This is a genomic window from Pannonibacter anstelovis (genome assembly GCF_036881715.1).
Taxonomy (GTDB): Bacteria; Pseudomonadota; Alphaproteobacteria; order Rhizobiales; family Stappiaceae; genus Pannonibacter; species Pannonibacter anstelovis.
In genome coordinates this window covers 57,672-114,221 of sequence record NZ_JBAKBF010000006.1, presented here as the reverse complement: position 1 = coordinate 114,221, position 56,550 = coordinate 57,672, and the positions used below count along the sequence as shown (strand labels likewise).

Annotated in this window: 52 protein-coding genes (1 of these 52 cut by a window edge); 31 read left to right on the top strand and 21 right to left on the bottom strand. The window is 62.8% G+C overall.

The annotated features are described in order from the left end of the window. Positions 1-176 precede the first annotated feature (176 nt). From V6L75_RS11225 to V6L75_RS11205, 5 genes are all read left to right on the top strand, one after another. The gene (locus V6L75_RS11225) at positions 177-1,049 is read left to right on the top strand and encodes a glucosamine kinase nucleotide-binding domain-containing protein (protein WP_334251609.1); all 873 of its coding nucleotides are present in this window, start codon (positions 177-179) and stop codon (positions 1,047-1,049) included. Then, on the top strand, positions 1,042-1,782 hold the full coding sequence (locus tag V6L75_RS11220) for a GntR family transcriptional regulator (protein ID WP_334251608.1): 741 nt from the start codon (positions 1,042-1,044) through the stop codon (positions 1,780-1,782). Before V6L75_RS11225 ends, V6L75_RS11220 begins: the two co-directional genes overlap by 8 nt. After that, positions 1,782-2,810 carry an SIS domain-containing protein gene (locus V6L75_RS11215; RefSeq protein WP_334251607.1) on the top strand — a complete coding sequence of 343 codons (1,029 nt, stop codon included), beginning with the start codon at positions 1,782-1,784 and terminating at the stop codon, positions 2,808-2,810. Before V6L75_RS11220 ends, V6L75_RS11215 begins: the two co-directional genes overlap by 1 nt. Further along, the gene (gene nagA, locus V6L75_RS11210; RefSeq protein ID WP_334251606.1) at positions 2,810-3,973 is read left to right on the top strand and encodes an N-acetylglucosamine-6-phosphate deacetylase; all 1,164 of its coding nucleotides are present in this window, start codon (positions 2,810-2,812) and stop codon (positions 3,971-3,973) included. The genes V6L75_RS11215 and nagA overlap by 1 nt, the downstream gene beginning before the upstream one ends. A gap of 68 nt (positions 3,974-4,041) precedes the next feature. Further along, the gene (locus V6L75_RS11205) at positions 4,042-4,968 is read left to right on the top strand and encodes an NAD(P)H-dependent flavin oxidoreductase (protein ID WP_334251605.1); all 927 of its coding nucleotides are present in this window, start codon (positions 4,042-4,044) and stop codon (positions 4,966-4,968) included. 17 nt (positions 4,969-4,985) lie between these two features. On the opposite strand, the gene V6L75_RS11200 is transcribed toward V6L75_RS11205, so the two are convergent. The 3 genes from V6L75_RS11200 to V6L75_RS11190 all read right to left on the bottom strand — a co-directional run bounded on the left by V6L75_RS11200 (position 4,986) and on the right by V6L75_RS11190 (position 9,006). Next, positions 4,986-6,200, bottom strand: coding sequence for an MFS transporter (locus V6L75_RS11200; RefSeq protein WP_334251604.1), 1,215 nt, complete (start codon positions 6,198-6,200; stop codon positions 4,986-4,988). 92 nt (positions 6,201-6,292) lie between these two features. Continuing rightward, complete coding sequence (locus tag V6L75_RS11195; RefSeq protein WP_334251603.1) at positions 6,293-8,440, bottom strand: DUF294 nucleotidyltransferase-like domain-containing protein; 2,148 nt, start codon at positions 8,438-8,440, stop codon at positions 6,293-6,295. Further along, positions 8,437-9,006: an esterase gene (locus tag V6L75_RS11190; RefSeq protein ID WP_334251602.1), complete on the bottom strand. Its 570-nt coding sequence runs from the start codon at positions 9,004-9,006 to the stop codon at positions 8,437-8,439. The genes V6L75_RS11195 and V6L75_RS11190 overlap by 4 nt, the downstream gene beginning before the upstream one ends. 306 nt (positions 9,007-9,312) lie before the next feature. On the opposite strand from V6L75_RS11190, the gene V6L75_RS11185 reads away from it, so the two are divergent. The 3 genes from V6L75_RS11185 (at position 9,313) to V6L75_RS11175 (ending at position 11,969) form a co-directional block, all read left to right on the top strand. Next, positions 9,313-9,585: a DUF4212 domain-containing protein gene (locus tag V6L75_RS11185; RefSeq protein WP_162544373.1), complete on the top strand. Its 273-nt coding sequence runs from the start codon at positions 9,313-9,315 to the stop codon at positions 9,583-9,585. Positions 9,586-9,598: 13 nt separating this feature from the next. Further along, positions 9,599-11,458, top strand: a complete 1,860-nt coding sequence (locus tag V6L75_RS11180) for a sodium:solute symporter family protein (RefSeq protein WP_334251601.1) — start codon at positions 9,599-9,601, stop codon at positions 11,456-11,458. A 100-nt stretch (positions 11,459-11,558) separates the two neighbouring features. Beyond that, a complete protein-coding gene (locus V6L75_RS11175) occupies positions 11,559-11,969 on the top strand; it encodes a hypothetical protein (RefSeq protein ID WP_334251600.1) in 411 nt (136 codons plus the stop codon). A 104-nt stretch (positions 11,970-12,073) separates the two neighbouring features. Here the strand turns inward: V6L75_RS11175 and V6L75_RS11170 are convergent, their stop codons facing one another. From V6L75_RS11170 to V6L75_RS11160, 3 genes are read right to left on the bottom strand one after another with little or no spacing between them, the layout of a single operon-like run. Beyond that, positions 12,074-13,168, bottom strand: a complete 1,095-nt coding sequence (locus V6L75_RS11170) for an ABC transporter substrate-binding protein (RefSeq protein WP_334251599.1) — start codon at positions 13,166-13,168, stop codon at positions 12,074-12,076. Beyond that, positions 13,165-14,604, bottom strand: a complete 1,440-nt coding sequence (locus V6L75_RS11165; RefSeq protein ID WP_334251598.1) for a sensor histidine kinase N-terminal domain-containing protein — start codon at positions 14,602-14,604, stop codon at positions 13,165-13,167. The genes V6L75_RS11170 and V6L75_RS11165 overlap by 4 nt, the downstream gene beginning before the upstream one ends. Further along, positions 14,601-15,272, bottom strand: coding sequence for a response regulator transcription factor (locus tag V6L75_RS11160; protein ID WP_334251597.1), 672 nt, complete (start codon positions 15,270-15,272; stop codon positions 14,601-14,603). Before V6L75_RS11160 ends, V6L75_RS11165 begins: the two co-directional genes overlap by 4 nt. Positions 15,273-15,394: 122 nt before the next feature. Here V6L75_RS11160 and V6L75_RS11155 point away from each other — a divergent pair, with 122 nt between their 5' ends. From V6L75_RS11155 to V6L75_RS11135, 5 genes are read left to right on the top strand one after another with little or no spacing between them, the layout of a single operon-like run. Further along, positions 15,395-16,360: a Bug family tripartite tricarboxylate transporter substrate binding protein gene (locus V6L75_RS11155; RefSeq protein ID WP_334251596.1), complete on the top strand. Its 966-nt coding sequence runs from the start codon at positions 15,395-15,397 to the stop codon at positions 16,358-16,360. After that, positions 16,360-16,800, top strand: a complete 441-nt coding sequence (locus V6L75_RS11150) for a tripartite tricarboxylate transporter TctB family protein (protein ID WP_334251595.1) — start codon at positions 16,360-16,362, stop codon at positions 16,798-16,800. The genes V6L75_RS11155 and V6L75_RS11150 overlap by 1 nt, the downstream gene beginning before the upstream one ends. A gap of 9 nt (positions 16,801-16,809) precedes the next feature. Further along, positions 16,810-18,351, top strand: a complete 1,542-nt coding sequence (locus V6L75_RS11145) for a tripartite tricarboxylate transporter permease (protein WP_334251594.1) — start codon at positions 16,810-16,812, stop codon at positions 18,349-18,351. A gap of 3 nt (positions 18,352-18,354) precedes the next feature. Further along, positions 18,355-19,707: an acyclic terpene utilization AtuA family protein gene (locus tag V6L75_RS11140; RefSeq protein WP_334251593.1), complete on the top strand. Its 1,353-nt coding sequence runs from the start codon at positions 18,355-18,357 to the stop codon at positions 19,705-19,707. A 1-nt stretch (position 19,708) separates the two neighbouring features. Next, positions 19,709-20,017, top strand: a complete 309-nt coding sequence (locus tag V6L75_RS11135) for a DUF4387 family protein (protein WP_334251592.1) — start codon at positions 19,709-19,711, stop codon at positions 20,015-20,017. An 85-nt stretch (positions 20,018-20,102) separates the two neighbouring features. On the opposite strand, the gene metC is transcribed toward V6L75_RS11135, so the two are convergent. Continuing rightward, on the bottom strand, positions 20,103-21,269 hold the full coding sequence (gene metC / locus V6L75_RS11130; protein WP_334251591.1) for a cystathionine beta-lyase: 1,167 nt from the start codon (positions 21,267-21,269) through the stop codon (positions 20,103-20,105). 310 nt (positions 21,270-21,579) lie between these two features. Here metC and V6L75_RS11125 point away from each other — a divergent pair, with 310 nt between their 5' ends. From V6L75_RS11125 to V6L75_RS11105, 5 genes are all read left to right on the top strand, one after another. Continuing rightward, a complete protein-coding gene (locus V6L75_RS11125; protein WP_425498759.1) occupies positions 21,580-22,578 on the top strand; it encodes an amino acid ABC transporter substrate-binding protein in 999 nt (332 codons plus the stop codon). Positions 22,579-22,801: 223 nt separating this feature from the next. Then, on the top strand, positions 22,802-24,013 hold the full coding sequence (locus V6L75_RS11120) for an amino acid ABC transporter permease (protein WP_334251589.1): 1,212 nt from the start codon (positions 22,802-22,804) through the stop codon (positions 24,011-24,013). Between the two features lie 2 nt (positions 24,014-24,015). After that, positions 24,016-25,185 (top strand): amino acid ABC transporter permease, encoded by a 1,170-nt coding sequence (locus V6L75_RS11115; protein WP_425498755.1) that lies wholly within the window; start codon positions 24,016-24,018, stop codon positions 25,183-25,185. A gap of 69 nt (positions 25,186-25,254) precedes the next feature. Further along, entirely contained in the window at positions 25,255-26,058 is an 804-nt protein-coding gene (locus tag V6L75_RS11110) for an amino acid ABC transporter ATP-binding protein (RefSeq protein WP_334251587.1), read from the top strand. A gap of 329 nt (positions 26,059-26,387) precedes the next feature. Further along, complete coding sequence (locus tag V6L75_RS11105; RefSeq protein WP_334251586.1) at positions 26,388-26,831, top strand: META domain-containing protein; 444 nt, start codon at positions 26,388-26,390, stop codon at positions 26,829-26,831. A 76-nt stretch (positions 26,832-26,907) separates the two neighbouring features. Here V6L75_RS11105 and sseA read toward each other — a convergent pair whose 3' ends face one another. The 4 genes from sseA to V6L75_RS11085 form a co-directional block, all read right to left on the bottom strand. Beyond that, a complete protein-coding gene (gene sseA / locus V6L75_RS11100) occupies positions 26,908-27,750 on the bottom strand; it encodes a 3-mercaptopyruvate sulfurtransferase (RefSeq protein ID WP_334251585.1) in 843 nt (280 codons plus the stop codon). Positions 27,751-27,796: 46 nt separating this feature from the next. After that, positions 27,797-28,510, bottom strand: a complete 714-nt coding sequence (locus V6L75_RS11095) for an alanyl-tRNA editing protein (RefSeq protein ID WP_334251584.1) — start codon at positions 28,508-28,510, stop codon at positions 27,797-27,799. A 95-nt stretch (positions 28,511-28,605) separates the two neighbouring features. Beyond that, complete coding sequence (gene cls, locus V6L75_RS11090; protein WP_334251583.1) at positions 28,606-30,090, bottom strand: cardiolipin synthase; 1,485 nt, start codon at positions 30,088-30,090, stop codon at positions 28,606-28,608. A gap of 16 nt (positions 30,091-30,106) precedes the next feature. Next, positions 30,107-31,141: a cysteine synthase A gene (locus V6L75_RS11085; protein ID WP_334251581.1), complete on the bottom strand. Its 1,035-nt coding sequence runs from the start codon at positions 31,139-31,141 to the stop codon at positions 30,107-30,109. Between the two features lie 297 nt (positions 31,142-31,438). On the opposite strand from V6L75_RS11085, the gene V6L75_RS11080 reads away from it, so the two are divergent. Further along, positions 31,439-32,086 (top strand): ChrR family anti-sigma-E factor, encoded by a 648-nt coding sequence (locus V6L75_RS11080; RefSeq protein WP_334251580.1) that lies wholly within the window; start codon positions 31,439-31,441, stop codon positions 32,084-32,086. Between the two features lie 294 nt (positions 32,087-32,380). Next, positions 32,381-33,178 carry an SDR family NAD(P)-dependent oxidoreductase gene (locus V6L75_RS11075; protein ID WP_334251579.1) on the top strand — a complete coding sequence of 266 codons (798 nt, stop codon included), beginning with the start codon at positions 32,381-32,383 and terminating at the stop codon, positions 33,176-33,178. Positions 33,179-33,197: 19 nt separating this feature from the next. Here V6L75_RS11075 and V6L75_RS11070 read toward each other — a convergent pair whose 3' ends face one another. The 6 genes from V6L75_RS11070 to V6L75_RS11045 form a co-directional block, all read right to left on the bottom strand. Next, positions 33,198-33,974 carry an amino acid ABC transporter permease gene (locus tag V6L75_RS11070; protein WP_334251738.1) on the bottom strand — a complete coding sequence of 259 codons (777 nt, stop codon included), beginning with the start codon at positions 33,972-33,974 and terminating at the stop codon, positions 33,198-33,200. Positions 33,975-34,093: 119 nt separating this feature from the next. Further along, positions 34,094-34,903 (bottom strand): transporter substrate-binding domain-containing protein, encoded by an 810-nt coding sequence (locus V6L75_RS11065; RefSeq protein WP_334251578.1) that lies wholly within the window; start codon positions 34,901-34,903, stop codon positions 34,094-34,096. 150 nt (positions 34,904-35,053) lie between these two features. Then, positions 35,054-36,325 carry a cyclopropane-fatty-acyl-phospholipid synthase family protein gene (locus tag V6L75_RS11060; protein WP_334251577.1) on the bottom strand — a complete coding sequence of 424 codons (1,272 nt, stop codon included), beginning with the start codon at positions 36,323-36,325 and terminating at the stop codon, positions 35,054-35,056. Positions 36,326-36,336: 11 nt separating this feature from the next. After that, on the bottom strand, positions 36,337-37,185 hold the full coding sequence (locus V6L75_RS11055) for a DUF1365 domain-containing protein (protein WP_334251576.1): 849 nt from the start codon (positions 37,183-37,185) through the stop codon (positions 36,337-36,339). A 55-nt stretch (positions 37,186-37,240) separates the two neighbouring features. Continuing rightward, on the bottom strand, positions 37,241-38,542 hold the full coding sequence (locus V6L75_RS11050; RefSeq protein WP_334251575.1) for an NAD(P)/FAD-dependent oxidoreductase: 1,302 nt from the start codon (positions 38,540-38,542) through the stop codon (positions 37,241-37,243). A 174-nt stretch (positions 38,543-38,716) separates the two neighbouring features. Continuing rightward, positions 38,717-39,718 carry a LacI family DNA-binding transcriptional regulator gene (locus tag V6L75_RS11045; RefSeq protein ID WP_334251574.1) on the bottom strand — a complete coding sequence of 334 codons (1,002 nt, stop codon included), beginning with the start codon at positions 39,716-39,718 and terminating at the stop codon, positions 38,717-38,719. Positions 39,719-39,853: 135 nt separating this feature from the next. On the opposite strand from V6L75_RS11045, the gene V6L75_RS11040 reads away from it, so the two are divergent. From V6L75_RS11040 to V6L75_RS11020, 5 genes are all read left to right on the top strand, one after another. After that, complete coding sequence (locus V6L75_RS11040) at positions 39,854-40,912, top strand: ABC transporter ATP-binding protein (RefSeq protein WP_334251573.1); 1,059 nt, start codon at positions 39,854-39,856, stop codon at positions 40,910-40,912. Positions 40,913-40,947: 35 nt separating this feature from the next. Then, on the top strand, positions 40,948-42,096 hold the full coding sequence (locus tag V6L75_RS11035) for an extracellular solute-binding protein (RefSeq protein ID WP_334251572.1): 1,149 nt from the start codon (positions 40,948-40,950) through the stop codon (positions 42,094-42,096). Between the two features lie 297 nt (positions 42,097-42,393). Then, positions 42,394-43,215, top strand: a complete 822-nt coding sequence (locus tag V6L75_RS11030) for an ABC transporter permease (RefSeq protein ID WP_334251737.1) — start codon at positions 42,394-42,396, stop codon at positions 43,213-43,215. Beyond that, the gene (locus V6L75_RS11025; RefSeq protein ID WP_334251571.1) at positions 43,212-44,039 is read left to right on the top strand and encodes an ABC transporter permease; all 828 of its coding nucleotides are present in this window, start codon (positions 43,212-43,214) and stop codon (positions 44,037-44,039) included. The genes V6L75_RS11030 and V6L75_RS11025 overlap by 4 nt, the downstream gene beginning before the upstream one ends. Positions 44,040-44,057: 18 nt before the next feature. Next, positions 44,058-44,855 carry a metallophosphoesterase gene (locus V6L75_RS11020; protein WP_334251570.1) on the top strand — a complete coding sequence of 266 codons (798 nt, stop codon included), beginning with the start codon at positions 44,058-44,060 and terminating at the stop codon, positions 44,853-44,855. 265 nt (positions 44,856-45,120) lie between these two features. On the opposite strand, the gene V6L75_RS11015 is transcribed toward V6L75_RS11020, so the two are convergent. Both V6L75_RS11015 and denD read right to left on the bottom strand, forming a co-directional pair. Beyond that, on the bottom strand, positions 45,121-46,905 hold the full coding sequence (locus V6L75_RS11015) for an IlvD/Edd family dehydratase (RefSeq protein ID WP_334251569.1): 1,785 nt from the start codon (positions 46,903-46,905) through the stop codon (positions 45,121-45,123). Continuing rightward, positions 46,902-47,888 carry a D-erythronate dehydrogenase gene (denD, locus tag V6L75_RS11010; protein WP_334251568.1) on the bottom strand — a complete coding sequence of 329 codons (987 nt, stop codon included), beginning with the start codon at positions 47,886-47,888 and terminating at the stop codon, positions 46,902-46,904. Before denD ends, V6L75_RS11015 begins: the two co-directional genes overlap by 4 nt. 220 nt (positions 47,889-48,108) lie before the next feature. Here denD and V6L75_RS11005 point away from each other — a divergent pair, with 220 nt between their 5' ends. From V6L75_RS11005 to V6L75_RS10980, 6 genes are all read left to right on the top strand, one after another. Next, positions 48,109-49,581 (top strand): FAD-binding oxidoreductase, encoded by a 1,473-nt coding sequence (locus tag V6L75_RS11005; protein WP_334251567.1) that lies wholly within the window; start codon positions 48,109-48,111, stop codon positions 49,579-49,581. A gap of 32 nt (positions 49,582-49,613) precedes the next feature. After that, positions 49,614-50,327 carry a FadR/GntR family transcriptional regulator gene (locus V6L75_RS11000; protein WP_334251566.1) on the top strand — a complete coding sequence of 238 codons (714 nt, stop codon included), beginning with the start codon at positions 49,614-49,616 and terminating at the stop codon, positions 50,325-50,327. Positions 50,328-50,791: 464 nt separating this feature from the next. After that, the gene (locus tag V6L75_RS10995) at positions 50,792-51,958 is read left to right on the top strand and encodes a fumarylacetoacetate hydrolase family protein (RefSeq protein WP_334251565.1); all 1,167 of its coding nucleotides are present in this window, start codon (positions 50,792-50,794) and stop codon (positions 51,956-51,958) included. Between the two features lie 7 nt (positions 51,959-51,965). Then, positions 51,966-52,499 (top strand): TRAP transporter small permease, encoded by a 534-nt coding sequence (locus V6L75_RS10990; RefSeq protein ID WP_334251564.1) that lies wholly within the window; start codon positions 51,966-51,968, stop codon positions 52,497-52,499. Position 52,500: 1 nt separating this feature from the next. After that, a complete protein-coding gene (locus tag V6L75_RS10985) occupies positions 52,501-53,778 on the top strand; it encodes a TRAP transporter large permease (protein ID WP_334251563.1) in 1,278 nt (425 codons plus the stop codon). 77 nt (positions 53,779-53,855) lie between these two features. Continuing rightward, complete coding sequence (locus tag V6L75_RS10980; RefSeq protein WP_334251562.1) at positions 53,856-54,860, top strand: TRAP transporter substrate-binding protein; 1,005 nt, start codon at positions 53,856-53,858, stop codon at positions 54,858-54,860. Between the two features lie 122 nt (positions 54,861-54,982). Here V6L75_RS10980 and V6L75_RS10975 read toward each other — a convergent pair whose 3' ends face one another. After that, positions 54,983-55,897, bottom strand: a complete 915-nt coding sequence (locus V6L75_RS10975; protein ID WP_334251561.1) for a DMT family transporter — start codon at positions 55,895-55,897, stop codon at positions 54,983-54,985. 223 nt (positions 55,898-56,120) lie between these two features. Continuing rightward, positions 56,121-56,550, bottom strand: partial view of a LysR family transcriptional regulator gene (locus V6L75_RS10970; protein ID WP_334251560.1) — the 3' portion only. Its footprint extends 464 nt past the window's final position; the window shows 430 of its 894 coding nt (coding positions 465-894); its start codon lies beyond the right edge, outside the window; it ends in the stop codon at positions 56,121-56,123.

Below are 56,550 nucleotides of genomic sequence, written 5' to 3'. Positions count from 1 at the left end.
GCGCGCGGATACACCATGCCCTCATGACAGGCCCCGGCACAAGGCCGGGGCGGCGCGGAGTGTGTGGTCTGTACTTGGACATGCACACCGTGGCCGGGCCGCTGGTTTATCTCCCCATCTTGCCCTTGGTCTTATTTTGGTATTATCTTAGCCACATCAAATCTGGAGACGGCAGCATGTATCTTCTGGGTGTGGATGGCGGGGGAACCGGGTGCCGGGTGCGGCTGGCGGCGGCGGATGGCACTGTGCTGGGGGAGGCCTCCGGCGGGCCGGCCAATATCGTCAGCAATCCGGAACAGGCCCGCGCCAACATCCTTGCGGCTGCTGACACGTTGCTGGCACCTGTGCTTGGCCAGAGTGTGATGGATGCAGAGGCGCCGCTGCCGGTCTGTGCCGTGCTGGGTGTTGCCGGGGGCGGGGTGCCTGCGGCAGCGGATGCCCTGCGCGAGCGGCTGCCTTTCACAACTGTCCGCGTCGTCAATGACGGCATTGCCGCGATCCGGGGCGCGCTCAGGGGCGGGGATGGCATTCTGGCTGCGATCGGCACCGGCTCCATTTTCGCCGTGCAGCGGCAGGGCGTGGTGCGGCAGGTTGGGGGCTGGGGCTTTTACGTGATGGGTGACGAGGGCGGCGGCTCCTGGTTGGGCCGCCATGCGGTGCTGCGGGCGCTGAAAGCCATCGACGGCTTCTACCTCATCACGCCCTTCCTGCGGGACATTCTGGAACATGGCGGCGGGGCGCAGGCGATTGTCCGCAACGCGCCCTCAACGCGCCCGGATGAATTTGCCGCGCTGGTGCCTCTCATCCTCACCGCAGCACGGGCGGGTGATCCGGCGGCTGAGGCGGTGCTGGCGGCCGGTGTGGCTGAGGTTCGCGCCGCGATTGCCCTTTTGCAGCAGGGCGGCGAGGTGCCTGTGGTGTTCCTTGGCGGACTGGGGCCCACCTATTCAACGGCGCTGGCGGGCGAATGGCCGCAAGCCGAACCTTTGGGCTCGGCGCTGGATGGGGCCATGTGGATGGCGTCAGAGGATCTGGCGGCACATGGATGACGTCTTCTCACCCGTTACCGGAGCGGGGCCGCTTTACGCTGTGCTGCTGGGGCGGATTGAGGCGGCAATCCGTGAGGGCAGGCTTGTGCCCGGTGACAGCTTGCCGGCAGAGCGGGAAGTCGCGGTGCGCACCGGCCTTAGCCGCGTCACCGTGCGCCGTGCCATTGCTGATCTGGTGCGCCAAGGGCTCCTGGTGCAGCGGCGCGGCTCGGGCACCTATGTGGCCCATCCGGTGGAGCGGTTCGAGTTGGGCCTGTCGCAGCTCACGTCCTTTTCCGCCGATATGGCCCGGCGCGGGCGTGATGCCAGCTCACAGATCCTGTCCACAGGAACCGGCCCTGCTGCGCCTGAAGAGATGATGGCGCTGGGGCTTGGCGCGGCGGAGCAGGTGGCGCGCATCGAGCGCGTGCGCTGGTCGGGCGGCATGCCGATGGCGCTGGAGCGATCGGTTCTCTCCGCCGAAGTCCTGCCGGACCCGTCAGCCATGGGCGGTTCGCTCTATGCTTACTTGCGCGCCCGTGACCTTCTGCCCGTGCGTGCCGTGCAGCGCATGTCGGCGGTGAACCTGACGGCGGCCGAGGCAGACCTGTTGCAGATGGTCCCGGGCGCTGCAGGACTGAAGATCGAGCGCGTGGCCTATCTGTCCGGCGGGAAGGCGGTGGAGTTCACCCGCTCGCTGTTCAGGGGGGACGCCTATGATTTTGCCGTTGAGCTGAAAGCGGGAGACGCATGATGACCAGCATGACCCACATGGCCCGCGAGGTCGCCGAAATCCCCGTAGCCGCCGAGCGTTTCTTGCGTGAGGCCCGTGACAGCATTGCTTCTGCTGCGGCAGCGCTGCGGCAGCGTGATCCGGCCTTTCTCGTCACCGTGGCGCGGGGCTCGTCTGATCATGCGGCGTCCTACCTCAAATATGCTGTGGAGCTGCAGGCCGGGCTGGCGGTGGCCTCGGTCGGGCCATCCATTGCCTCCATTTACGGGCGCACCTTGCGTCTGAAAGGCGCGGCAGCGATCGGCATTTCCCAGTCGGGCCGCAGCCCGGATATCGTGGAGATGCTGCGCCGGGCCGGAGAAGGCGGCGCGCTGACGCTGGCCATCACCAACGATGCAGCCTCGCCTATGGCGGAGACGGCGGATCATTCCCTGCCAATCTGCGCGGGGCCGGAGAAGAGCGTGGCCGCCACCAAGACCTATGTCACATCCGTGCTGGCAGGCCTCTCCCTTCTGGCGGAGTGGCACGAAGATGCAGCCCTGCAGGAGGCGGTGGCCCGCTTACCGGATCAGCTTGCCGCCGCCCTGCAGCTGGACTGGACGCCCCTGTCGGACCGGCTGGTGCGGGCGCAGTCGCTCTATGTTCTGGGGCGTGGCCCTGCTTTTGCCATTGCCAATGAAATGGCTCTCAAGTTCAAGGAAACCTCTGGCCTTCACGCCGAAGCCTACAGCTCTGCCGAGGTTCTGCACGGCCCGGCGGCGATTGCCAGCGGCCGCTTCCCGGTGCTGGCGCTTGGTGTTGATGATGCGGCGCTGTCCCATGCGCGTGCCACGGCAGAGCGGCTGGCAGGGCAGGGGGCGGATGTGTTCGCAACCGGATTTGGTGCGCCCGGCTGCGTCCGCCTGCCGGTTCTGGATGGGGTGCATCCGCTGACTGCGCCGCTGCTGCAAATTGCCGCCTTCTACCGGTTTGTGGAAGGCTTTGCCCTGCGGCGGGGCTTCAATCCGGATGTGCCGCCCCATCTCAACAAGGTCACGGAAACGCACTGATGCGGACAGTTCTTCACGGCGCCCGGATTTTTGACGGCACCCGCATGCGGGAGGGGATGAGCCTTGCGCTCTCCGGTGAAACGGTCGAGGCGCTGGCACCAGAGGCGGAGGCGCGGGCGCTGGATGGCTCCCATGTGGAGCTCTCCGGCGGCATCCTGTCCCCAGGCTTCCTCGATCTGCAGGTCAATGGCGGCGGCGGGCTGATGCTGGACGGCTCTGTGGATGAGGGCAAGCTGACCCGCATTCTCGATGCTCACCGGCATCTGGGCACTGCGGGCCTGCTGCCGACACTGATCACGGACACGCGGGAATCCACACGGGCGGTGATAGAAACCGGCATCCGCGCGGCGCAGAAACAGCTGCCCGGCTTTCTCGGTCTGCATCTGGAAGGGCCGCATCTCGATGTGCGGCGCAAGGGTGCTCATGACGCCGCGCTGATCCGCCCCATGGATGACGCTGATCTTGAGCTTCTGTGCCATGCCGCCCGTCATCTGCCGGTGTTGATGATCACCATTGCGCCGGAGGCCGTGCGTATGGACCAGATCGTGCGGTTGAAGGAAGCCGGTGTGATCGTCAGCATCGGCCACAGCGATTGCGCCTATGAAACGGCGCTCTCGGCCTTCGACCATGGCGTCACCTGCGCCACGCACTTGTTCAATGCCATGAGCCAGCTTGGCAACCGGGCGCCGGGGCTGGTGGGGGCCGTGCTGGACCGGCCAGTGGCGGCGGGGATCATTGCCGATGGCATCCACGTCAGCGCGCCAGCCCTGCGCATCGCCTTTGCGGCGAAACAGGACGAGGGGCTGTTTCTTGTGACCGACGCCATGGCCGTGGCGGGAACGGACCTTGATGAATTCACACTTGGCGGACGGAAGATCCTGCGCCGCGAAGGCCGCCTGACGCTGGAGGATGGCACGCTGGCAGGTGCTGATGTCAGCCTGCCGCAGGCGCTGCGCTATCTGAAGGGGCACACAGACTTGCCGCTTGAGACGCTGCTTGCCATGGTCACGAGCCGTCCGGCAAAAGTGGCTGGGCTCGGCAACAGCCATGGCGCGCTTGCGGCAGGCCGCCGGGCCGATGTCTTGCATCTGACGGATGGCCTCACTCTCGCGGCGGTCTGGCATGGCGGTGAACTCCTCCAAAAGGAGGAGGGAGAGGTCTAGTCATTCCCTTGACGTAAACGGAAATCCGCAGCACTCTTGCTCTCCCATCCGATGCGAAAGGTGCTGCCATGCCGCTGCCCGCAAGTCTCCAGGGCCGTCTCAAGATCCCGGCTATTGCCTCTCCCATGTTTCTGGCTTCCGGCCCCGATCTTGTGGTGGAAACCTGCAAGGGCGGCATGATTGGCACGTTTCCGGCGCTGAACCAGCGCACGACCGAAGGCTATGGCGCGTGGCTGGAGGAGATTGCGTCCCGGCTTGATGGCGTGGAGGGGGCGGCACCCTTCGGCATCAACCTCATCGTCCACCGCTCCAATTCCCGCGTCGAAGCGGATTTGGCGAAGACGGTGGAGCACAAGGTTCCGCTGGTCATCACCTCGCTGGGTGCGGTGAAGGACGTGGTGGATGCGGTGCATTCTTATGGCGGGCTCGTCTTCCATGACGTGATCAACGCCCGGCACGCGGAAAAGGCAGCGGCTGCCGGGGTGGATGGTATCATCGCGGTCGCCTGCGGCGCGGGCGGCCATGCAGGCACGCTCAACCCCTTCGCGCTGATTTCCGAAATCCGCTCGGTCTGGTCCGGCACGCTGGTGCTGGCCGGTGCCATCAATACTGGCGCGCAGGTGCTGGCGGCCCGCGCCATGGGTGCGGACATGGCCTATCTCGGCACGCGCTTTCTGGCGACACAGGAGGCGATGATCGAGCCGGACTTCAAGAACATGATCGTCGAAAGCGATGCCAGCGATATTCTCTATACGCCCGCCATCAGCGGCGTGAATGCCAACTTCCTCAAGCCCAGCATCATCCGCGCCGGGCTCGATCCCGACAACCTGCCTGCTGCGGGCAAGATGAACCTCGACCATGAAGCAAGGGCCTGGAAAAACGTATGGTCTGCGGGGCAGGGCACCGGCGGCATTCACGACATTCTCCCAACCGGAGAACTCGTGGCGCGGCTGATCCGGGAGTATGAAGAGGCGAGACGGATGATCGCTGGCTGACGGGTTCGTACGGCAGCCTAAACTGGTTCGGCTTTCGCCATCAGGCGGACCAGCGCCAGCACCGACATAGTTGAGACGAGTGCTGCCAGCACGAGGGCCGCAAGGGCGGCGGACGTGCCCAGCTGCTCCTTCAGAAAGATCACTGTAAAGGGCGCCGCTGCGGATAGAACCATGCGGATTCCCGAGAGTGTGCCGGTGCGCCGGCCATAGCCTTCCGGCCCGAAATAATGCAGCGGCAGCATGCCACGGACAATGGATGTGAGGCCCTGTCCGGCACCATAGGTGATGGCAAAGGCAAAGAGCAGGACTGACGCCGGCGCGAACACGGTTCCCGCCAGAAGCACAAGCCCCAGCATCAGGGCGAAGGCGGCGATGATGGCGGTCGCTGGCGGTGAAAACAGGTTGCGCCGGAGATATTCAATCAAACGGGCGGCCACCTGCGAGGGGCCGATGCAGCTGGCCGCCGCGATGGCCGTCGCCGTTGCAAAGCCGAGGTCTCCCAGCAGCACCAGCAGGGCAGCCCCGACGGCGGACATGACGAAGCCGCCGCTGGCAAAGCTGATGGCCAGAAGCGCCATCGGGAGAGCTCCAGATCGTGGAGAGCCCGCCTGCAAGATCTGCGGAGCCTGGGGAGGGGAGGAGGAGGCCAGCGGCTCCGGCCGGTCCGGCAGTTTCTGTCTTCCTTTCGGCATGGTCAGGTGAATTGGCAGCGCGATGACGAGGTTCATTGCGGCCAGCACCAGATAGACCTCCCGCCAGCTCATCAGCGTCAGCAGCCAGTTCAGCAGCGGCCAGAACAGGGTGGAGGCAAATCCGGCGATCAGTGTGACCAGGGTGATCTCGGCCCGGGCATTGCGGCCATAACGCTGTGCAAGAGCGGCAAAGCCTGCATCATATTGCACGGCAATGGCGACGAATTCGGCGAGCAGTGCGATGAGGATGAATTGCCAGGCGTTTTCCATCACGGAAATGAGGGCGAGGGTCAGTGCTGCAAAGACCGACCCGAGGCTCATGACCGGCCGGGCGCCATATCTGTCGATCATCCGGCCGATGACCGGGGCGGACACGGCCCCGGCCAGCAGCCCAGCGGAGAAAATCGCAAAGACGAAACTCTCCGTCCAGCGGAAGGTGCGGGCTATCTCGGGCGCCAGAACGGAGAAGGAGTAATAGAGTGTTCCGTAACCGATGGTCATGGAAACACCCAGACCAATGGTCGAGGGAGAGATTTTCATGAGAGCCGCGAATAGCCGAGTCCTGTTTCGCAAGCATGACAGCGGTTTATGGCGCCGTCACCTCTCTTCAGAGCCTCGGGCGGCTGTCAAACTCAGATCCCCTGCAGCAGATCGCGCAGCATGTGGGTGATCAGATCGATGCGCCCGAGGGCTTCGCGCAGCTCGTCCTGATCCCGGTGGTTCAGGCGCGCAACTTCCACCCGGTTACCCGGTGCGATGCCGGCTTCCAGATCGTTGATCTGCTGGGTGATGATCAGGCGGATGAGGAAGCCGTGAATGTTGGCGAGGATTTCCGCGTCTGCTTGCGAACGCCCTGCTTGCTGGGCTGCCTGCAGGATACGTTCGGGTGTGGAAAGGGCCGTCACGCCGTGGCGCAGAGCGATCGCCCGGGCACCGGCAACGATGGGCAGAAGCCCGCCGGACTTGAGATCGACCCGGCCCTGATCATCCTTGCGGATGCGCCCGAAGAGGCCCAGCGGCGGGGCGTGCGAGGCGGCGGTTTCGCCCAGGGCCCGGACCAGCGCAAGCGAGCTGCGGGCGGTATCTGCCGCAAAATGGCGCAGGCTTTCCGCCAGCCGTGCTCCCGCGCTGCTGGATACATGGGCAGGGGTGAAGTCGTAGAAAATGTCCACGTTCAGCAAGGCTTGGGGGGACGGGTGGTGTGCCCACTCTTCCACCTGGTGCTGCCATTCTCCGAGGCGGCGGCGCCACTGGATATTGCGCGCCATCACCCCGCCCTTGCAGTAGGGAATGCCCGCCCGGTCAAGGATCTCGTTCAGCCGTGAGGCAAAGCGGCTGAACCAGTCGTCCGGCGAAGTCAGGTCCCCGGTGTAGTCATCGGCAATCAGCAGCGCGTTGTCCTGGTCGGGGGCCAGCATGCTTTCCCCGCGCCCGCCGGAGCCCAGCATTAGCACGGCATAGGCGGCGGGAGCAGGGCCTGCCCCGGCCGCCTCCAGCTCGGCTTCGGCTATTTCGGCTGCGCGGGCGGTCATGGCCTTGTTTTCGGCAGAGATGATGGCGCAGACCTGCCGTGCATCCTGCCCGTCGGCGAGAAGCCCGGTTGCCAGAGTGGGAAGGGCGGATTGCACCTTGGCCAGGTCGCGCGGGCGCCCGGCCATGGCAATTTCGTCGCCCACGGTAAGCGTTGCCAGTGCCCGCTCGCGCAGAAGCGTGCGCAGGGTAAAAATGCCGGCGAGACGTCCGCCGTCATCGGTCACCCCGAGATAGCGCAGGTTCTTGCGGGCCATCAGCCCGAGGGCACGGTAAAGGAAGGTGTCAGCCGGGGCGCTGATCACCGGAAAGCTCATCACGGCGCCAACCTTCAGCTTGCCTGCCTCTGCACCGCGCGCCGCCAGCGCATGCAGCACATCGCGCTCACTGAGGATTCCCGGCTCTCCGTTCTCCCGCGTCACGATCAGGCAGCCAATGTGACAGGCAGCCATCAACTGGGCAGCACTGTGCAGATCCGCGGTCTCGCTGATCGAGATCGGCGGGCTGCTCATCACGTCGCCCAGCCGGTTGCGGTAGAGATAGCTGTCGATGGCCCGCTGTGTGCCCTGCTTCAGGGCGAGGCGGGAGAAGTCATGCTGCTCGCGCGGCCGGTCGAACCAGCCGGCTTCCTGCTGGCGGGCGATCAGGCCTTGCGGCTTGCGGCAGAGGTTTTCCGCCTCCGCCAGCGTCCGGATGCCGCTGGCCAGCAAGCGGTTCTGCAGGCCCACATAGACACGGGCTGTCGCCATTGCATCGCCCAGCGCCGTGTGGCGGCCTTCGACGGCAATGCCGAGACTGAGGGCAAGGCTGTCCAGGGAGGTGTCGATCAGGGCACGGTCGAGGCCCGCCACCATCAGCGCCACATCCAGCGCTTTGGGCTCGGTCCATTTTATCCCGTGCCGTTCCGCCTCGTGGCGCAGGATGGCAAGGTCGAAATGGATGGAATGACCCACCACCACCGCATCGCCAATGAAGGCCGCCAGCTGTGCCAGAACCTCGGCTATCCCGGGCTTTCCGGCCACATCCGCATCGGAAAGGCCGTGGATGCGCCGGGCCACATCGGGGATCGGCATTTGCGGGTCAACGATGACGTTGAAGACCGCCTCATCCTGGATCTCCCGGCCATAGAGCCGGACGGCCCCGATCTGCACCACCCGGTCTGAGCGCACGTCCAGTCCCGTGGTCTCGGTATCGAGGACCACGGTGTTGAGGGCGATGAGCGGCGTGAGCGGGCTGACGGGTTGTTTCAAGCCGCCTTCTCCCCGTTGAGGGCACAGAGCTGGCGGGCAAAGGCAGGAAGGTCGATCCGCTTGCGCAAGGTGGCCTGATAGTCGATGAAGCGGAAGGCCACGTTGTTGACCACCATCATCTTGTCGGCTTCACGCACATCGTCGGTGATGGGAGCGTGCTGCAGCAGACGCAGCGCCGTCGCTGTCGTGATGGCATCGGGGGAGAGCGGCGTCTTGTCCATCAGGTGGGCAAGGCGGGCATCAAACTCGGCCTCGACATCTTCCCAGCCCCGGTCCTTGCGATGCTCCGGCAGGCTCTCGCTTGCCAGCACCTCACGATAAAGGCGGGACAGGATGGCCGCCCGCTCCTGCGGTGAGTCCGGCAGCAGCGGGCGAACCTCTGCCTCGATGATCAGAATGATATCCTGCGCTGCAACAGCGAATCCCTCCCATTTGCAGATCTGCAGCGCGAATCCGAAATCTGCATCCTGGAAAAGTTTCGGCCCCGCCAGCAACGACCGGGCCCGCAAGTAGGAGTAGCTGGCGCCTTGCGCGAGAAACGCGGCCCCGGCGCGGATGGCTTCCACTGCGGAAGCTCTGTCTGAACGTTGCCGTTTTGGCAGGATCGATCCAATGAAATCAAGCACTTGAACTCCATCCTCCCATGCTTCAGCTGTTCTTTTCACGCTGAATTAGTCTTTAGGATAACTTCACATGATCAGTGTGAAGGGAATAGTCTCAAGGTGCAAGTATCTCCGCGCCGCAATATAGAAAAATGCTGCTCTTGCGAAGAGAATAGAGCATTAGACTTTGGTCTAGGGGAATATTGCGAAGGGGGTGCGGGCCACTGCGGCATGTTTGCCGCTGCGGCCCTTGATGCGTTTACGGGAGGAATGACCTTGACCGACAAGCTGCCGCCGGAAGTTGCAGCAGCCCACTGGAGCAAGACCCGCGGTCTCATGTGGACCACGCTTGCGATCTGGGCTGTCTTCAGTTTCCTGATCCACTTTTTCGTAACGTCGCTGAACAGCGTCGTGATCCTTGGGTTCCCGCTCGGCTTCTACATGGCTGCGCAGGGCTCGCTCATCATCTTCGTCGTGTTGATCTTCTGGTTCTCGAGCCGCCAGAACGCCATCGACGAGGAATTCGGCGTTGCCGAAGACTGAGGGGGGCTGCACCATGGCAATGAGCATGAAAGGTGACTTCACCGACAACCTCGGCAAGATCTATACGATCTATGTCGGCGGCTTTGCGTTCTTCGTCGTCCTGATGGCAATCTTTGAAGCGGTCGGCATCCCCGATCGCTTCATCATGTGGAGCTACATGGCGGCGACCATCGGCATCTATGCCTTCATCGGCATCATGTCGCGGACGGCGCAGGTCTCGGAATATTACGTTGCCGGACGCTCCGTTCCGGCCATCTACAACGGCATGGCGACCGGCGCCGACTGGATGTCCGGTGCCAGCTTCGTCGGTATGGCCGGCACGCTCTTCGTGCTCGGCTATGACGGCCTTGCCTATGTGCTCGGCTGGACCGGCGGCTACGTGCTGGTGGCCGTGCTTCTGGCACCCTACCTGCGCAAGTTCGGTGCCTACACGGTGCCGGATTTCCTCGGCACCCGCTACGGCGGCAACACGGCGCGCCTCGTCGGCATCGTCGTGCTGTTCTGCTGCTCCTTCACCTACATCACGGCACAGGTCTATGCCTCCGGCATCATCGCCTCGCAGTTCCTCGGTATCGACTTCGGTATCGCGGTCTTCGCAGGCCTTGCCGGCATTCTCGTCTGCTCCATGCTGGGCGGCATGAAGGCTGTGACCTGGACGCAGGTGGCCCAGTACATCGTGCTGATCGTGGCCTATCTGCTTCCGGCCATCTGGATGTCGACGGTGCAGTTCGGCATTCCGCTGCCGCAGCTCACCTATGGCGGCGCCCTGACGCAGATCACCGAGTATGAGCAGCTTCTTGGGGTTGCCAAGTCTCACATTGCCCCGTTCGTCAACCTGTCACCGCTGGACTTCTTCAGCCTGATCTTCTGTCTGATGGTCGGTACGGCTTCTCTGCCGCACATCCTGATGCGCTTCTTCACGACGCCGACGGTGCGTGAAGCGCGCAAGTCGGTGGGCTGGTCGCTGTTCTTCATCTTCCTGCTGTACTTCACGGCACCGGCCTACGCTGCCTTCTCGAAGTTCAACCTGATGGGTCTGTTCGTCGGGGCAGGGGCGGAAGCTCAGTATCAGCTGGCCTTCTCGGCCGTTCCGGCATGGATGCTGGAGTGGGGCTCGATTGCCGGCCACCAGCTGGTGACGATCTGCGGTGTGAAGGCCGAAACGCTTGCTGCCATCCAGGCCGCCTGCGAGGCCAAGGGCTTTGCCAACGGGTTCCCCTATGCCGAGCTCAAGCTCAACAACGACATGATCGTGCTTTCGACCCCGTCGATCGCCGGCATGCCGGTGTGGGTGGTCGGTCTCGTGGGTGCCGGTGGTTTCGCTGCGGCCCTGTCCACTGCGGACGGTCTGCTGCTCGCCATCGCCAATGCCCTGTCACATGACGTCTACTATCAGATGATCGATCCCAAGGCCGACGCCAAGCGCCGCCTGATGATCTCCAAGATCCTTCTGATCGTGGTTGCTCTGGCTGCTGCCTTCCTGGCACGCACCAAGCCGTCTGACATCCTGTCCATGGTGGCCTGGGCCTTCTCCATCGCGGCGGCTGGCCTCTTTGCTCCGCTGGTGCTGGGCGTGTGGTGGAAGCGTGCGACCAATCTGGGTGGCATCATGGGCATGATTGCCGGCTTCGGCGTCACCATGTACTACCTGATTGGCAACGTGTACGGCTTCGACTTCGTGAAGGGAACGGGAGACGAGATCACCTGGTTCGGCGTCAAGGCCATCTCGGCGGGTATCTTCGGCGTGCCGGTTGCCTTCATTGTCACCTATCTGGTGTCGCTGGTCACCCCGGCCCCCAGTCAGGAGATGCAGGACTTCGTTGACCGCTTGCGTCTGCCGAAAGGCGGTACCATGATGGTTGCAGGGCACTGATCTGCCAAAAGAGAAAATGGCGCAGGGTCTTTGGACCCTGCGCTTTTTTTGTCTCTGCCGCTGCCTTTGCGGCAGGACGCAGGAGAATCGGGAAGCATTCATGCAGCAGCAGGCATCCGCCCTTAACGGCATCCTTTATCTGACCGGCACCTATCTTCTGGCGGTCGTCACCTTCCTGGCCGGCGGGGCACCCGGCATCGTCGCGGTCTATCTCGGGGGAACCTACGCCCTGTCGGCGATTGCTGCATTCCTGTTTGCCAGGGGATTGCTGGAGTTTGTGTTCGGCGAGCGCGAAATCACCTTTTTTGTGGTGCTGCGAAAGATCACCAATCCGTTTCTGGCTCTGGTGGCTCCGATGACGCCGGGCTTTCTTATGCCCTTTGCTGCAGCGCTTTATGCGGCCTTTCTGTTCTTTTTCCTGAAGATCGTGCTGTTCGGGGATGCCTTCTTCGGCCTGCCACCGCTCTTCATTCCGGCCTATCTGACGATTGCCTCACTCTTCGGGGGCTGATCCGGTTTTCAATGTGCCTGATACACCGGTGACGGGGCAGGGCCTTGGGCCTGCCGGGCAACGTCAAGGCCTGATCTGTCAGCATCGAAAGCCCTGATGCAAACTCAGGGCTGCTCCATCGCAGCGTGCCACTCTTCGAGGAAGCGCGCGCGGGTCAGCTTGTCGAGCTGGGCCAGCAGGCCAGGGTCCAGGCGTATTGGCCGCAGATGCGGGCGCTCGGTGTAGACACCCGGATCTATCGGCGGCAGGCCAGCCCGCTCTGTGAGCAGCTTCTGGCCCGAAGGAGAAACGAGAAATGCCAGAAAGTCCTGCGCCAGGCCCGGATACGGGGCATTTGAGGGCACCAGAGCCGTCCGCAGCAGGGTTATGGTGAAGTCTTCGAGTTCGATCACCTCGAAGCCTTCCCTTGCCACCTTGTCGCGCGGCATGTAGCTGCCCAGAACATTGTAGGCGATCAGCAGCTTCTTCGTCTGGATGTCCGCGATCATTTCTCCCGAACAGCAATACAGTCTGGCATCCAGCCTGCCCATGACCTCCGCCAGCCGCCAGAACGTGTCGCTCATGCGTGCATCCTGGGCCGCAAACAGATAGCCGGCGCCGGCTACGGCAGGGTCGTATGTGCCGATGCGTCCGCGGAACCGCTCTGGATTGTCGCGCATCAGATTGATCAGGTCCCGCCGTGTGCGGGGCACCTGAAGACCGCCTGCCAGCGCCTCATCCGCCAGAAGCACGACAGCCGGCTCCTGCGCCACCCCCACCAGCCGGTCGCGCCAGCGCGCCCATGAGGGGCGGGCAGCGATGATTTCCTGCCGCAGCGGCTGGGTCAGTCCATCATTTGCCAGTTTCATTTGCAGGTCCATGGCGGATGAAATGACAAGGTCAAACACCTCGCCATCCTTCGCCACCGCATCATAAAGCCCCTGGCTGGGCGATACGATGTAGTGGATGGCAATGGACGGGTGCTCCTGGATGTAGCCCTCGATCACCGGCTGGAAGACATCAATATCCGTGCTCGACACGATGCGGATCTCATTGGGTGCAGAGGCCAGGCCGAAGCGCTTCTCCGCTTCAATCGTGAAACCAAATGCCTGTGTCTGGACTGCAAGAAGTAACGAAGACAAGCCAATGAGTTGCAGTCCTGTCCTGAAAACTTGAACGAGGAGCTTGCGTGCTTCGGAGACGGGTGAAGCGTGTGTCATGCGCTTTCCTCCTGCATCCCGGTCAGCGGCAGCATCAGCGTTGCCAGGGCGCCGCCCCCCTCTGCCGGAACCAGACTGAATTGCCCGTCCATCACGGCTGCTGCCTCCGTCACGATCGTCAGGCCAAGGCCGGAGCCGATCACGTCGTCAACATTCGTTCCCCGCTGAAAACGGCCAGAGAGGGTGCCACCGGTCTGGCCGTCCAGCCCCCGGCCATGATCGCGGCAGGTCAGCTCGGCCAGCGGCCCCCGGCGCTGCAGCGCAAGGTGGATGTCCGTATCCGGCGGCGAATACTTGATGGCATTGTCGATGAGATTGCGGATCGCGGCCTCGAGCAGCACAGCATCGCCAAAGGTAATCAACGGCTCGTCAGGGCACGACAGCTGGATGTGAATGTCCTTGAGATCGGCAGGTGTCCTGTAGCGCTCCGCCAAAGCTGCGGTCACCCGGCCAAGGTCAATCTCGCTGAAGCTCTGATGACCGGCACGGTAGGCCACTGTGGCATGGTCCAGCAGCTGGCTGGTGGAGCGGGAACCTTCGTCAACGGCGCGGATCAGGCTGCGCATACGCTGACGCATGGCCTCGTCAGAGGCGAGGCGCAGCGCCAGTTCCGCTTCACTGCGGATGGTGGCCAGCGGCGTGCGGATGTGGTGGGCGGCCTCGGCAATGAAGGTTTCCGTCTGCGCCAGCGTTCCCCGCAGGCGCGTGATGAAGCTGTTGAGCGCAGACATCAGCGGCACAAGTTCGGCCGGGGCAGGGTGGCGCACGGGGCGCAGGTCCCGCGGGCCGCGCCGTTCCATGGCGGCGGCCAGTTTTTCGATGGGCCGCAACAGGCGCGAGGCCGCCAGCAGTGACAAGGGGATGGCAGCCAGAAACACGGCAAGGCCAAGCGCTGCCGCCCGGTTGGCAAGCCTTGCGGCAATGGCGTTCTGCGCTTCGCGCGTCTGCCCGACCATGACGAGCAGCCGCACGGGCCCCTCGTCAATCACGAGATTGCGGGCGACTGCCGCGATACGCAGATTGGCTTCGCGGTAGACTGCGGTGTAAAAGACCGGCTCCAGCGAAGAGGGAGTCTTTGCGGGTTCCGGCAGATCTTCGTAGCCGGTCAAATCGCGGCCGCCGATCATGATGCGGTAGAAAATCCGTTCTTCGCCCATGGCCGACAGGATGGAGAAGGTGCCGGAGGGCAATTCCACCAGCGGTCCGCCATCGACACTCCTCAGTTCCTCGGCAATCGCTGTGGTCGCGGCGCCCAGAATGCCGTCAAGCGTCGCTTCCGAGGCCTGTTCGGAGCTGATACGAACGGCAAAGAAGAGGGCAATGGCGAGAATGGCGGAGAGCCCGAGAAGCTGGGTGATCAGCCGGCGGCGCAGGGACGGGGAATAGGGCGGGACAGTGCCGCCGCCGGACTTCCGTCCGTCCGTCCGCGCGCTCATGCGCCTGTCAGCCTGTAACCGAGGCCACGCAGCGTTTCGATGCGCACCGTGCTGCCCTGCAGCTTCTTGCGCAGCCGGCCGACATAAACCTCGATGGCATTGTCTGTGACCGGTTCGGAGTAGGAGAACAGCCGGTCACACAGATGATCCTTTGACAGGATGCGCCCGGGGGCAGCCAGAAACACTTCGAAAAGCCGCAGTTCGCGGCTGCGCAGCTCCCGGCTCTCGCCTGCGACGATCACCTGGCCGGCCAGCGGATCGAACACCAGGTCGGCGAAGCGCTGTTGCGAGTTGGGGGGCGCGCCGCGCCGGCGCAGGACCGCCCTGCAGCGTGCTTCCAGTTCAGCGAAGTCGAAGGGCTTGGTGATATAGTCGTCTGCGCCCATGTCGAGCGTGCCCACCCGGTCGGAGACCGAGGAGCGCGCCGTCATCACGATCACTGGCGTCGCATCGCCCTTCTGCCGCTGCGCCGCGAGAAAGGCGCGCCCGTCTCCATCCGGCAGCATGATGTCGAGAAGGATCAGATCATAGTCCGCAGACGCGAGGCACGAGCGTGCGGTTTCAAGGTCTGGTGCGTGGTCAACGGCATGGCCTTCCAGCGTCAGCCGTTCCTGAACGGAGCGCGCAAGGTCCCCATTGTCCTCAATGAGCAGGAACCGCAAGACCATCCCCCCTGAAATTTATACCTGTGACAGGTTTGTGTCAGGTTTGGACCAAACTATGGCGGGACGCAAGAGGTCCGGACAGGCCTTGCGGATTGATACCATTGCCCCAGGGAGGAGAACCAGGGATGAAAACTACGCTTAAGGCGCTTGCGCTTGGCGCCATGATCGGTGCTGGCATGACCACCGTTGCTGCGGCAACGGAATGCATTGCTCCGGCAAACCCCGGCGGCGGCTGGGACTTCACCTGCCGTCAGATCTCCCAGATCATGTATGAGATCGGTGCTGTGCCGAACCCGGTACAGGTCACCAATATGGCTGGTGCTGGCGGCGGTGTGGCCTATACGCATGTCGTGGCCGAACGCGGCAATGATGCCGACGTTTTTGTGGCAGCTTCCTCCGCAACGACCACCCGTCTGGCCCAGAATGCCTTCTCCGGCATGAAGGCAGATCAGGTGCGCTGGCTCGGCACCATCGGTGGTGACCCAGGTGTCATCGTCGTGGCCAAGGACAGCCCCTACAAGACCATCAATGACCTGATTGAGGCCGTCAAGACTGATCCCTCCAAGAATGCCTTTGCGGGCGGTTCGGCGGTGGGTGGCTTCGACCACCTCAAGGTTCTGATGATGATGAACCGGGCCGGCTTCAAGGACGTGCGCGCCATCAAATACATCGGCGTCGACGGTGGCGCAGACGCGATCACCCAGACTGTGGGCGGTTTCACTGCGGCGATGACCGGTGACATCTCGGAAATCTCCGGCTTCATCAAGTCCGGCGACGTGCGCGCGCTGGCCGTCTTTGCCGAAGAGCGTGTGGCTGCCTTCCCGGACATTCCGACCGCCAAGGAACAGGGTCTCGATCTCGTTGCCATGAACTGGCGCGGCGTTTATGTCCCGAAGGACATCTCGGACGAAGAGTTCAACGTCTGGTCTGACCGCCTGCAGAAAGTTGCCGCCTCTGAGCAATGGAAGAAGGTCATGGCCGACAATGGTCTGGCTCCCTACACGCTGATCGGCCCGGACTTCGAGGCATGGGTTTCGAATAACATTTCGGAAATCGAGCAGATTTCCCGTGATATCGGGATCATCAAATAATGAAAGGTGACCGGATCTTTGGTCTGGTCATGATCATCGTGGCGCTGGGGTACCTCCTCAGCGCCACACAGATCGAGACCAGTTTCCTGTCGGACCCGATCGGTCCGCGGGTGTTTCCCTACATCATCGGCGGCGTGACCATTCTCGCCTCCCTCACCATGATCCTGCGCCCGGATCCGGACGTGGAATGGCCCTATGGCCTGATGCTTGCCAAGCTCGGCTTTACGCTGGTGCTGCTGCTGGCCTACGCGATGATGATCCGCCCGCTCGGCTTCATCATCCCGACGTTCATCGCCGCCGGCATCATCAGCTACCAGATCGAGTCGCGCCCGCTTCCGGCACTGCTGACCGGTGCAGGCCTCTCGATCGGGCTGTTCGTGCTCTTCAAGTTTGTCCTCGGTCTCGGCCTGCAGGCTCTGCCGCGCGCACTGATGGGGTGAGGAAATATCATGGATATCCTGTCTAATCTGGCGCTTGGATTTTCCATTGCGCTGACGCCGACGACTCTGTTTCTTGCAATCGTCGGCTGCTTTCTGGGTACCATCATCGGTGCATTGCCGGGCCTCGGGCCATCAAACGGCGTGGCGCTGCTGATCCCGATTTCCTTCACCCTTGGCCTTGATGCCATGTCGGCGCTGGTGCTGCTGACATCAGTCTATTACGGCTGCATGTATGGCGGGCGCATCTCGTCGATCCTGCTCAACATTCCCGGCGATGAACCGGCGATGATGACGACGCTCGACGGCTATCCCATGGCCCGCAAGGGCAGGGCAGGGGACGCTCTGGTCATTTCGGCTGTGGCGTCTTTCGTCGGCGCGTTTCTGGCCACTGTTGGCCTGATGGTCATGTCACCGCTGCTGGCCCGGGTGGCCTTCCAGTTCGGCCCGGCAGAATATTTCGCCCTCTATCTTCTGGCGTTCTGCACGCTCGGCGGACTTGGCTCGAACAACCAGGCCAAGGCAGCGCTCGCTGCCGCCCTCGGCCTTGGGCTGGCCATGGTCGGTCTCGACAAGACCACCGGCATGCCGCGCTTCACCTACGGTGAACTGCATCTGATGGATGGCATCGACTTCCTTGTTGCCATCGTTGGTCTGTTTGCCGTCTCGGAAATCTTCTTCTTCATCGAGAGCCACGGCAAGAACAGCGCCATCGGCGTGAAGATCGAGTCGAACCGTATCCCGTGGAAGGACATCTGGCTGACCCGCTGGACCATGCTTCGCGCAACGGTGATCGGGTTCATTGCGGGCGTCCTGCCGGGCGCGGGTGCGTCTCTTGGCTCCTTTCTCGCCTATGCCGGCGAAAAGGCCATTGCCAAGGACAAGCACACTTTCGGTACCGGAAACCCGAAAGGCATCGCAGCGCCTGAGGCCGGTAACAATGCCGCGGCCGGTGGCGCGCTGATCCCCATGCTGACCCTCGGCGTGCCGGGCTCTGGCACCACGGCAGTGCTGCTGGCCCTGCTGCTGACGCTCAACATCACCCCGGGCCCGCTGCTTTTCACCGAGCGTCCGGAAATCGTCTGGGGCCTGATCGCCTCGCTCTTCATCGGTAACTTCGTGCTGCTGATCCTCAACATCCCGATGGTGAAGATCTTCGTGCACATCCTGTCGGTTCCCAGCTACATCCTGCTGCCGGGCGTGACGATGATTGCCTTCGTCGGCATCTTCTCGCTGACGGGATCGTCCTTCGACATGCTGATGATGGTGGGCTTCGGCGCTTTGGGCTACATCCTGCGCAAGCTGGATATTCCGACCGTGCCGGTGATCCTGGGCATCCTGCTCGGCAACCAGATGGAAGACAACCTGCGCCGCGCCATGGTGCTGTCGGATGGGGACTGGACTTACCTGTTCTCTTCGGGCATTGCCATTGGTCTCTGGACTGCGGCCGTGCTGGGCTTCCTTGCCCCCATCTTCCTGCGCCGTTTCCTCAAGAAGCCGCTGCCGGACAGTGAGACGGCTGCCGCAGACGTAGCGGCTGCAGACAAGGACTAAGACATGACCACTCGCGTGCTGGTGCCTTCAGGCGTCCTCGGGCTGGGGTTTGACCGGGAGGCGCTGGCCCGCGGCGTCGGTCTGCGCCCCGACATCATCTGCATTGACGGGGGCTCCACTGACAGTGGACCCTACTCACTCGGAGCGGGGGTGTCCAAGTACTCCCGCGCCGCCACCAAGGCCGAATGGCGCGACCTGATGAAGGCCCGCGCCGAAGCCGGTGTCCCGCTTGTCATCGGCACGGCCGGCACCTGCGGTGCCGATGCGACCGTTGACTGGATGTATGAAATCACCTGCGAACTGGCAGCCGAGCTTGGCCAGAAGCTCAAGGTGGCCAGAGTCTACTCCAGCCAGCCGGCAGAGCGCATCATCAAGGCTCTGGAGGGGGGGCGCATCCAGCCCCTGACCCCGGCGCCGGAAATCTCCGCAGAGCTGATCGGCTCCCTCTCCAACATCGTTGCACTGGCTGGCGCGGAACAGATACAGGCCGCGCTGGAGACTGGTGCCGACATCGTCATCGCCGGACGCACAACCGACACAGCCACCATCTGCGCCTTGCCGCTTGCCCGCGGAGAACATCCGGGCGGTGCCTGGCATGGGGCCAAGATCGCAGAATGCGGCGCATTGTGCTCCACCAATCCCACCTCGGGCGTGATCATGGTGGACTTCGACAAGGACGGGTTCACTGTTGAGCCGCTGGCGGCAAATGCTGCCTGCACACCCCATTCCGTGTCCGCCCACATGCTTTATGAGAATTCCGATCCCTATCAGCTCTATGAGCCGGGCGGTTATCTCGACGTGCGCGGCTCCCGCTACACGGCACTTGATGACCGCAGGGTCCGCGTGGAAGGCTCACGCTGGGTCGAGGGGCACTATACGGTGAAGCTGGAGGGCGCGCGCGTGGCTGGCTACCAGACCACCATCATGGCCATCCTGCGCAATGAACGCTATGTGCGTGAGGCCCGCGCCTGGGTGGAGCGGCTGACCGGTTTCCTCACCCGAGAGATCCGCTCCCGCATGGGGCTGGAGCCGGGCGCATATGACCTGCAGTTCCGCCTCATTGGCGTGGACGGGGCGCTCGGTGCCATGGAAAACCGCAAGGGCGATCCGGTCGAGATTGGCGTTCTGGGCATCGTGACTGCTGAAACACAGGCGATTGCCTCTGAAATCGGCAAGCTCATCAACCCCTTCGTGCTTCATTACCCGCTGACGGACAATGAGGAGCTGCCGACTTTTGCGTTCCCCTATTCTCCGGCTCAGTCGGACCGCGGTGCGCTGTATGAGTTTGCTCTCAACCATGTGCTGGAGCTGGACGACCCCATGTCTGCCTTCCGCATTGCCGTGACGGAGATCTGAGATGGCGCGTCTGGGTGATATTGTCCTGAAGGTCCGCTCCAAGAACGCAGGCCCCTTCTGGGTGACCGTAGATGTGTTCTGCGGTAGTGACGAGGTTTTCAAGCGTGTCGTGCCGTCGTTGAAGACGGCGGATGTTGCGGCCTTGTTCCACACCGAACCGCAGCTGCTCAAGCGTTTCGACATAGAGGATCTGTCGGTCATCAAGTTCAGCTTTCCGCGCCCGGTGGTGCAGGGCAGCGCAGATGACCGCGACATGCACGGCGCGCAATGGGCCGTGCTGCTGGAAGAAGCCGGAGTGGAAACCGCCTGAGCAGGGCGCCCTGCCGGCCGGTCCGCCTCCACTTGCTGCAAGAAAGACCGGTTGCCGCCAGATAGCGGCAGCCGGTCATTTTACCTCAGGCCTTCATTGCCGCCATGGCCTGCGCCAGGTCCGCGATGAGGTCACGCGTGTCTTCAAGCCCGATATGCAGGCGCACGCTCTGGCTGAGTGGAACGGGCGTTCCGGCCGTGCGCAGGCCCTTCAGCTTCACCGGAATGGCAAGGCTTTCAAAGCCGCCCCAGGAATAACCAAGGCCGAACAGCTTCAGCGAATTGAGGAAGGTGATGGCCTGCTGCTCCGTGACGTCCGGCGTGAAATCAAAGGCAAAGAGCCCGCAGGCGCCCTTGAAATCCCGCTTCCAGAGGGAGTGGCCCGGATCCTGCGGCAGGGCGGGGTAACGGATCGCGGCCACGCAGCTCTGCTCCGCCAGCCAGTTCGCGACTTCCAGCGCGTTGCGCATATGCCGTTCGAGGCGGACCGACATGGTCCTGAGGCCGCGCAGCGCGAGATAGACATCGTCCGGGCCCACATGCAGGCCAAGGTTACCGTGCATCTCCAGCAAACCGGGCCAGGCACGCGCACTGGCCGCTACAGTGCCGATCATCACGTCCGAATGGCCGACGATATATTTGGTGCCTGCCTGGATCGACAGGTCCACTCCATGGGCCAGCGGCTGGAAGAAGACCGGTGTCGCCCAGGTGTTGTCCATGAGCACGAAGGCGCCAATCTCGCGCGCAGCAGCGGCAATGGCTGGCACGTCCTGCATCTCGAACGTGAGTGAGCCGGGCGCTTCAAGGAAGACCGCTTTCGTGTTGGCCTTGAACCGCTTTCTGATTCCCTCCGCAGCCCAGGGTTCGAAATACTCAATCTCGATGCCGTAGCGCGGCAGGATCGTGTCGCAGAAATGCCGCGTAGGGCCATAGACCGTGTCTGCCACAAGAAAATGGTCGCCAGCCCTGAGGCAGGAGAGGCAGGCGAGGGAGATCGCATTGAGACCGGATGTGGCGAGTTTGGCGCCAGCTGCCCCCTCGATGGCAGCGATCGCCTCCTCCAGAGCCTCGGTCGTGGGCGTGCCGCGGCGGCCGTAGGAGTACTTTTGCGCGCCCGGCGCCATGGCCTCGACACTGGGGAAAAGGACGGTGGAAGCATGGACCACCGGCGGGTTCACAAAGCCGTGAAAGTCTCCCGGTTGCCGGCCTGCGTGTACCAGCACCGTGTCCAGTTTCTGATCAATCTCTGCCATTTTGTTACTCGTGTTGACTTTCTATGCAGCGGGAGGTGGAAGAGTGGCGGGTCTCAAGATGAAATAATCGTTTTACCACTCTGCGGCCTCTTGACCCGTCGCGTCAAATGCCATCGAATGGCCACATTGGGGCTCGGGTAGCGGCGCTATTCCGACCTCGCGTTCTGCGTGAGGGAGGACTGGAGCCCGGCACGGCCGGGCAGGGGGTCCAGCAGCTGGAAAAAGCGATGTGGAACACCCGGGTTCCGATGAAAAACACAGATGGGTAACAAAAAAAGGCTGCAAATCCATGAAAGCGAAATTCATTCCGATGATGCTCGGCGCGACTGTCGTTGCTGCTGCTGCGACCTCCGCGTCTGCCGGCACGCTCGATGATGTCAAGGCCAAGGGCTTCATTCAGTGCGGCGTGAGCCAGGGTCTGCCCGGCTTCTCCAATCCGGACGCGCAGGGCAACTGGAGCGGCCTTGACGTGGACGTCTGCCGTGCAGTTTCCGCAGCTATCTTCGGTGATGCCAACAAGGTCAAGTATTCGCCGCTGAGCGCCAAGGAGCGGTTCACCGCCCTGCAGTCGGGTGAAATCGACGTTCTGTCGCGCAACACCACCTGGACGTCCTCGCGCGATACATCGCTGGGCCTGAACTTCACCGGCGTAACCTATTATGACGGCCAGGGCTTCATGGTGCGCAAGTCGCTGGGCGTGACGTCCGCACTTGAACTGTCCGGCGCCTCCGTCTGCACGCAGACCGGCACCACGACAGAGCTGAACATCGCCGATTACTTCCGCTCCAACAACATGCCTTACGAAGTCGTTGCCTTCGAGAAGGCCGACGAAGTGGTCAAGGCCTATGATGCCGGCCGCTGCGACGTGTTCAGCACGGACGCTTCGGGTCTCTATGCCGAGCGCCTGAAGCTCGCGAACCCGGCAGATCATGTCGTTCTTCCGGAGATCATCTCCAAGGAGCCGCTTGGGCCGGTGGTCCGTCATGGCGACGACCAGTGGTTCGATCTGGTGAAGTGGAGCCTCTTCGCCATGATCAACGCTGAAGAGCTTGGCATCACTTCTGCCAACGTGGAAGAGATGAAGTCTTCCGAGAACCCGGAAATCAAGCGTCTGCTCGGCGCCGAGGGTGACTTCGGCCAGCAGCTTGGCGTGGGCAATGACTGGGTCGTCAACATCGTCAAGGGCGTCGGCAACTACGGCGAGTCCTTCGACCGCAACGTCGGTCCGGACACCCCGCTGGGCATCGCACGTGGCCTGAACGCCCTGTGGACCAAGGGTGGCCTGCAGTACGCTCCGCCGGTCCGCTAACCGCCAGACTTGACGGGATCCTTGCGGATCCCGGGATCTGCGTCCCGGCCGGTGAAAGCTGGCCGGGACTTGCGTAATCAGGATGCCGGCAAAGACTGAAAATCCAGCGGCTGGCATCAGGGGACAAAACAGCCGTTACTCTGTCGACGGGGTCTGGAGAACGGCGAACGCATGACAGGTGCCGCAACAAGAGCACCGGTGCGTCTTTGTTTGGCGAGGGAATATGACAACTCGGGAAAACGGCGCAGCATCCTCCAGCCGGGGATCGCTGGTCAACGACCCGCATGTTCGAGGCATTTTCTTTCAGCTGCTGCTGATCACGGTTCTGGTGGTGGTTGGCTATGTCATCGTATCCAATACGATTGCCAATCTGCAGCGTCAGAATATTGCCTCAGGTTTCGGGTTTCTTGACCGGGTCTCAGGATTCGGTACCTCTCAAAGCCTGATCGAATATTCGGAGTCTTCGACTTTCGGTGACGCCCTTCTGGTGGGCTTTCTCAACACGCTGCTTGTTGCCGTCATCGGCATCATGTTTGCGACGGTCTTCGGCTTTGTCGTTGGTGTGGCACGCCTTTCGAAGAACTGGGTTATCTCGCGGCTGGCGTATTGCTACGTTGAGCTGCTGCGCAACATTCCGCTGCTGCTGCAGATCTTCTTCTGGTATTTTGCGGTTCTGCGGGCAGTGCCGGGCAAGCGGGAAAAATGGTCCCTGTTTGACACTTTCCATCTGAATATCGCCGGCATCTGGCTGCCCAAGCCCTTGTTCGGGCCAGGCTCTTCTGCGATCGGAATTGCGCTCATCATCGCCATCGTGGCGTCCATCGTAATCAAGACCTGGGCACGCAAGCGTCAGGAGGCAACGGGCCAGCAGTTTCCGGTGTTCCTGACCGCTTTCGGGCTCATCATCGGTCTGCCGCTCATTGCCTATCTGGCATCAGGCATGCCGGTGTCCTTCGAGCATCCGGTGTTCAACGACAGCGGCCCCATCCTTCAGCGTGGCTTCACGCTTGGCACGGGCATGACGCTGATACCCGAATTCCTGGCCCTGACGCTGGCGCTGGCAATCTACACCTCGGCCTTCATTGCCGAAATCGTGCGTGCCGGCATTCAGGCCGTCAACCACGGCCAGACCGAGGCGGCTCATGCCCTTGGCCTGCGCAATGCGCCAACCCTCCGGCTCGTCATCATCCCGCAGGCGATGCGGGTGATCATCCCGCCGCTGACCAGCCAGTATCTCAACCTGACGAAGAACTCGTCTCTCGCAGTTGCGATCGGCTTCCCCGACCTTGTGTCTCTGGGCGGAACGGTGCTGAACCAGACCGGTCAGGCAATCGAGGTCATTGCGATCTGGATGGTGATCTACCTGTCGCTCAGCTTGATCACGTCTGCCTTCATGAACTGGTATAACCAGAAGATGGCTTTGGTGGAGCGGTAAGGATGAACACCATGGCTGAAACCAAATCTGCTTTTCATATCCGGACGGAGGAGGCCCCGAGCCTTCCAGCGCCGGTATCGACCTCCGGTGCCATCGGCTGGATGAGAACGAACCTGTTCTCCTCCATCGGCAACACCATCCTGACCCTGATCGGCATCCTGATTGCTTATTTGCTGATCGAGCCGCTGATCCAGTTTGCTTTCGTTACGGCCGTCTGGTCGGGTGAAGATCGCAATGCCTGTCTCGTGCCGGAAGGCTCGGGGCAGACGATCGGCGCCTGCTGGGCTTATGTGAAGGCATACTTCCCGCAATTCATCTATGGCCGCTATCCGGCGGACCAGACGTGGCGGGTGGATATCGTCTTCGCGCTCTTCGCAGCCACGCTCATTCCCCTGGCAATCCCGTCAGTGCCGTTCAAGCGGCTCAATGCAGTGCTTTTCATCGTCGGCCTGCCGGTTGTCTCCTATTACCTGCTTACGGGCCTGGTCATCGGCGACAGCGTGATTTTGCCTGTGGTGGAAACCTCCCTCTGGGGCGGTCTTCTGGTGACCCTTGTGATCGCTGTGACGGGCATTGCCGCTTCGCTGCCGCTGGGCATCCTGCTTGCCCTCGGGCGCCGCTCCACGATGCCGGTCGTGAAGTTGTTCTCGGTGATTTTCATCGAGTTCTGGCGCGGTGTGCCTCTGATCACCGTGCTGTTCATGTCCTCGGTGATGCTGCCGCTGTTCCTGCCGGAAGGCATGAGCTTCGACAAGCTGCTGCGCGTGCTGATCGGCGTAACGCTCTTCTCTGCGGCCTATATGGCGGAGGTTGTGCGTGGTGGCCTGCAGGCCATTCCGAAAGGGCAGTATGAGGGGGCAATGGCGCTTGGATTGGGCTTCTGGCAGATGATGCGTCTCATCATTCTGCCGCAGGCGCTCAAGCTCGTCATTCCAGGCATCGTGAACACGTTCATTGGCCTGTTCAAGGATACGACACTGGTTCTGATCGTCGGCATGTTCGACCTTCTGGGCCAGATCCAGTCCTCGTTTACGGATCCGACCTGGGCAACGCCGGTCACCAGCCACACAGGTTATCTGTTTGCTGCGGCGATCTTCTTTGCCTTCTGTTTCGGCATGTCCCGCTACTCCATCTACATGGAGCGGCGGCTGAACACGGGCCACAAACGCTAGAGCGACCGTTGACAGGCTGGCGCGGAGTGCCGCGCCGCCTCCGATCCCTGGATATTCTGGAGTAAACCCATGAGTGAAAACGCAGTCTCAGAAGTTGAAATCGCGGTTGACCGCAGCAAGATGACCGTGTCCGACACGGATGTGGCGGTCGAGATCAAGGACATGAACAAGTGGTACGGGGATTTCCACGTGCTGCGCGATATCAATCTGAAGGTCATGCGCGGTGAGCGCATCGTTATCTGCGGCCCGTCCGGCTCGGGCAAGTCGACGATGATCCGTTGCATCAACCGTCTCGAAGAACATCAGAAGGGGCAGATCATCGTCGACGGCATCGAACTGACCGATGACCTGAAGAAAATCGACGAGATCCGCCGCGAGGTTGGCATGTGCTTCCAGCACTTCAACCTGTTCCCGCACCTGACCATTCTGGAAAACTGTACGCTTGCTCCGATCTGGGTGCGCAAGATGCCGAAGAAGCAGGCCGAGGAAATCGCCATGCACTACCTGACCCGGGTGAAGATCCCCGATCAGGCGCACAAATATCCGGGGCAGCTCTCCGGTGGCCAGCAGCAGCGTGTGGCCATCGCCCGCTCTCTCTGCATGAACCCGAAGATCATGCTGTTTGATGAGCCGACCTCGGCGCTCGATCCGGAAATGATCAAGGAAGTTCTGGACGTGATGGTCAACCTTGCCGAAGAAGGCATGACCATGCTTTGCGTCACCCATGAAATGGGCTTCGCCCGCAAGGTCGCCAACCGCGTGATCTTCATGGACGCTGGCCAGATCGTGGAAGAGAACGAGCCGGAGCAGTTCTTCCTCAATCCGCAGCACGAGCGGACCAAGCTGTTCCTGAGCCAGATTCTGCATCACTGAGCAGGTACGCCCGGCCCGGGTTCCGGGCCGCCGCACAGAAGTTAAAATCTGGCCCCGGACCGGAAGGTCCGGGGCCTTGCCTTTATACGGCGGTGACTAAAATACTGAAGAAAAATGCATTGTATATTTTCACAATAATCACCTGCCTGAAGCCGCTATTTCCCTCTCAGTCTTGGAGGATTTATCTTCAAGGATTTGCCGTAAACAGCCTGTAAGTCATCTCTTGCGGAAATGTGTGCTGATTTACTTGGCGTTATCGGGCTTGAGGTAGTCTGGAACGGAAATTATCAGCCGCCCGTCATTGTCTGCCGTAGAGGGTTGTTCGACGCATGACTGTTTTCAGAGCCTTTCACGATCTTGCTGCCAAGGTCATCGCCTGTTCTGCTGCTGCACTTGCGCTTACGGCGCTCGTTCCTGCTTCCGCTCAGGATCGCAGCCTGCCTTTCGATCTGATCGGCAAATGGAAGGCTGAGGAAATCCAGGGTGAACTGCCGAAGAGTGGCGCGGACAGCATCCTGGAAATTGAGGAGGCTGGGACCGTCGCGGGCTCAGGTGGCTGCAACACCATCTTTGGGCAGGTCCGGCAGAGTGGTGGAGTGCTGAAGATCGGGCCTTTGGCGGTCACCCGCAAGGCTTGCGCGCCCGCCATCATGGATCAGGAGCGCAAGTTTGTGGAAGCGATCAATGCGGCGACGGACTATCGCGGCGAGCGGGGCTCCCTGACCTTGCTCAACGCGAAGTCTGAGACGGTTCTGCGCCTGTCGCTGATGTGACTGCAAGTGGCCGGAACAGCGACGCCTGCTCCGTTCGCCGGGGCAGGCTTCGCTGTTTTCGTTTGTCGTGCTGCCTTCAGCCGGTGACGACGGGTGTGTCGGGCAGGCTGCCCCATTCGCTCCACGAGCCATCATAAAGGCTCAGGTCTTTGTGGCCGAGAAGCGTGAGGGCAAGGGTGATGACTGCCGCAGTGACGCCGGAGCCGCAAGAGGTGGTCACCGGACGTGAAAGGTCCACGCCCGCATCCAGAAACACCTGGCTGAGATCCCCGTTTGACTTCATCGTGCCATCCGCATTCAGAAGCTCGGTAAACGGCGTGCTGATGGCGCCGGGCATATGGCCGGAGCGCAGGCCCTCACGTGGTTCCTGCACTTCCGCACGGAAGCGTGCACCGGCGCGGGCATCCAGCACCTGACGGCTGCCGCTGTCCACGATCGCCCGCATGGCATCGATATCCGTCACGGCGCCATTGTGCAGGCGGGCGGTGAAGTGGCGCTCCGGCCGTGTCACATTCCCATCCTCCACCGGCCGGCCTTCGGCCTTCCATTTCGGCAGGCCGCCGTCGAGGATGAAGACGCGTTCAGCCCCCATGGTCTTCAGCATCCACCAGCCGCGCGGGGCGGAGTAAAGGCCGACCGTGTCATAGAACACCAGCGTCATGCCATCGCCCACGCCCAGTTTCCGCATCATCGACGAGAACGCCGTCGGCTGCGGCAGCATATGGGGCAGGGGGCTCGCCTTGTCGGCAATGGCGTCGATATCGAAGCGGATGGCACCGGGAATGTGTTCTGCCAGATATTCCGCATTGGCATCGCGGCCGGTGTTGGGCAGATGCATGGACGCATCGAGCACAAGGACATCCGGTGCCTCAAGGCGGCTGGCGAGCCATTCGGTGCTGACGAGGGGCGGGCGGTTCATGGTTGATCTCCGGTGCAGCAGGGCAGGTCTGGTTCTGAGAAAGGGATCAGTCTGCGAGGCGGATTCGGATCCGCCGGTTCAGCTTGCCCTTTTTTTCCATTTTCGTGATCTCAACGCGCCCGATCTCGGATGTGCGTGACACATGGGTGCCGCCGCAGGGCTGGAGGTCGAAGTCCTCGCCGATGCGTACCAGGCGCACCTTGCCGCTGCCGCGCGGGGGGCTGACGCTCATGGACTTGATCAGGCCGGGATTGGCATCCAGCTCTTCATCCGTGATCCATTCCATGGTCACTGCCATGTCCTTGCCCACCGCTTCGCGGATCGCGGCCTCTATTGTCTCGCGTTCTGGCGGCTCGGGCATATCGAGGTCGATGCGGCTTTCCTCGGCGCCAATCTGGCAGCCGGTGATCTTGGTCTTCAGTACGGCACAGATGATGTGGAGCGCGGTGTGCATGCGCATGAAGCGGTAGCGCTGCGCCCAGTCCACATGCACGGTCACGGTCTCACCTGCCTCTGGCAGGGCTTCTCCGGCTGCCGGAATATGCCGGTGCCCTGTCTTGCCGTCTGCATAGAGGGCGGTGGTGATGGCAGTCCGGCTGCCATCGGCACGCTCCAGATAGCCACAGTCGCCGGGTTGGCCGCCGCTGGTGGCATAGAACACAGTCCGGTCCAGTACGATGGCGCCGTCTCCGGTAATTTCCACCACCCGCGCTTCGCAGCTGCGCAGGTAGGAATCATCGCGGAAAAGGGGTTCGGTCATCTGAAAGGCTCCGGTATCGGATAGGGCGGGGCCGCACGGTAGCACGCTCTGCCGCTGCCGCAAGCCTTGAAAGGAGCTGAAATGACTGGGCTGCCCTAGAGGATTGGCGAAAACAGCCGGGCGCTCTGGGCAAGGACCCTGAAGGCATAGGAGCGCTTGTCGAGGTCATCCGGCCCGGTCTGCCGTGCGTGGGCAAAGTCCTCCTTCAGCATGGCGGCAATCTGGGCGATAAAACCAGGGCTGGTGAACCAGAGTGTGATTTCGAAATTGATCCGGAAGGACCGGTTGTCGAAATTCACCGTACCCACAGAGGCCAATTCATCATCCACCAGCACGACCTTCTGATGCAGGAAGCCATCCAGATAGCGGTAGACCTTGATGCCGTGGTTCACCATGTCATCCGCATAGGCGTGGCTGGCCAGCCAGACCAGCCGGTGGTCGGCCTTTTGCGGCAGCAGCACCCGCACATCGACGCCCCGCATGGCGGCTGCATAAAGCGCCGTCTGCACATCCGGGCCGGGCACGAAATAGGGGCTGACGATCCACAACCTATGGCGGGCGCGGGAGATGGCTTCCGTAAAGGCGATGGAGCAGTCCTCCAGCGGATCAGCCGGACCCGTTGGCATCACAAGGACGGCTTCGTCGCCGGGGGATTCGTACGGGCCGGGCGAGAAGAAATCCAGCGGCTCGCCGCAGGCCCAGTGCCAGTCTTCGGCAAAGGAGAGGGTACAGCCGAGTGCCGCCGGGCCGCTGATCTTCACATGGGTATCACGCCAATGGCCGAAATCCGGGTCCTTGCCGAGGTATTCGTCGCCGACATTGTGCCCGCCGACCCAAGCATGACGGTTGTCCACGACAACGACCTTGCGGTGGTTGCGGTAGTTGATCCGCATTGGCCCAAGGATCCGCAGGTAGTGGTGCGTTTCGTTGAAGCCCGAAACATGGATGCCGTGCCGGCGCAGCCGCCGGATATAGGCCTTTGGCAGGCCCTTGGAGCCGATCTCGTCATAAAGGAAATAGACCCGAACGCCTTGCCGGGCCTTCTCGATCAGGAGGTCTGCAAGCGTGCGGCCAAGCACATCGCTGCGCACGATGAAGAACTGCACCAGAACTACGGTTCTGGCTTCTGAAATGCCCTGCAGGATCGAGGAGAACGTGGCATCGCCATCGATCAGCAACTCGCAGCGGTTGCCGGAGATGAAGGGCAGGTTGGCGACGCGCGAAAGCACCTGCCAGTCCGTGGTCGCGGCCCTGTCGGCGATGCCGATCTGCCGGGCGCGGCGGCTGCGCTCGTCCCGGCCCATCTTGCGCTGCACATCGGCATAGTCGTCGAACTGCTTCCAGCCGAAGACGAGATAGAGAAAGATGGTTGGAAAGGGCAGGAAGAACAGCGACAGAAGCCAGGCGATTGTGCCTTGCGCCGTGCGGCTGTTCATCACCTCCCGCACGGCACAGATGGCCGCAATGGCGTAAAGCGCTGCCGTAACCGCGGCGATGATGCCGAGATTGTTCAGGATCGTATCGGCGAGACTGACATCCGTGAGGACATCCCGGCCGATGGACGTGGCAGCGCCCTCCATGGGCGTGGTCCTTATTTCAGAGGAAAGGCGCCTTCAGCCCGGACCGGCTTTCCAGCCACGCTGGAACCGGCAGTGACTTGGAGCGCAGGAACTCCGGATTGTAGAGCTTGGACTGATAGCGCGAGCCGTGGTCGCACAGGATGGTCACAACCGTGTGGCCGCGGCCCAGATCCCGCGCAAGACGGGCGGCGCCGGCGATGTTGATGGCACTGGAGCCGCCCAGAAGCAGGCCTTCGTTTTCCGCCAGATCGAACAGCAGCGGTATGGCTTCCTCATCGGTCACCAGATAGGCCTTGTCCACCTTGATGTCCTCGATGATCGGCGTGACGCGCCCAAGGCCGATGCCTTCGGACACGGAGCCGCCGGGCGAGGATTCCGCCTTGCCGGTGGTAAAGAGGGAGTACATCGCCGCGCCGCGCGGATCCGCACAGCCAATGACGATGTCCTGCTTCTGCTGCCGCAGATAGGTGGAGGTACCCGCCAGCGTGCCGCCGGTGCCGACTGCGCAAATGAAGCCATCCACCTTTCCGTCCGTGTCGCGCCAGATCTCGGGACCGGTGCTGACGAAATGCGCCTTGCGGTTGTCGAGGTTGTTCCACTGGTCGGCAAAGAGCACGCCATTGGGTTCATTCTTCGCCAGTTCTTCGGCAAGGCGCCGGGCGACGTGCTGGTAGTTGTTGGGGTCGGAGAAAGGCTTAACCGGCACTTCGACGAGCTCGGCGCCAGCAAGGCGCAGCATGTCCTTCTTTTCCTGACTCTGGCTGTCCGGCATGACGATGACGGTCCGGTAGCCGCGCGCACGGGCAACAAGCGCAAGGCCGATGCCGGTGTTGCCGGCCGTGCCTTCAACGATCAGGCCGCCGGGCTTCAGATCGCCGCGCGCTTCGGCTTCCAGGATCATCTGCCTGCCGGCGCGGTCCTTCACCGACTGGCCGGGGTTCATGAACTCCGCCTTGCCCAGGATCTCGCAGCCCGTCTCGTCAGAAAGCCGGTTGAGACGGATGAGCGGAGTGTTGCCGATGGCTTCGACGGCGGAGGAATAAAGGGTCATGGTGATCCAGTGTTACTGTTTTCTGGTTGAAACGGCTTGTGCGCAAGCTAATGGTCCAAAGGCGCCGGATCAAGTAACGCGGCTGCAATCTGACGTGTCATGCGTGGAAGGTTTTTCTGCATCTTCGCTTAAATGGAAACGGAAAACCCCCGTCTTGGCCCTGGCAGCATCTTGCCGGAATAGGGCAGTTTATCTAGTTTTCCTTGCTAACACGCAGAAAGACGTGATCCGGGCACCAAAGACCGCCGTAGAGCAGGAAAAGCTGCTCACCCAAAAGATGGCACCTAGGCACTTCATATGGAAATTACCACTGGACTGGACGAATTGCTGGCAGGATATGTCGCCGGAAGGCTGGCAGAACCCGCGCGCGTCCTCGTATCATCTCATCTGGAATTGTCGCCCCGCCATCGCGGGTACGTCCGCTCGCTTGAGGCCTTGGCCGGGGCAGAGCTGGACAACACCGCGCCGGTTGAGCTGACCAGCCGGGATGCCCGCCTTGAGGCCATTCTCGGCCTGCCGGTCATGCCGGAACGGCGCATCCAGCCCTGCGAGTCATTCGATCCGCGTCTTCCCTCCAGCCTGCGCGGCCTGCTGGGCCGCAACACGCTGGATGGCCTGAAGTGGCGCAGCCTGATGCCGGGCGTGAAGGAGTTCAAGTTCGGCGAAATGGATGGCTGCACGGCGAGCCTCCTGTGGATCAAGGCCGGCCGAGCCGTTCCGTCCCATACTCATGATGGCCAGGAACTGACGCTCGTTCTGCAGGGCGGCTTCTCCGACACGGATGGCCATTATGTGCGCGGGGATCTCGCCTTTGCCGATGATCACGTCGATCACAAGCCCATCGCCGATGACGATGAGGACTGCATCTGCTTTGCGGTCACCGAAGGCCATTTGCGGCTGACTGGCCCGCTGGGCCGCCTTATCGCTCCGTTCATGCGGATGTGAGAGTGGGGCAGCATAAGTATGCCCGTTTCGCTGCTGTGCTGCTGAAAGTCAGAGCACCATACCCATAGCGCGCCGTCCCCGCCTTGGGCGGGGACCTGTGATAGGTGGCATTCCTGAATGCGTGCTCAAGCTGTCACTCCGGCCAAGCGCAGCGCGCGCGAGTGTCTGCTCGCCTCCAGAGAGCTGAGCCAATATCAAGCCTTGCGGCGGGCTCCTGCACAGAGCCAGAGGCTGCATCCCGCCAGATCCAAAGTCCGTCAATTTTCGTAGAAACTCCAGACACAGGAGTTTCAGGTGACAGATTATACGGCAACCCCTTCGGACGGTTCGGCATGGATCACGGGCGCCAGTTCCGGCATCGGCCGGGCAGTGGCGCTGGAGCTGGCGCGGGCCGGCTTCAAGGTTGCGGTGACGGCCCGTTCGGCAGAGGCTCTTGACAGCCTTGCCGGGGAGGCTGCAGGCCTTGCCGGGTCGATCCACGCCTATCCCGGCGACGTCACCGATGCGGCCGCCATGGCCGCCATTGCTGGCAGCATTGAGGCAGAACTTGCGCCGCTTGCCCTCGTCATCGCCAACGCGGGGGTCTATATCCCGGTCGATGGTCTTGATGGCTCTGCAGAGGCTTACGCGCAGACCTTCGATGTCAATCTGAAGGGCACCGTGCATGTGGTGCTGCCCGCGATTGCCGCTATGAAGGGGCTGGGGCGCGGCCAGATCGCCATTGTCGCCTCTGTCGCTGGCTACAGCGGCCTGCCGACCTCAGCAGCCTATGGGGCGACCAAGGCCGGGCTGATCAATCTGGCCGAGAGCCTGAAGTTCGACCTGGACCGGGTTGGCATCCGCATTCAGGTGGTCTCGCCCGGCTTTGTCGATACGCCTGCGACCAAGGAGAATCCTTTTCCCATGCCGCATCTGATGCCGGTGGAAGAGGCCGCCAGGGCCTTCGTGGCGGGGCTGCGGGCGCGCAAGGGTTTCGAGATTTCCTTCCCCAAGGCCTTCGTCCGGCAGCTCAAGTTTCTGCGGCTGCTGCCCTACAGCCTCTACTTTCCGCTTGTCGCCAAAGCCACCGGCTGGAGCCGCAAGGGGCGGTGAGGGACGCGGAGCGTCCAGCTCAGATTTGCCCGCCCTGTGTTTCGCCGCTGCCTGGCTTGTCCCGCCAGCGCAGGCGGTGTTCCAACTGGCGCAGGGCTACCGACAGGGTGACGGTCATCGACAGATAGATCAGCGCGACAAGATTATACGTCTCGAAATAGCGGAAGTTTCCGGCAGCCGCGACCTTGCCGAGCTGGGTGATATCGGTAACGCCCAGAACCGAGACGAGGGAACTGTCCTTCAGCATGGCGATGAAATCATTGCCGAAAGGCGGCAGCACCACGCGCAGGGCCTGCGGTGCGATGACCAGACGGAAACGCTGCCAGCCAGTGAGGCCAAGCGCCTTGGCCGCTTCCACCTGACCTGGGGCTATCGAGACGATACCGGCCCGGAACACCTCCGCCAGAAAGGCCGAATAGGCAAGGATGAGCGCGGCAACGGCACGCCAGAGCAGGGAGACATCGCGCGTCCTGACTTCGCCAAGGCCAAGGTACCCAGCGAGCCAGTTCCAGCCTTCCACCAGCAGCGGCACACCGGCAAAGGCAATGTAGAGCAGCAGAACGATGATCGGGATGCCGCGGATCAGTTCCACATAGAAGCGGACGAACTGGCGGATGACGGTGAACCGCGACAGGGTGCCGAGCGCCAGCAGCAACCCCAGCAGCGAGGCGCCTGTAAAGGCCGTGGCCGTGACCATCAGCGTGATGCCGATACCCCGCGACAGGGTCGACAGCACCTGCGCCTGCTCAGCATCTCCCAGAGCCTGCGCAAAGGCATAGGCGACCAGAAGCCCCATGGCGGCCAGCCACCATGGAAACTCGGGCGAAGATGGCGAACGGCCGGCCGGGATATGTCTGGCGCGCGGCTTTGGGCGGGCGGGTCCCATTCTTCACGGCTCTCCGGCGGGCATCAGGCTCACTGGCCCATCTTGTAGTCAAGCAGCCATTTCTTATCGAGCGCGGCCATCGTGCCGTCTGCCTTCATCGATGCAATCGCGGCATTGACCGGAGCGACCAGATCCGAGCCCTTCGGGAAGATGAAGCCGAAGTCTTCCGTGCCGAGCTTTTCACCCACGATCTTCAGAGTGCCATTGGAGGTGGAGACATAGCCCTCCGCGGCCGTGCTGTCGGTCAGTACCAGATCCACGTCACCGGTGCGGAGCGCGGCAACCCCGGCACCAAAAGTCTCGAATTTCTTGATGCGCGGGTTGGCCTCGTCGCCATCGAGCACTTCGTAGACACCGACATAGAACGGCGTTGTGCCGGGCTGGGCGGCCATCAGCAGATTGGTATCGGCGGCAAAGCCCTTGGCATCGGAAAACCGGGTTTCATCGGCGCGCACCAGCATCACCATTTCCGAGCGCATGTAGGGATCGGAGAAATCCACCTTGTCCTTGCGGTCGTCACGGATGGTGATGCCATTCATGGCGAAATCATACTCGCCGGCGGCGATGGCAGGTATCATCGCGTCCCAGCTGGAGTTCTGATAGGTGACCTTGGCGTTGAGGCGCTTTGCGATCTCCGCAACCGCATCATATTCCCAGCCCACGGCCTTGCCGGTGCTGTCCATGAACTGCAGCGGCGGATAGGCATTTTCCGTCAGCACCGCGATTTCCCGGCCGCCCAGATCCGGCAGTCCGTCAGCCTGGCCAAGGCCGCTGGTGAAGGGCAGAACCGAGAGAGCGAAGGCCGCAATGCGGGCGAAACGCGGCAGAAGGGCGGTCATGGGTCAGGCTCCCGTTGACAAGAAACGTGTTCCCGACTGTTAGCCGTGAAGGCTGGCTGCGGCAAGCGCTACGGCGTGCAAGTCCTCACCTGCGAAAGAAAAAAGCCGCCCCGGCTTTATTGCGGGGCGGCGGTAAATGGCGGAACTGCGTCAGCTCGCCTTGGCGTAAACGATCTGGCGCACGTCGATATTGCCAGAGCGGAAGCCTGCTTCGCAGTAATGGAAATAGAATTCCCAGAGCCGCTTGAAGCGCTCGTCAAAGCCGAGCGGGGAAATCCGCGGCCAGGCCTCGCGGAAACGCTCACGCCATTCGGCGAGTGTGCGGGCATAATCCTGACCGAAAATGCGCTGTGCCGACAGCTTCAGGCCTTGCCGGCCGCCGATCTCCTGCAGCTTGCCCGGAGGCGGCAGCATACCGCCTGGGAAGATGTAGCGCTGGATGAAGTCCGGCCGGCGGGCATAGTCCTTGAACATGGTGTCCTGGATCGTGATGATCTGCAGACCCGCAAGCCCGCCGGGTTTCAGGCAGGACGACACCTTGTTGAAATAGACAGGCCAGTATTCCTTGCCGACCGCTTCGAACATTTCGATGGAGGCGATCCGGTCGTAGATGCCTGTTTCGTCGCGGTAATCCTGGAACGCAACTTCGACCTTGTCATTGAGGCCAGCTTTGAAGATGCGCTCGCGGGCATAGTCATACTGCTCGCGGGAAATGGTCAAGGCGCGCACATTGGCGCCGATCTCGCCGGCTGCAAACTCGGCAAAGCCGCCCCAGCCGCAGCCGATTTCCAGCACCTTGTGCCCCGGCTTGATGTCGGCAGCCTGCGCCAGTGCCAGATATTTCTTGCGCTGTGCCTCTTCGAGCGAAGCGGTGCTTTCGTCAAAGAGAGCCGAGGAATAGGTCATCGAGGGGTCGAGCCATTCCCGGTAGAAGGCATTGCCAAGGTCGTAATGTGCCGAGATGTTCCGCTGCGAGCCCTTGCGGGTGTTGCGGTTGAGCCAGTGGCGGATCGAAACGGCGAGGCGGAACAGCGGGCTGCCCTGCAGCTTCTCGACTGTCGCATCGCGGTTCACGCAAAACAGTTCAAGGAAGGTGGTTACATCGGAGCTCGACCAGTAGCCGGCCATGAAGGCTTCGCCCACGCCCACATCGCCGCCTTCGGCAGCCATGCGCACGAAGCGCCAGTCGTGCACGCAAAGATCCGCAACCGGTCCCGGTTCCTTTCCCTCGATGCGGAAAGCCTGGCCATCTGGGGTAGTGATGGTCAGCACGCCGTAGCGGAGGGCAAGCACGATGCGCATGCCCATGCGCACAAAGCGGGGCAGGCTGGAAAGCACCTCGCGGGCGTTTGCCTGGGTCAGATGAATGACCTGATGCGACCCGGCATTGGCCGGGGAGGGCAGGGAGGAGGCAAAAGACATGTCGGTCTCCATCAGGCTTTCCCGTAAACTTCAGTATCTGCCGGCGCGTTTGCCTTTTTGGCCTGTCGCACGCCGCTGCCTGCCGCGGCTGCGGCAGCAGATGTCTTTGAATGAAAACGTATCCCCTTGAGCCAGAGCTTCAAGGCCTCCCAATGAATACCCCCCATGACCTTGAGCGTCATGAAAGGCATCCTCAGGCATTCGCGCAGGATGACGCGGCCGGTCAGAGGGCTGCGATTGCCGTGGAAGGTGGCGGCCAGCGAGGGGCCGTCAGGGTCCGTCTCCAGAATCCGCACACGCACGCTTTCACCCGGCGGCATCATGCGGAAGTGATAGGTCTGCACCATGTCGAGGAAGGGCGAGACATAGAACTGCTTGTCCTGCGTCTGCCGGATACCAGCTTCACTCACCTGATCCACTGTTACAGGCGCCACATAGGTGTGCAGATCACCGAAGGTGTTGCGCACCTCATAGACGATGCCGGTCAGCGTGCCTTCGCCGTCATAGGCGTAATAGACGCTGAGCGGGTTGAACACATAGCCCAGCATGCGCGGATAGCACAGCAGCAGGACACGTGCGGGGCGTGCCACACCCTTCTCCGCCAGCAGCCGGTCCACATGTTCACGCAGATCCGAACCATCCCTGGGGCCATGGTCCTTGTCGTGGAAGGATAGAAGATTGAAGCGGCGGTGCGAGAAGAACCAGCTCTGCCGGTCAGCGTCCTTCAGCCTGTCCAGATCGATCAGCAGGCTGAAGACAGAATAACTGAAGCGGTGCGGCGCCGGCTTCATGCGCGCATGCATGACCTGCCCGGAGTAGAGGCTTGCCGCCTCCACCGGGGCCGGGCCGTTCCCGCTCATGCTGGTCTGCCCGTACCGGTCTGTCTTGCCTTGCGCTGCCATGCTCCGTCCTGACTTATTCCGCTGCTTCCGCGAGGCCGGACGCACCAGCCGCAGCTGAGCGCCAGGGAAGTTCCGCGCCAAGGGCTGTGGCCACTTTCAGACCGGAAACGAGACCGTCCTCATGGAAGCCATGCCCTTGCCAGGCTCCACAATACCACGTGTTGGCCACGCCCTGTATCCGCGAGAGTTGCTGCTGGGCCGCCAATGCACCCGCATCGAACTGCGGATGGTCGTAGGTGAAGCGGGCGAAGGTCAGGTCCTCGCGCGGTTCGTGCGGCGGGTTGAGGGTGACGAACAGCGGGCGGCTGTAGTCGATGTTCTGCAGCCGGTTCATCCAGTAGGACACGGCCACGTCCGTGCCGTCCGCAGCGCCTGTGCGGGCAAGATAGTTCCAGGACGCCCAGACGCTCTTGCGCTTGGGCATCAGGCTTTCGTCCCGGTGCAGATAGACAGCATTGGGCCGGTAGCGGATGGCCGAGAGAATGCGGCGCTCATCCTCGCTCGCATCATCCAGCATGGCCAGTGTCTGGTCCGTGTGGCTGGCGAGAATGACGTGATCGAAAATGTCTTCGTGGCCCGACGCATCGCGCACATGCACCTTGCCGTCTGTCCGGCACACATTGGTGACGGGCGAGCCGAGCCTCACATGACCGCGCAGCGGCTCCAGCAGGCGCTGCACATAGTTGCGGCTGCCGCCGGATACGGTGCGCCACTGCGGCCGGTCGAAGTTGATTAGGCGGTGGTTCTCGAAGAAGGAAACGAAGGAAGCAGCAGGGAAGGCCAGCATTTCGGAGGCCGGGGTGGACCAGATCGCCGCGCCCATCGGCACCAGATAGTCTTCGATGAAGGCGGCGGAGAATTTGCGGGCGCGCATGTAAACGCCGAGGCTCATGCCGTTGAGATAGCCTGACGCGAGATCTGCGGTGCATTGCCGGTTGAACCGCAGGATCTCGCGCAGCATCCACAGGAAGCGCGGCGAGACCATGTTGCGCCGCTGGGCGAAGATGGTGCGCAGGTTGGTGCCGGCCCATTCACGCCGTCCTTCATCCACCGACAGGGCAAAGCTCATGTCGCTGGCTTCGGTTTCTACGCCTAAATGGGCAAAGAGTGCGGTCAGGTTCGGGTAGTTCAGCTCATTGTAGACGATGAAGCCCGTGTCCACCGAAATGGCGGCGCCATCGTAATCAATATCGACCGTGGCACTGTGTCCGCCGGGGCGCAGGCGCTTTTCGTAAACGGTGATGTCGTGATGGCCGCTGAGGGCCCAGGCTGCGCTGTTGCCCGAGATACCGGAACCGATGACTGCAATCCGCATTCTGTATCCTTGTCATGCGGGACGGAGTGTCCCAAAGGTGGGGCAGCGGGGAAATGCCTTGTATTGCGAGATCTTACGCTGCGCCCAAGCGGGCGGATCACGGACCGGAGTTTTTGTTGTGAGTGGAGGGGAAAATACAGGCCGGGCCAGAGGCCGCAGTGGCCCGTATCCGTCTCAGGCGCTCTGGCGGATGATCAGTTCCGGGGAAAGGCGGACAATTTCGGCAGCGGGATCTGAGTCATGCGTTCCGCTGCGGCCCTCAATGCGCTGGCGCAGGAGGCGGAGCGCCTCGCGGGTGGTTTCCAGCACTGGATTGCGCACGGTGGTCAGCTGATAGGGCTCCCACGCAGCCGCGGGGATATCATCAAAGCCTGTAATGGCAACGTCACCGGGCACGCTGAGGCCAAGGCGGCGGGCGGCGGCGATGGCGCCAAGGGCCATGGCATCGTTGCCGCAAAGAATGGCGTCGGGCTTTTCCGGCGCTGTCAGCAGGGTGAGGGCCTGCGCAAGGCCGCTGTCGACGGAATAGTCGCCCTGACGTGCGGCCAGAAGCTTCATGCCGCGCCGGGCCAGCGCCTGCATCAGGCCGTCGTGCCGCTCGATATTGGAGAAGGTTTCCGGCGTGCCGCCGATCCATGCGAGCTTTTTGCGGCCGCTTGATGCCAGATGATCCACCAGCAGTTCCAGCCCCAGCCGGTTGTCGCAGCACACGGCATCCGTATCTCCGCCCGGCATGATGCGCCCGACCATGACAATCGGCGCGCCGGAGTTGCGGCAGCGCTCGGCCAGCGCCGGGCTGACGGAGCCCGCGGCTACGATGGCGCCGTCCACCTGATAGGCGAGGGCGTCTTCCAGCGCATTGTCCAGCTCGTCACCCGGCTGCACCTGAAGCAGCAGCGGCCAGTTGCGGGCGGCGCGGATTTCCCGGCTCATGGTTTCCAGCAGCCAAGCTTCATAGGGGCGGGAGACGGCGCCGACCACAAGGGCGATGAGGCCGGTCTGGCTGCCGGTGAGGCCGCGGGCGATGCGGTTGGGGCGGTAGCCGAGGGATTCCGCCACGGCAAGCACGTGGGCACGCTTGCGGGCAGCAATCGGCGCTCCTTCCGTGAAGGCACGGGAAACCATGGCGCGGGAAACGCCTGCGGCTTCGGCAACATCATCGGCGGTGACGCGCATTCCTTCTCCGGCTCAATTTGCAAACGCGTGCATGTCCTGCATCGCACAAAAAATGGCTCTTTGCAAATCGAGTTGACATAAAACCGTCATGCGCTGAACATAGATTGAACGCGCTTTCAATCGGAGGAGATCCCCATGGGAACTGAAGCGCTGTCACTGGAGGAGGTGTCCATTCGCCTTGGGCAGTCTCTCATTCTCGACGGCATCTCGCTGGAGGTGCCAGCGGGCACCTTTACCTGCCTGCTTGGCCCTTCGGGTTGCGGCAAGACGACATTGCTGCGCTCCATCGCGGGGTTCGCTCCGCTGAGCGCAGGAGACATCACCGTGGGCGGACGCTCCATCGCCGGTCTTGCGCCAGAGGCGCGCCAGACCGCAATGGTGTTCCAGTCCTACGCCCTGTGGCCGCATATGTCTGTGGCCGGAAATCTGACCTATCCACTGAAGTTGCGCGGCCTTGGCAAGGCTGAACGGGAGCGGCGGGCGGAGGAGGTTCTGGCGCTGCTGGGCCTTGAGGGCTATGGCGGCCGCGCCGTCACCAGCCTGTCCGGCGGCCAGCGCCAGCGCGTGGCTTTGGGCCGGGCGCTGATCATCGATCCGCCTTTGCTGCTGTTGGATGAGCCGCTGTCGAACCTCGACGCCTCCATCCGCCGCAGCCTGCGCGGCGAGCTGCGCCGCCTGCAGCAGAAGGTCGGCATCACCACCATTATGGTCACCCACGATCAAGACGAGGCGCTGGCCATGGCCGACCGTATCGTCCTGATGCGCAAGGGGCAGATCGTGCAGGTGGCGAGCCCCGAGGAGCTGTACAGCGCTCCGGCGGATCTTGAGGCGGCTGAGTTTCTCGGTGTCAGCAATGTCACGGCCTTCCGGCATGGCGATCCGGTTGCGGCCTTCACCAAGCTGGCTGGGTTCCGCACCGAAGTTGCACGCGCTTTCACTTCGGCAGAGGTTCTGCCGGAAGGCCCGGCGCTGCTGCGTAAGGGGCAGGTCAGCGCCTGCGCCTATGCGGGCGGCACCTACCAGATCACGATTGATTCGGCCGGGGAGAGCCTGTCGGGCTGTTCGCCGGTGCCGATCGCTCCGGGCGCTGATGCGTCCCTCACTGTTCCGGCTTCGATGCTGATGAGCTTCGATGCCGAAAACCGCCTGCTTCAGGGCACGCTCCACGGGGCGGTGCTGGAGACACGGCACTAATTCTCCCCACTCACGAACTCCAGGGAAGACCAGTCATGAAACTCAGGATTGCCCTTGCCAGCATGCTGGCAGCCACGACCCTTGCGACCACGACTTTGGCGACCAGCGTGTCGGCCCAGACCCTGACGGTGGTCACGGCTGGCGACACCAACATGGTGGACTATATCAATGACTACCTCGGGCCGAAGTTCGAGGAGACCCATCCGGGCGTGACTGTGCGTGCGGTCGGCACCGGTCCCGGCGATGGCGGCAGCCAGGCGATTTATGAAAAGATCGACGCCCAGAAGAGCAAGGATGTGTGGGACGTTGACGTTGCCGTCGTGCATCAGCGCATGGCCGGCAAGATGGTCGAGGAAAAGCTGCTGTCGAGCTACCGCGACGGCCTTGCGACCGCGAAGCTCGTCACCCGCGACACGGCTGAAAACTCCCTCGGCGTGAACGTCTCCGGCTATGTCATGCCGATGTTCCACAGCCAGATCGCCATTGCCTACAATCCGGACGTGATCGCCAACCCGCCGCAGTCCTATGAGGAACTGGCCAAGTGGGTGAAGGAAAATCCGGGCAAGTTCGGCTACAACGGCATCACCGGCGGCATGGCCGGCGTCGGCTTCGTCTTCGGCTGGATGTATGCCTTCTCCGGCGCGGCTGACGAAATCCGCAACGGGCCTTGGGTGGAGGGGGCTGCTGACAAGTGGGCGCCTGCGCTCGCCTCGCTGCGTGACTTCAACCAGAGCGTCGTCATGACTCCTGGCAACGCCGGCACGCTGGATGCCATGAACCGCGGCGAAATCGCCATGGGTCCGGTGTGGATGGACATGTTCTACACCTGGGTTGCCGATGGCCGCCTGAACCCGAACCTGAAGCTGATGATCCTGTCGCCGGGCATGCCGGGCCAGCCGATGTACTACACGGTACCGGCCAAGGCTGCGCAGCCGGAACTCGCCAAGGAGTTCATCGCCTTCGCCACCAGCCCGGCTGTGCAGGCTGACGGCATCGTGCGCCGCTTCAACTGGTTCCCCGGCATCGACCCGCAGAACGTCAAGAGCGAGCTGACGGATGCCGAATGGAACCGCCTGTTTGCCGACGTGACCCCGGAAACGCTGGCCGAGCGTGGCTGGTCCATGCCGCAGGCCAAGTACTTCGCGGCCATTCTGGAAGCCTACGAGAAGAACGTGGCCAAGTAAGGGGTGATCCTGCGGGGGGCACCGGCGGTTCGGATCAAAGGGTTTCCTGACCGTGATGACGATGGAGAGACTGGAAGCTTGCTGACAGTCTGACCCGAGCCTCCCGCAGCCACTTCTCCAATCCCGTCTGGCCCGGCTTCCCGCCGGGCCGGGCATCTGCTTTTCAGGGAACAGGCCGGAGGCCGCAGTGCGGACAAACCGGCTCAGAGGAAATGCCTCATGACTGCACATTCTGCCGCTGACACGCTGCGGACCGGACAGGCCGCGGCGGGCGGGCTTTTCAGCCGCTGGGCTGGCATGGGGGCCGGGCTGCTGCTCGTCGCGCCCGCGCTGACGGCCATCGGCCTGCTTTATGCCGCGCCGCTGCTGCGCTCGCTCGTCACCGCCTTTCAGGATGGCGATGGCAGCTTTTCGACGGCCAATATCGCCAAGGCGCTGGAGTTCTACAGCGGCGATATCATCTTCTCCATTCTCGTTGCCCTTGGCTCACTGGCGCTGATTGCAGCTTCCTCCATCGCCATCGCCGGTTATCTGACGCTGGGCGAAAGCCGCTGGGCCGTGCCGCTGCTGCGCTGGCTCTACCGCTGGCCGCTGTTCATTCCCTTCATCGTCGCCGGGCAAACGGCACGCTCGTTCCTCGCCCGCAACGGCATGCTGAACACGCTGCTGGCCGACACGGGGCTGCTGGATGCGGCCTCTGCCCAGAGCCTGCTCGACTGGCGCGGCCTGATGCTGACCTTCGCCTGGAAGCAGATCCCCTTCGTCACGCTGCTGCTCGCCGGGGCCATGGCCTCGCTTGACCGGTCCACCATTGAGGCTGCGCGCAATCTCGGGGCAGGGCGGCTGCGCTGCCTGTTCGATATCGTGCTGCCCCAGGTGCGCCCGCAGCTGCTGGTGGCGCTGGTGCTGTCGCTCGTCACCATCATGTCGGTGCTGTCCGTGCCCGCCATGCTGATCTCCGGCAATCCTACCATGATGACGGCGATGATGGCCCACCGGGTCACATATTACGGCGACTATGCCGTTGCCAATGCGCTCGGCCTGTTCTCCTATCTGCTGACGGCAGTGGCGGCCTGGGCTTACCTGCGCATGACGCTCAAGGCAAAGGCAGGCCAATGACCACTCTCTCACTCTTCGCCCGCAAGGCGGGCGCGACCCTCGGCCTTGCCCTTGCCATGGGGCTGGTGGCCTTCATTGTCTTCGGCCCGCTGACCAATCTTGCCATCTGGGCCTTTGCCGAACAGTGGTTCTACCCCAACCAGTGGCCGACCCGCTGGGGCTTCGAGTTCTGGAGCCGGGTGTTCCGGCCACGTGCAGGGGCGTGGGAGTCGCTGTGGAACTCCGTCTCCATCGCGGCGGCGACCGTCGGCCTCTCGATGGCCCTGTCCATTCCGGCCGGTTATGCGCTGGCGCGGCTGGCGCTGCCCGCCCGCAGCTTCATCATGCTGATCTTCCTGCTGCCGCAGGCTTTCCCGTCGCTGCCGATCTTCGTCAACATCGCCGCGATCTTCTACGGCCTTGGGCTCAACGGCACGCTCTTCGGCGTGGTGCTGGTGCATTCGCTGCCCGGTCTTGTCTATGCAGTGTGGATTGCCACGGCCTCCTTCAGCGCCGTGGACCGCAGCATGGAGGAGGCGGCGCGCAACCTTGGGGCGGGGCCCTTGCGCACCTTCCGTGACATCACCCTGCCGCAGGCCTTTCCGGGGCTGATGGCCGCGTCGATCTTCGTCTTCCTCGACAGCATCGACGAGTTCACCGGCACCTATTTTGTCGGTGCGCCGGATATCTCGACCCTGCCGATCCTGATGTTCAACGCCAGCATGGGCGGCAATTACCAGATCGCCGCCATCACCGCCTTGATCCTCCTGATCCCCTCCGTCGGCTTCATGCTGGTCATCGAACGCTTCCTGAAGGCGGATGTGCTCTCGCGCATCGGCCGCTGACTGAAAGACCTTTCAGGAATGTACATCCTTCATTTCTCTGACTTCCATCTCTTCGCTGCTGACAAGGAAAGCGCCCATCCGCGCCCCGATACGGTGGCGGCGGTGGAGAAGGTGCTGGCCGATGCCGCCAGACTGACGCCGCAGCCGGATCTGGTGCTGATCTCCGGGGATCTCGCTGACTGTGGCAGCGCGGAAGACTATGCGCTGGCCCGGCAGATGCTGGCCCGGTTTGACGCTCCCGTGCTTGTGGTGCCGGGCAATCATGACCGGCGGGACGCCATGCGTACGGCCTTCGCAGACAGCATTGCCTTCACGCCGGAGCCCTTCCTCAACTTCGATATGGTGCACAAGGGCATTCGTGTCATTGGCCTTGATACGATCATTCCGGGCAAGGTCGAGGGGGAGCTCTGCGCAGAGCGTCTTGGCTGGCTCACGAAGCGTCTCGCCGACGAAAAGGCGCGGGAAGAGACCACCTCCGGCGTCACCTTCTTCATGCTGCATCACCCGCCCTTTGGTCTTGCTTCACCTGCCTGGGACTGGATGACGCTGACGGCGGGAAGAGACGAGCTGCGCACGCTTCTGGCCGGTTTTCCCGGCCACCTGCGCCTGCTGACGGGCCATGTGCACCGGCCGCTGATCACCAGCTTTGCCGGGCACTTCGCCGCCATCGCCGGCAGCCCCGCCTTTCAATATGCCCCGGGCCTCGGCTGGACCAGCGAACCGCCGCTGTCCGCAGAGCCCTATGTCTACTGGCTCCACCACATCACCGGCTTCGGCGGCGTGATCACCAGCCCCCGGATGATCGATCTGGGGTGAGGGTGGGCGCCCAAAACTCAGCGTCGCCCCGGACGCAGCGTAGCGGAGATCCGGGGACCATTCGTTCCCTGAGCGGTTAGGTAAAGGCAGTGTGGTGAGGCATGGCGCCGGAGCCTGCCGCGAGGCTCCGGACAGCGGCATTGCTCTGCAAGCGAGTAGTCTCCGGCTCGCGCTGCGCTTGGCCGGGGCGACTCCGTGCCTGATGCACCGGCGGTGTCGAAGACTGCTCCGTCTGAAAATGACCGGGCCTGCGCACCCCATCGCGTCAGTGGTTGTGACGCGGTGGAGTGGCTGCAAGGCCCCGGAAGGTTTCGGCGCCGCGGATGGTGGCGCCATCGGCGAGCTGGGTGACCGTTTCGCGGTAGATCTTCTGCCAGGGCGTCGCCGAGGGCGGCACCGGCGGGATGCCTTCGGCCTTGCGGCGTTCGATTTCCGCCTCATCCACCAGCATGTCGCAGCGGCCGGTGTTGAAGTCGATGCGGATCGTGTCGCCGCTCCGCAGGCAGGCAAGGCCGCCGCCAGCGGCGCTTTCGGGCGAAGCGTTGAGGATCGACGGGCTGTCGGCGGTGCCGGACTGGCGGCCATCGCCGATGGTCGGCAGGCTGGTGATGCCGCGCTTCAGCAGATGATCGGGCGGCTGCATGTTGACCACTTCCGCCGACCCCGGCCAGCCCAGCGGGCCTGCGCCCCGGATGGCCAGGATGGTGCGCTCGTCGATGCCAAGCGCGGGATCGTTGATACGGGCGTGGTAATCCTCCGAACCGTCGAAGACCACGGCCTTGCCTTCATAGATGCCTTCGCGGCCCGGCTCGCTCAGATAGCGCTTGCGGAAATCCTCCGAGACAACGCTCATCTTCATGATGGCGAAGTCGAAGAGATTGCCCTTCAGCACGAGGAACCCGGCACGCTCCTTCATCGGGGCGGCGTAGGGGCGGATGACCTCCCGGTCGGTGGCCTCACAGCCTTCAAGGTTTTCGCCCATGCTGCGGCCCGTCACGGTCAGGCAGCCTGTGTCGAGCTTGCCCGCCTGCATCAGCTCCCACATGATGGCCGGAACGCCGCCCGCCCGGTGGAAACGCTCGCCGAGATAGGCGCCGGCGGGCTGCACATTGGCCAGAAGCGGAATGTCATAGCCGTGCAGCTGCCAGTCTTCGGGCCTCAGATCAACGCCCGCATGCTTGGCCATGGCCATCAGATGCGGCTGGGCGTTGGTGGAGCCGCCGAGGGCGGAGTTCACCCGCACGGCGTTGAGGAAGGCTTCCCGCGTCAGGATTTTGGAAGGGCGCATGTCCTCCAGCACCAGTTCCACTGCCCGGCGTCCGGTGCGGTAGGCCATCTGGCCGCGCTCCCGGTAGGCGGCGGGAATGGCGGCGCAGCCGGTCAGCGACATGCCGAGCGCTTCGGCCATGGAATTCATGGTCAGCGCCGTGCCCATGGTGTTGCAATGGCCGATGGAAGGGGCGCTGCTCAGCGCCGCTTCCAGGAACTGCTCGCGGGTGATTTCGCCCGCGCCATATTTGCGGCGCGAGCGCCAGATCACGGTGCCAGACCCCACCAGCTCCCCGTCATGCCAGCCATCCAGCATCGGCCCGCCAGACAGGACGATGGCCGGAATATCCACGGTGGACGCGGCCATTAACGCCGAGGGCGTGGTCTTGTCGCAGCCGGTCGTCAGCACAACGCCGTCCAGCGGATAGCCATAGAGGATTTCCACCAGACCGAGATAGGCAAGGTTCCGGTCCAGTGCCGCCGTCGGGCGCTTGCAGTTCTCGAACAGCGGATGGGTCGGAAACTCGATGGGAATGCCGCCAGCATCCCGGATGCCGTCGCGGACGCGCTTGGCCAGATCCATGTGATGCCGGTTGCAGGGGTTGAGATCGCTGCCGGACTGGGCAATGCCGATGATGGGCTTGCCCGAGCGCAGCTCTTCCGGTGTCGTTCCATAATTCATGAAACGTTCCAGATAGAGCGCCGTCAGGTCCAGATGGTCCGGATTGTCGAACCAGTCCTGCGAGCGCAGGCGGCGGGCGGGCTTGCTGTCACCGCTCATGCGATGCGGCCTCCCAGCTCGTCCTCGATGTGGACGCGGATGATTTCATCAAAGGAGGTTTCGGCGGTGAAGCCAAGCGCCGTGGCGCGGGTGGCTTCAAAGCCGGGTGCCCAGCCGGACACGACACGCATGATCAGTTCGTCCGGCTCGCGGCGGATCAGCTTCACGGCCTTCTCGCCGGCGATGCGGCGCAGAGCCTCGATCTGCTCGCCCACCGTGGCACTGACACCGGGCATGGAGAGGTTGCGGCGCGGGCCAACGAGGCCGGTGTCGATGGTGGCGCCATGCAGCAGGAAGCCAACGGCGGAACGCGGCGAGGCGTGCCAGTGGCGGATGTCCTCCGGCACGGGCAGCACGGCTTCCTGGCCGATGAGCGGCTCACGCAGGATGTTGGAGAAGAAGCCGGAAGCGGCCTTGTTAGGCTTGCCGGGGCGGATGCAGATCGTCGGCAGGCGGATGCCGATGCCATCGAAGAAGCCGCGGCGGGAATAGTCGGACAGCAGCAACTCGCAGATTGCCTTCTGCGTGCCGTAGCTCGTCAGGGGCGTGGAGTGGAAGTCGTCGGAGATGGGATAGGGCAGGGGCGCACCGAAGACGGCGACCGACGAGGTGAAGACCATGCGCGGGTAGTATCCGTCTGCCCCGTGGGCGAGGCGGATGGCATCGAAGAGATAGCGCGTGCCATCCAGATTGATCCGGTAGCCCTTGTCGAAATCGAGCTCTGCTTCCCCCGATACAATGGCTGCGAGGTGGAAGATCACGTCCGGCCTGTCCGCAATCAGCCGCTCGGAGGTGCCGGGGACGGAGAGGTCTGCCGTCTCCAGCGTTGCCTGACCGGAAAAGCCTGCGGGGGCGGAGGGCTCGATCACATCGGCCAGCGTCATCCGCTCCACAGTCTTGCCGCCAAGCTGGCCATCTCTTGCCAGACGTTCGGACAGCTTGCGGCCCACCATTCCAGCTGCACCAATGATCAGAACATGCATGTGCTCTCTCCTCCGGATTCTCGATTGCAGCCCCTTGGGCGCTGCCATTCCTTCATCCGCAGCGCTGGCGGACCGGTGCCGGCAGGTTGCGGAAAATATTTGTAAGGTTGTCTGATAACCTTATATGGTGGATTTGAAAACAGCCAGAGTGATTGTCCGCACAGGTGCGCCAGTGGTGGAGGCTTGCACAACGGCTTGGGCTGCAGACGGGACTGGAAGAATGACGGATGTAATTGATCTCCCTCAGGGAACAGATCAGCCTGAAGCTGGGCCTGCAGGCGTGGCGGCGAAGCTGGCGGCGGTGCTTGGTGCGGATGTGGTGCTGACGGGCACTGATGTGGCCCGATATTGCCGCGACTGGCACGGGGATGTGGAAACGGATGCCGTTGCCGTGCTGCGGCCACGGTCCACGCAAGGTGTGGCGCAGGCGGTGAAGGCTGCGGCAGCGCTGGGGCTTTCCATCGTGCCGCAGGGCGGCAACACCGGGCTGGTGCTTGGCGCAACGCCGGATGATCCGGCAGGGCAGGTGGTGCTGAGCCTTGAGCGGATGACCGCCATCCGGCGTCTTGATGCCGATGATTTTTCCGCTGTGGTCGAGGCCGGGGCGGTGCTGTCGGAGTTCAAGGACAAGGTGGCAGAGGCAGGCCTGTTCTTTCCGCTGGCGCTGGGGGCGCAGGGCTCCTGCCGCATTGGCGGCAATGTCTCCACCAATGCAGGGGGCATCAATGTGCTGCGCTATGGCATGACGCGGGAACTGGTGCTGGGGCTGGAGGTGGTGCTGCCGGACGGCAGCATTTTCGACGGCCTCTCCGCCCTTCGCAAGGACAACCGGGGCATCGACCTGAAGCAGCTTTTCATCGGGGCAGAAGGCACGCTCGGCATCGTCACTGCCGTGGCCGTAAAGCTCTTGCCGCAGCCGGATAAGGTGGCCACAGCCCTGCTGGGGCTCAATGCGCTGGAGGATGCGATCCATCTGTACCGCCGGGCGCGGCGCGACTGCTGCGACCTGATGTCGGCCTTCGAATTCATGCCGCCGCTCGCTTTCACCCTGGCGCAGGAGGCCATCGCGGACCTGCCCATGCCCATGGCTGCCGGCTATCCTGCCTATGTGCTGATGGAGATTTCCGGCTCGGGTCTTGTCGATGTGGATGATCTCATGAGCCGCTTTCTGGACGGCGTCATGGCCGATGGTCTTGTGGTGGACGGGGTGGTTGCCGCTTCGCAGGCGCAGGCGCGTAATCTCTGGCTTTTCCGCGAGGGTATGAACGAGGGGCAAGCAAAGCGCGGGCGGCACCTGCGCACGGATGTGTCCGTGCCCTTGTCGCGGGTGCCGGATTTCGTCCGCGAGGCGGAGGCCGCCATTCATGCGGCGCTGCCCGATTGCACCTGCGTTTCCTATGGCCACGTGGGGGATGGCAACGTGCATCTCAACGTGCTGCCGCCGGCGGAGCTTTCAAGGCAGGAGGCGGATGCGCGGATCTATCAGGCCAAAACCGTGCTCAACGCGGTTCTGGACGGCTTTGGCGGCTCGATCAGCGCCGAACATGGCATTGGCCGGCTGAAGAAGCCTGATTTCGAGGCACGCCTCCAGCCAGTGCGCCGTCAGCTTCTGACCTCCATCAAGGCGGCAATCGATCCGCAAGGCATCATGAATCCCGGCTGCCAATTGAACTTGGCCGGAGTTTCGGGGTAAAGGCGCTGATCCGTCAGATTGTGGGGCAAGGAATGGCTATCGGCATGGAACAGATCCGGCGCAGCGAACATCTTCCGGCACGTATTGCGGCCCAGATCGCCCGTGACATCAGCGAGGGCCGCATCAAGCCCGGTGACCGCCTGCCGACCGAACATGCCCTTGCCAAGACGCTTGGCGTCAGCCGCACGGTGGTGCGCGAGGCCATCGCCCAGCTGCGCAACGAGGGGCTGGTCGAAACCCGGCAGGGAGTCGGTGCCTTTGTGACCGAGCCGCAGGCGCGGCCCATCCGGATTGCCCAGGATGATCTGGACGACCGGGAGAGCTTCCGTGACCTGTTCCAGCTGCGCCTGCCGCTGGAGATCGAGGCGGCCGGACTTGCCGCCCTGCATCATACGGCCGAAGACCTCGCCCGGCTGGATGAGGCGCTGGCGCAGATGACCGGGGCGGAAAAGTGGACCGAGCAGGGCATCATTGCCGATCTTGCCTTCCACCGGGCCGTCGCCGATGCCACCGGTAATGCCTATTTCGGCATGTTCATCGGCTTCATCGCCGAACGTATCAGCCTCGCCATCAATGCCGCACGGGCCAGCGCCGTACTGGAGGAGATCGTCGAAATCACCATCGCCGAACATGTGGCCGTGCGTGATGCCATCGCCAGCCGGGATGCAATTGCCGCACGTGCCGCCATGCGCCAGCATCTGACGGGTGCTGCAAGCCGTATTGCGCTCAATCTCGAGATTTACTGACGTATATCTCTTTGTCTGCAGCTCAGGCAGTAGATTTCGCGTTCGAAACTTTCATATTTCGTCATGCCATGGCTCCGGCCATGGCATGACGAAATGGTTGTCCTGTGCGAAACCCGGCGCGTGCTGTGATGCAGGGCAATAGGCTGCAGGCTGCTGTTGAGGGCGTGGCGTAGAGGCAGGGGCAGTCTTTCGCCTGAGCAAGGCCTCCAATTTTCAGACTGCGCTTCGGCAAGCTCTTGTTGCCTTGGGGCGGGATCTCCCTGAGGGAATCCGCAGGGCATTTGCACATCTTCGCTGAAGTTGCACACAGGCGGTGCCACAGGCTGGACAAGCCCGGCACCATGTTGCTAAGAAACACAATAAATGTGATTGTCTGACATCCAGACAATCCGGCAAGGGGCCGTAAGGCTCCTGCGCGTGGAGGCGCTGCCTTGCCGGGCGGGGATTTTGGGAGGAGGGCACCGGTGGCCGGTCAAGCTGTTACTGTATCTGCGATTCTGCCTGCCGATGCGCAGGAGGCCGTGCTTGTTGGCCGCGTCTGGTCGAAGGCGGAAGACGGGCCTTGCCCCGTGCTGATCCGTGCCGGGCAGGTGCTCAACCTGACCGGCATTGCCGCGACCGTTTCCTCCCTGCTTGAAATGCCGGAGATCGCCGCACGTCTGAAGCAGGCGTCAGGCCTGCCGGACCTGGGGGCGCTGGATGCGTTCCTTGATGGCAGCGCCGGACAGTTGCTGGCGCCCATCGATCTGCAATCGGTCAAGGCGGCCGGCGTCACCTTTGCCGACAGCATGCTGGAGCGGGTGATCGAGGAACAGGCCAAGGGCGACAGCTCCCGCGCCCTGGAGATCCGCGAGCGGCTGGCCCCGGTGCTGGGTGGCAGCCTGCGCGGCGTCAAGGCGGGGTCCGAAGAGGCCCGCAAGGTCAAGGCGCTGCTGCAGGATATGGGCCTGTGGTCGCAGTATCTTGAAGTGGGCATTGGCCCGGATGCGGAAATCTTCACCAAGGCCCAGCCCATGTCATCGGTTGGCTGCGGTGCCAAGGCTGGCATCCATCCCATTTCCGAGTGGAATAATCCGGAGCCGGAGGTGGTTCTGGCGGTTCGCTCGGACGGTGCCATTCTCGGCGCGACCCTCGGCAATGATGTGAATCTGCGCGATGTGGAAGGCCGCTCGGCGCTGCTTCTTGGCAAGGCCAAGGACAACAACGCCTCCTGCGCCATCGGCCCCTTCATCCGCCTGTTCGATGAGGGGTTCACCATCGATGACCTGCGCAAGGTGCGGGTGTCGCTGCTGGTGGAGGGTGAGGACGGCTTTGTGATGACGGGCGAGAGCCCGATGGAAGCCATCAGCCGCTCGCCAGAGGAGCTGGTCAGCCAGCTCCGCAACCGCAATCACCAGTATCCGGATGGGGCGGTGCTGTTCCTCGGCACCATGTTTGCCCCCGTCAAGGACCGGCGCGGGGCAGGGCAGGGCTTCACCCACGAGATTGGCGACCGGGTGGAGATCCACACGCCGAAGCTGGGGCGCCTGATCAACTGGATCGACCGCACGGATGCCTGCCCGGAATGGACTTTCGGCCTGCGTGAGCTGTTCCGCAACCTTGCCCGCCGCGGGCTGGCGGACAAGGTGTGAGGGCCTCATGATCGCGACCCTCACCCGCCTTTTCTACCGCACGCTGGAAGCGGTCCTCGTCTTCCTGCTGGCCTCCATGGCGATCATGGTCTTCGTTAATGTGGTCCTGCGCTATGGCATGAACTCCGGCCTCGTCGTCTCGGAAGAGCTGGCGCGGTATTTCTTCGTCTGGCTCACCTTCATCGGTGCGGTCGTGACTTTCCGGGAGAACTCCCATCTCGGCATCGAAACGCTGGTGGTGCATTTCTCCCGGCGCGGGCGCCTGATCTGCATGGCGCTGGTCAACATCATCATCATGACCTGTTCCGCCATCTTCTTCTGGGGCACCTGGAAGCAGTTTCCCATCAATGCGTCCATGGCCGCGCCCGTCACCGGCATGCCGATGATCTGGGTCTACGGCATCGGTTTCTTTACTGGCGGCGGTATGTTCCTGATTTCGCTGGAACGCTTCATCCGCATTCTGCTGGGCCGCACCACGGACAAGGAAATCTCCATGTTCGCCGGTGAGCACGTGGACCCTGCCAAGCTGATGGAGCACTGACATGACGCTTCTCGTCTTCATCGGCTCCCTGCTTGGCTCCATGGCCATCGGCGTGCCGGTTGCCTTCGCGCTCATGTTCTGCGGCGTCATCCTCATGTCCTACATGGGCATGTTCAACACGCAGATCGTGTCGCAGAACATGATCTCAGGCGCAGACACCTTCACGCTGCTGGCCATTCCCTTCTTCATCCTCGCCGGCGAACTCATGAACTCCGGCGGCCTGTCCCGCCGCATCATCGACTTTGCGCTGGCCTGGGCCGGACATATCCGCGGTGGTCTGGGTTTCGTGGCCATCGTCGCTGCCATCATCATGGCGAGCCTGTCCGGTTCGGCTGCGGCCGACACGGCGGCTCTTGCCGCGATCCTCGTGCCGATGATGGCCCGTGCAGGCTATGACGTGCCGCGCTCGGCCGGCCTCATGGCGGCGGGCGGCATCATCGCCCCGGTCATTCCGCCATCGCTCGCCTTCATCATCTTCGGCGTGGCTGCCAACGTGTCGATCACCAAGCTCTTCATGGGCGGAATCGTGCCGGGCATCATGATGGGCGTGGCTCTCGCGGTGACCTGGACCTTCCTTGTCCGCAAGTCAAAGGTGGAGACGCTGCCGCGCCAGCCCATGTCCGTCCGCCTTGCGGCAACAGGCCGTGCCGCCTGGGCGCTGGGCATGCCGGTGATCATCCTCGGCGGCATCCGCATGGGTGTTGTTACGCCGACGGAAGCGGCAGTGATTGCCGCCTTCTATGCGCTGATGGTGGGGCTTTTCGTCTACCGGGAACTTAAGGTCGCGGATCTCTATTTCGTCATTCTGCGGGCGGCAAAAACGACCTCGATCGTGATGTTCCTGGTTGCCGCAGCGCTGGTGTCGGCCTGGCTGATCACGGCGGCGAACATTCCCGCAGAGATCACCCGTCATATTGCCCCGCTGATCGAGCAGCCCAAGCTGCTGATGCTGGTGATGATGCTGCTGGTGCTGGTGGTGGGAACGGCGCTGGATCTGGCGCCCACCATCTTGATCCTGTCTCCGGTGCTGATGCCCATCGTCAAGCAGGCGGGCATTGATCCGGTCTATTTCGGTGTTCTCTTCGTCATGAACACCTGCATCGGCCTCATCACGCCGCCGGTTGGCGTGGTGCTCAACGTGGTCAGCGGCGTGTCCAAGGTGCCGCTCGGCAAGGTGGTGACAGGCGTCATGCCTTTCCTGCTGTCACAGATCGCAGTGCTCATGCTGCTGATCCTGTTCCCGGAACTGGTGCTCGTGCCGCTGTCCTGGCTGCACTAGGCGCATACGAAACCCCCGGCAGGCGGTCAGAGGAGTGGCTATCTGCCGGGAAACCTTGATCAAAAGGGAGGAAGACCATGAAGAAACTGCTTCTCGCCACCACGGCTGTGGTGTTTGCCGCTACCGCCGCTGTTCCGGCATCGGCGCAATTCAATGACCGCAACATGCGCGTGTCCAATGGCATCAATGCGGACCATCCGGTCGGCAACGGCATCAATGCCATGCAGGCCTGCCTTGACGAAAAGTCTGGCGGCAAGCTGAAGCTGACGGCCTTCTGGGGCGGCGCGCTCGGTGGTGACCTGCAGGCAACGCAGGCCCTGCGCGCCGGCGTTCAGGAGGCCGTCGTCACCTCGTCGTCGCCGCTGGCTGGCATCGTTCCGGCGCTCGGCGTCTTCGATCTGCCGTTCCTCTTTGCCAGCAACGAAGAAGCCGATGCGGTGATGGACGGCGAGTTCGGCGAGTTCCTGAACGGAAAGCTGGCCGAGGCCGGTCTCGTCAATCTCGCCTATTGGGAAAACGGCTTCCGCAACCTGTCCAACTCCAGCCGTCCTGTCACCAAATGGGAGGATCTGGAGGGCATGAAGGTGCGCGTGATGCAGAACAACGTGTTCCTCGACACCTTCCAGAACTTCGGTGCCAATGCCACGCCCATGGCCTTTGGCGAGGTCTTCTCCGCCCTCGAAACCAAGACCATCGATGCGCAGGAAAACCCCTACGTCACCATCGACACCTCGAAGTTCTACGAAGTGCAGGAATATGTCAGCGAGACGCGCCACGCCTATACGCCGTTCCTGTTCCTCTTCTCCAAGCCGATCTTCGACACCTACACTGCCGATGAACAGGCAGCTCTGAGGGAGTGTGCCATTGTCGGCCGTGATGAGGAGCGCAAGGTGATCCGGGAGCTGAACCAGAAGTCTCTGGAGAAGATCCAGGCCGAAGGCATCAAGTTCAACACCCTGAGCCCGGAAGAGCAGAAGCGCATGCTCGAAAAGTCACAGGTGGTCTACGAGAAGCACAAGGACACCATCGGTGCCGATGTAATCGAGCGGGTTCAGCAGGAACTGGCCAAGATCCGCGGCTGATTTTCATAGAGGGGCCTTGCCCTTCCAGCCCCATCCCCCGGATTGCGGCGCCCCATCCGCCGCAGTCCAGCGCAGAGACCCGCAACGGCAACGTTGCGGGTCTTTTCCGTTTGCCTTGGCGACTACTCCGGAATGGCCGGAAGCACCTGATCGCGTTTCTTCAGCTGCTGCTCCCGGAAGAAGATGAAGAGCCCGGCGCTGGTGATAAGGGCGGCGCCGATCATCATGCTGGGTTTCGGCAGGTCACCGAAGAAATACCAGCCGAAGACCACGGCCCACAGCAGCAGCGTGTATTGCAGAGGGGCAACCGTTGCAGCGTCCGAGATCTTCAGGGCGCGGTTGACCATGATATGGGCGCTCATGGCGACGATGCCGAGCAGGGAGAGCAGCAGTGCATCTTCCATCGAGGCGATGGGCCGCCAGTCGAACGGCGCCATAACAAGCCCGGCAAGCCCTGCGCCTGCCGTCTGGAAGAAGACCAGCGTCTTGTCCGGGGTGCCGCGCAGGCTGCGGCCTGACAGCATCATGAAGGCAAAGGCCGCTGCCCCGGCGATGGAGAGGATGGCAGGCGGGGTGAACATGGCGCTCGACGGATTGAGCGCAATGATTACGCCGATGAAGCCCACCGCAATGGCGCTCCAGCGCCGCCAGCCCACCTTCTCGCCCAAAAGGAAGGGCGAGAGCGCGGCCACATAGATGGGCGCCGCCAGCCAATAGGTCATCACATCGGCGAGCGGAAGATATGTGACGGCATAGTAGAAGCAGAAAAGCTCGAAGGTGGAAAAGGCCACGCGGGCTGCCTGCATGCCCGGGCGTTCCGGCTTGAGCAGCGGCTTGAGGCCAGACATCCAGAGAAATGGGGCGAGGATCAGCAGCGCCGCGATGCTGCGGATCAGCACCACCTGACCGACGCTGTAGCTGGCAACGAGCCATTTGCCCATGGCGTCGTTCAGCGCGAAAAGGAACATGCCGAGCAGCATGATGGCAGGTCCTGCAATCCCGCCAAGACGATGAACGGCCGTGCTCGTGGAAGTCATGTTGAGGGTCCTTGTGGCCAGGATTCTGGCTGCCTGAAGCGGCCGGTATGATGCGATGAAAAGCAGGGTCCGCGCGAGGCCGTCAGAAGTGGGACGGGCGGCTGTTGACCGGTTACGGAACCTGCCATTGAGAATGCCATCTGCCGCAAAAAAGTGCACGTAATCTCCGCCCTTGGTCCACAGCTTGCCGCCGTTTCCAGGAGGGAACCGGCCCGTGATCCGTTCAGAGCGCTTGAAGCAGCCTTGTCGAAATATCGATGATGTCGCGCGAGACCAGCGAGGCCGGCGTGTGCTTGCGGGTCAGTACGCCGAGCTGCATCGGCGGCGGCAGGTCCGGCACGCGGATTTCATGCAGGTCCTGGCCCCAGAAGGCATGATCGAGAATGCGCAAGGGGCAGAAGGCGATCAAATCCGTTGACCGGTTCAGGGCGGCGAGAAGAAAGGGAGAGCGGCACAGGGTTGGCGGATGGGCAAGGGTGATATTCTTCTCCTCCAGCCAGTCGAGTGCAGCCTTGTCGGCGCTGCCCGGTGCCGGGTTGAGAAGCCAGCGTTCCTGGGCCAGTTCCTCCCAGGGCACCTGACGGCCAGCGAACCGGGCAGAGCCAGTGACAGGCGCAATCTGGACTTCGGCGAAAGAGAAGAAGGCGAGATCC

Bases quoted from the DNA above. Each gene is read 5' to 3' on its own strand.
- V6L75_RS10990 (WP_334251564.1), top strand. From the start codon at position 51,966: ATGATCGCGACCCTCACCCGCCTTTTCTACCGCACGCTGGAAGCGGTC.
- V6L75_RS11095 (WP_334251584.1), bottom strand. From the start codon at position 28,510: ATGACCGAACCCCTTTTCCGCGATGATTCCTACCTGCGCAGCTGCGAA.
- V6L75_RS11055 (WP_334251576.1), bottom strand. From the start codon at position 37,185: ATGAGCGGGAACGGCCCGGCCCCGGTGGAGGCGGCAAGCCTCTACTCC.
- V6L75_RS11020 (WP_334251570.1), top strand. From the start codon at position 44,058: ATGTACATCCTTCATTTCTCTGACTTCCATCTCTTCGCTGCTGACAAG.
- V6L75_RS11135 (WP_334251592.1), top strand. From the start codon at position 19,709: ATGGCGCGTCTGGGTGATATTGTCCTGAAGGTCCGCTCCAAGAACGCA.
- V6L75_RS11220 (WP_334251608.1), top strand. From the start codon at position 1,042: ATGGATGACGTCTTCTCACCCGTTACCGGAGCGGGGCCGCTTTACGCT.
- V6L75_RS11140 (WP_334251593.1), top strand. From the start codon at position 18,355: ATGACCACTCGCGTGCTGGTGCCTTCAGGCGTCCTCGGGCTGGGGTTT.
- V6L75_RS11170 (WP_334251599.1), bottom strand. From the start codon at position 13,168: ATGACACACGCTTCACCCGTCTCCGAAGCACGCAAGCTCCTCGTTCAA.
- V6L75_RS11165 (WP_334251598.1), bottom strand. From the start codon at position 14,604: ATGAGCGCGCGGACGGACGGACGGAAGTCCGGCGGCGGCACTGTCCCG.
- V6L75_RS11125 (WP_425498759.1), top strand. From the start codon at position 21,580: ATGATGCTCGGCGCGACTGTCGTTGCTGCTGCTGCGACCTCCGCGTCT.
- V6L75_RS11035 (WP_334251572.1), top strand. From the start codon at position 40,948: ATGAAACTCAGGATTGCCCTTGCCAGCATGCTGGCAGCCACGACCCTT.
- V6L75_RS11105 (WP_334251586.1), top strand. From the start codon at position 26,388: ATGACTGTTTTCAGAGCCTTTCACGATCTTGCTGCCAAGGTCATCGCC.
- V6L75_RS11160 (WP_334251597.1), bottom strand. From the start codon at position 15,272: ATGGTCTTGCGGTTCCTGCTCATTGAGGACAATGGGGACCTTGCGCGC.
- V6L75_RS11200 (WP_334251604.1), bottom strand. From the start codon at position 6,200: ATGAAAATCTCTCCCTCGACCATTGGTCTGGGTGTTTCCATGACCATC.
- V6L75_RS11080 (WP_334251580.1), top strand. From the start codon at position 31,439: ATGGAAATTACCACTGGACTGGACGAATTGCTGGCAGGATATGTCGCC.
- V6L75_RS11005 (WP_334251567.1), top strand. From the start codon at position 48,109: ATGACGGATGTAATTGATCTCCCTCAGGGAACAGATCAGCCTGAAGCT.
- V6L75_RS11025 (WP_334251571.1), top strand. From the start codon at position 43,212: ATGACCACTCTCTCACTCTTCGCCCGCAAGGCGGGCGCGACCCTCGGC.
- V6L75_RS11070 (WP_334251738.1), bottom strand. From the start codon at position 33,974: ATGGGGCTTCTGGTCGCCTATGCCTTTGCGCAGGCTCTGGGAGATGCT.
- V6L75_RS11145 (WP_334251594.1), top strand. From the start codon at position 16,810: ATGGATATCCTGTCTAATCTGGCGCTTGGATTTTCCATTGCGCTGACG.
- V6L75_RS10980 (WP_334251562.1), top strand. From the start codon at position 53,856: ATGAAGAAACTGCTTCTCGCCACCACGGCTGTGGTGTTTGCCGCTACC.
- V6L75_RS10975 (WP_334251561.1), bottom strand. From the start codon at position 55,897: ATGACTTCCACGAGCACGGCCGTTCATCGTCTTGGCGGGATTGCAGGA.
- V6L75_RS11045 (WP_334251574.1), bottom strand. From the start codon at position 39,718: ATGCGCGTCACCGCCGATGATGTTGCCGAAGCCGCAGGCGTTTCCCGC.
- V6L75_RS11175 (WP_334251600.1), top strand. From the start codon at position 11,559: ATGCAGCAGCAGGCATCCGCCCTTAACGGCATCCTTTATCTGACCGGC.
- V6L75_RS11225 (WP_334251609.1), top strand. From the start codon at position 177: ATGTATCTTCTGGGTGTGGATGGCGGGGGAACCGGGTGCCGGGTGCGG.
- V6L75_RS11185 (WP_162544373.1), top strand. From the start codon at position 9,313: ATGACCTTGACCGACAAGCTGCCGCCGGAAGTTGCAGCAGCCCACTGG.
- V6L75_RS11215 (WP_334251607.1), top strand. From the start codon at position 1,782: ATGACCAGCATGACCCACATGGCCCGCGAGGTCGCCGAAATCCCCGTA.
- V6L75_RS11205 (WP_334251605.1), top strand. From the start codon at position 4,042: ATGCCGCTGCCCGCAAGTCTCCAGGGCCGTCTCAAGATCCCGGCTATT.
- V6L75_RS11040 (WP_334251573.1), top strand. From the start codon at position 39,854: ATGGGAACTGAAGCGCTGTCACTGGAGGAGGTGTCCATTCGCCTTGGG.
- V6L75_RS11115 (WP_425498755.1), top strand. From the start codon at position 24,016: ATGAACACCATGGCTGAAACCAAATCTGCTTTTCATATCCGGACGGAG.
- V6L75_RS11110 (WP_334251587.1), top strand. From the start codon at position 25,255: ATGAGTGAAAACGCAGTCTCAGAAGTTGAAATCGCGGTTGACCGCAGC.
- V6L75_RS11155 (WP_334251596.1), top strand. From the start codon at position 15,395: ATGAAAACTACGCTTAAGGCGCTTGCGCTTGGCGCCATGATCGGTGCT.
- V6L75_RS11000 (WP_334251566.1), top strand. From the start codon at position 49,614: ATGGCTATCGGCATGGAACAGATCCGGCGCAGCGAACATCTTCCGGCA.
- denD (WP_334251568.1), bottom strand. From the start codon at position 47,888: ATGCATGTTCTGATCATTGGTGCAGCTGGAATGGTGGGCCGCAAGCTG.
- metC (WP_334251591.1), bottom strand. From the start codon at position 21,269: ATGGCAGAGATTGATCAGAAACTGGACACGGTGCTGGTACACGCAGGC.
- nagA (WP_334251606.1), top strand. From the start codon at position 2,810: ATGCGGACAGTTCTTCACGGCGCCCGGATTTTTGACGGCACCCGCATG.
- cls (WP_334251583.1), bottom strand. From the start codon at position 30,090: ATGGAGGGCGCTGCCACGTCCATCGGCCGGGATGTCCTCACGGATGTC.
- V6L75_RS11050 (WP_334251575.1), bottom strand. From the start codon at position 38,542: ATGCGGATTGCAGTCATCGGTTCCGGTATCTCGGGCAACAGCGCAGCC.
- V6L75_RS10985 (WP_334251563.1), top strand. From the start codon at position 52,501: ATGACGCTTCTCGTCTTCATCGGCTCCCTGCTTGGCTCCATGGCCATC.
- V6L75_RS11030 (WP_334251737.1), top strand. From the start codon at position 42,394: ATGGGGGCCGGGCTGCTGCTCGTCGCGCCCGCGCTGACGGCCATCGGC.
- V6L75_RS11150 (WP_334251595.1), top strand. From the start codon at position 16,360: ATGAAAGGTGACCGGATCTTTGGTCTGGTCATGATCATCGTGGCGCTG.
- V6L75_RS11065 (WP_334251578.1), bottom strand. From the start codon at position 34,903: ATGACCGCCCTTCTGCCGCGTTTCGCCCGCATTGCGGCCTTCGCTCTC.
- V6L75_RS11120 (WP_334251589.1), top strand. From the start codon at position 22,802: ATGACAACTCGGGAAAACGGCGCAGCATCCTCCAGCCGGGGATCGCTG.
- V6L75_RS11015 (WP_334251569.1), bottom strand. From the start codon at position 46,905: ATGAGCGGTGACAGCAAGCCCGCCCGCCGCCTGCGCTCGCAGGACTGG.
- V6L75_RS11085 (WP_334251581.1), bottom strand. From the start codon at position 31,141: ATGACCCTTTATTCCTCCGCCGTCGAAGCCATCGGCAACACTCCGCTC.
- V6L75_RS11060 (WP_334251577.1), bottom strand. From the start codon at position 36,325: ATGTCTTTTGCCTCCTCCCTGCCCTCCCCGGCCAATGCCGGGTCGCAT.
- V6L75_RS11180 (WP_334251601.1), top strand. From the start codon at position 9,599: ATGGCAATGAGCATGAAAGGTGACTTCACCGACAACCTCGGCAAGATC.
- sseA (WP_334251585.1), bottom strand. From the start codon at position 27,750: ATGAACCGCCCGCCCCTCGTCAGCACCGAATGGCTCGCCAGCCGCCTT.